At 37.7% G+C, this 55,796-nt stretch carries 72 protein-coding genes, 4 tRNA genes and 1 riboswitch (2 of these 77 running past the window's edge); of the genes, 42 read left to right on the plus strand and 34 right to left on the minus strand.

The annotated features are described in order from the left end of the window. The 13 genes in view from PYV58_RS16915 to PYV58_RS16975 are tightly spaced (at most 53 nt apart) and all read right to left on the minus strand, a layout consistent with a single transcriptional unit that may run on beyond the window. Positions 1-443, minus strand: partial view of a hypothetical protein gene (locus PYV58_RS16915; protein WP_275059614.1) — the 5' portion only. The gene continues 109 nt to the left of window position 1, outside the view; 443 of the gene's 552 nt are visible here — the first part of the coding sequence; the start codon lies at positions 441-443; its stop codon lies beyond the left edge, outside the window. A gap of 9 nt (positions 444-452) precedes the next feature. After that, entirely contained in the window at positions 453-917 is a 465-nt protein-coding gene (locus tag PYV58_RS16920) for a hypothetical protein (RefSeq protein ID WP_275059615.1), read from the minus strand. Beyond that, a complete protein-coding gene (locus tag PYV58_RS16925; RefSeq protein ID WP_275059616.1) occupies positions 914-1,351 on the minus strand; it encodes a hypothetical protein in 438 nt (145 codons plus the stop codon). Before PYV58_RS16925 ends, PYV58_RS16920 begins: the two co-directional genes overlap by 4 nt. Next, positions 1,338-1,682: a hypothetical protein gene (locus PYV58_RS16930; protein WP_275059617.1), complete on the minus strand. Its 345-nt coding sequence runs from the start codon at positions 1,680-1,682 to the stop codon at positions 1,338-1,340. Before PYV58_RS16930 ends, PYV58_RS16925 begins: the two co-directional genes overlap by 14 nt. Beyond that, on the minus strand, positions 1,675-1,899 hold the full coding sequence (locus PYV58_RS16935) for a hypothetical protein (RefSeq protein ID WP_275059618.1): 225 nt from the start codon (positions 1,897-1,899) through the stop codon (positions 1,675-1,677). The genes PYV58_RS16930 and PYV58_RS16935 overlap by 8 nt, the downstream gene beginning before the upstream one ends. Then, positions 1,896-2,144 carry a hypothetical protein gene (locus PYV58_RS16940; protein WP_010117376.1) on the minus strand — a complete coding sequence of 83 codons (249 nt, stop codon included), beginning with the start codon at positions 2,142-2,144 and terminating at the stop codon, positions 1,896-1,898. Before PYV58_RS16940 ends, PYV58_RS16935 begins: the two co-directional genes overlap by 4 nt. Then, on the minus strand, positions 2,141-2,368 hold the full coding sequence (locus PYV58_RS16945; RefSeq protein ID WP_275059619.1) for a hypothetical protein: 228 nt from the start codon (positions 2,366-2,368) through the stop codon (positions 2,141-2,143). Before PYV58_RS16945 ends, PYV58_RS16940 begins: the two co-directional genes overlap by 4 nt. Further along, entirely contained in the window at positions 2,365-2,685 is a 321-nt protein-coding gene (locus PYV58_RS16950; protein WP_275059620.1) for a hypothetical protein, read from the minus strand. The genes PYV58_RS16945 and PYV58_RS16950 overlap by 4 nt, the downstream gene beginning before the upstream one ends. Further along, positions 2,682-3,377 (minus strand): hypothetical protein, encoded by a 696-nt coding sequence (locus PYV58_RS16955; RefSeq protein WP_275059621.1) that lies wholly within the window; start codon positions 3,375-3,377, stop codon positions 2,682-2,684. The genes PYV58_RS16950 and PYV58_RS16955 overlap by 4 nt, the downstream gene beginning before the upstream one ends. Further along, entirely contained in the window at positions 3,358-4,209 is an 852-nt protein-coding gene (locus PYV58_RS16960; protein ID WP_275059622.1) for a hypothetical protein, read from the minus strand. The genes PYV58_RS16955 and PYV58_RS16960 overlap by 20 nt, the downstream gene beginning before the upstream one ends. A 7-nt stretch (positions 4,210-4,216) precedes the next feature. Then, positions 4,217-4,699 (minus strand): HNH endonuclease, encoded by a 483-nt coding sequence (locus PYV58_RS16965; protein ID WP_275059623.1) that lies wholly within the window; start codon positions 4,697-4,699, stop codon positions 4,217-4,219. Positions 4,700-4,752: 53 nt separating this feature from the next. Beyond that, positions 4,753-5,109, minus strand: coding sequence for a hypothetical protein (locus PYV58_RS16970; protein WP_275059624.1), 357 nt, complete (start codon positions 5,107-5,109; stop codon positions 4,753-4,755). A gap of 8 nt (positions 5,110-5,117) precedes the next feature. Then, complete coding sequence (locus tag PYV58_RS16975; protein WP_180644783.1) at positions 5,118-5,318, minus strand: helix-turn-helix domain-containing protein; 201 nt, start codon at positions 5,316-5,318, stop codon at positions 5,118-5,120. A 110-nt stretch (positions 5,319-5,428) separates the two neighbouring features. Here PYV58_RS16975 and PYV58_RS16980 point away from each other — a divergent pair, with 110 nt between their 5' ends. From PYV58_RS16980 to smpB, 14 genes are all read left to right on the plus strand, one after another. Beyond that, positions 5,429-6,091 carry an XRE family transcriptional regulator gene (locus PYV58_RS16980; RefSeq protein ID WP_275059625.1) on the plus strand — a complete coding sequence of 221 codons (663 nt, stop codon included), beginning with the start codon at positions 5,429-5,431 and terminating at the stop codon, positions 6,089-6,091. A 20-nt stretch (positions 6,092-6,111) separates the two neighbouring features. After that, the gene (locus tag PYV58_RS16985; RefSeq protein WP_270385643.1) at positions 6,112-6,330 is read left to right on the plus strand and encodes a hypothetical protein; all 219 of its coding nucleotides are present in this window, start codon (positions 6,112-6,114) and stop codon (positions 6,328-6,330) included. A 179-nt stretch (positions 6,331-6,509) separates the two neighbouring features. After that, positions 6,510-6,971 carry a hypothetical protein gene (locus PYV58_RS16990; protein WP_275059626.1) on the plus strand — a complete coding sequence of 154 codons (462 nt, stop codon included), beginning with the start codon at positions 6,510-6,512 and terminating at the stop codon, positions 6,969-6,971. Positions 6,972-7,423: 452 nt separating this feature from the next. Beyond that, entirely contained in the window at positions 7,424-7,636 is a 213-nt protein-coding gene (locus PYV58_RS16995) for a hypothetical protein (RefSeq protein ID WP_275059627.1), read from the plus strand. Positions 7,637-7,699: 63 nt separating this feature from the next. Further along, a complete protein-coding gene (locus PYV58_RS17000; RefSeq protein WP_275059628.1) occupies positions 7,700-7,837 on the plus strand; it encodes a hypothetical protein in 138 nt (45 codons plus the stop codon). 3 nt (positions 7,838-7,840) lie between these two features. After that, on the plus strand, positions 7,841-8,023 hold the full coding sequence (locus tag PYV58_RS17005; RefSeq protein WP_275059629.1) for a hypothetical protein: 183 nt from the start codon (positions 7,841-7,843) through the stop codon (positions 8,021-8,023). Then, on the plus strand, positions 8,023-8,454 hold the full coding sequence (locus PYV58_RS17010; protein WP_275059630.1) for a helix-turn-helix domain-containing protein: 432 nt from the start codon (positions 8,023-8,025) through the stop codon (positions 8,452-8,454). The genes PYV58_RS17005 and PYV58_RS17010 overlap by 1 nt, the downstream gene beginning before the upstream one ends. Beyond that, positions 8,451-8,735: a DUF3820 family protein gene (locus tag PYV58_RS17015; protein WP_275059631.1), complete on the plus strand. Its 285-nt coding sequence runs from the start codon at positions 8,451-8,453 to the stop codon at positions 8,733-8,735. Before PYV58_RS17010 ends, PYV58_RS17015 begins: the two co-directional genes overlap by 4 nt. 65 nt (positions 8,736-8,800) lie before the next feature. Further along, positions 8,801-9,145, plus strand: a complete 345-nt coding sequence (locus tag PYV58_RS17020; protein ID WP_275059632.1) for a hypothetical protein — start codon at positions 8,801-8,803, stop codon at positions 9,143-9,145. Next, a complete protein-coding gene (locus PYV58_RS17025) occupies positions 9,145-9,408 on the plus strand; it encodes a hypothetical protein (protein ID WP_275059633.1) in 264 nt (87 codons plus the stop codon). The genes PYV58_RS17020 and PYV58_RS17025 overlap by 1 nt, the downstream gene beginning before the upstream one ends. 9 nt (positions 9,409-9,417) lie before the next feature. Beyond that, positions 9,418-9,996, plus strand: a complete 579-nt coding sequence (locus PYV58_RS17030; protein WP_275059634.1) for a hypothetical protein — start codon at positions 9,418-9,420, stop codon at positions 9,994-9,996. Beyond that, complete coding sequence (locus PYV58_RS17035; RefSeq protein ID WP_275059635.1) at positions 9,977-10,459, plus strand: class I SAM-dependent methyltransferase; 483 nt, start codon at positions 9,977-9,979, stop codon at positions 10,457-10,459. Before PYV58_RS17030 ends, PYV58_RS17035 begins: the two co-directional genes overlap by 20 nt. Then, complete coding sequence (locus PYV58_RS17040; RefSeq protein ID WP_234622599.1) at positions 10,459-10,662, plus strand: AlpA family phage regulatory protein; 204 nt, start codon at positions 10,459-10,461, stop codon at positions 10,660-10,662. Before PYV58_RS17035 ends, PYV58_RS17040 begins: the two co-directional genes overlap by 1 nt. Positions 10,663-10,770: 108 nt before the next feature. Continuing rightward, positions 10,771-11,244: an SsrA-binding protein SmpB gene (smpB, locus tag PYV58_RS17045; RefSeq protein WP_234622598.1), complete on the plus strand. Its 474-nt coding sequence runs from the start codon at positions 10,771-10,773 to the stop codon at positions 11,242-11,244. Between the two features lie 56 nt (positions 11,245-11,300). Here smpB and PYV58_RS17050 read toward each other — a convergent pair whose 3' ends face one another. The 4 genes from PYV58_RS17050 to pgeF form a co-directional block, all read right to left on the minus strand. Further along, positions 11,301-12,632: a hypothetical protein gene (locus PYV58_RS17050; RefSeq protein ID WP_034617526.1), complete on the minus strand. Its 1,332-nt coding sequence runs from the start codon at positions 12,630-12,632 to the stop codon at positions 11,301-11,303. Positions 12,633-12,973: 341 nt separating this feature from the next. Continuing rightward, positions 12,974-14,299 (minus strand): hypothetical protein, encoded by a 1,326-nt coding sequence (locus PYV58_RS17055; protein WP_034617503.1) that lies wholly within the window; start codon positions 14,297-14,299, stop codon positions 12,974-12,976. 438 nt (positions 14,300-14,737) lie between these two features. Then, the gene (locus tag PYV58_RS17060) at positions 14,738-15,292 is read right to left on the minus strand and encodes a flavodoxin family protein (protein ID WP_034617506.1); all 555 of its coding nucleotides are present in this window, start codon (positions 15,290-15,292) and stop codon (positions 14,738-14,740) included. A gap of 126 nt (positions 15,293-15,418) precedes the next feature. Beyond that, positions 15,419-16,162: a peptidoglycan editing factor PgeF gene (gene pgeF / locus PYV58_RS17065; protein ID WP_034617509.1), complete on the minus strand. Its 744-nt coding sequence runs from the start codon at positions 16,160-16,162 to the stop codon at positions 15,419-15,421. Positions 16,163-16,325: 163 nt separating this feature from the next. On the opposite strand from pgeF, the gene PYV58_RS17070 reads away from it, so the two are divergent. Both PYV58_RS17070 and PYV58_RS17075 read left to right on the plus strand, forming a co-directional pair. After that, positions 16,326-17,144, plus strand: a complete 819-nt coding sequence (locus tag PYV58_RS17070; protein WP_034617511.1) for a DUF4882 family protein — start codon at positions 16,326-16,328, stop codon at positions 17,142-17,144. Positions 17,145-17,225: 81 nt separating this feature from the next. Continuing rightward, positions 17,226-18,005, plus strand: a complete 780-nt coding sequence (locus PYV58_RS17075) for a DUF4882 family protein (protein WP_034617513.1) — start codon at positions 17,226-17,228, stop codon at positions 18,003-18,005. 49 nt (positions 18,006-18,054) lie between these two features. On the opposite strand, the gene rluD is transcribed toward PYV58_RS17075, so the two are convergent. Beyond that, positions 18,055-19,107: a 23S rRNA pseudouridine(1911/1915/1917) synthase RluD gene (rluD, locus tag PYV58_RS17080; RefSeq protein ID WP_004722483.1), complete on the minus strand. Its 1,053-nt coding sequence runs from the start codon at positions 19,105-19,107 to the stop codon at positions 18,055-18,057. Between the two features lie 71 nt (positions 19,108-19,178). On the opposite strand from rluD, the gene PYV58_RS17085 reads away from it, so the two are divergent. After that, a complete protein-coding gene (locus PYV58_RS17085; protein ID WP_034617516.1) occupies positions 19,179-20,201 on the plus strand; it encodes an outer membrane protein assembly factor BamD in 1,023 nt (340 codons plus the stop codon). Positions 20,202-20,319: 118 nt separating this feature from the next. Next, positions 20,320-22,227, plus strand: a complete 1,908-nt coding sequence (locus PYV58_RS17090) for a CHC2 zinc finger domain-containing protein (protein WP_034617519.1) — start codon at positions 20,320-20,322, stop codon at positions 22,225-22,227. On the opposite strand, the gene PYV58_RS17095 is transcribed toward PYV58_RS17090, so the two are convergent. Both PYV58_RS17095 and hemA read right to left on the minus strand, forming a co-directional pair. Next, on the minus strand, positions 22,224-22,673 hold the full coding sequence (locus PYV58_RS17095; protein ID WP_227504281.1) for a hypothetical protein: 450 nt from the start codon (positions 22,671-22,673) through the stop codon (positions 22,224-22,226). The two genes, PYV58_RS17090 and PYV58_RS17095, sit on opposite strands and share 4 nt — an antisense overlap. 89 nt (positions 22,674-22,762) lie before the next feature. Continuing rightward, a complete protein-coding gene (gene hemA / locus PYV58_RS17100) occupies positions 22,763-24,049 on the minus strand; it encodes a glutamyl-tRNA reductase (protein WP_004819618.1) in 1,287 nt (428 codons plus the stop codon). A gap of 77 nt (positions 24,050-24,126) precedes the next feature. Here hemA and PYV58_RS17105 point away from each other — a divergent pair, with 77 nt between their 5' ends. From PYV58_RS17105 to panD, 11 genes are all read left to right on the plus strand, one after another. Then, entirely contained in the window at positions 24,127-25,839 is a 1,713-nt protein-coding gene (locus PYV58_RS17105) for a tetratricopeptide repeat protein (RefSeq protein ID WP_205622319.1), read from the plus strand. Positions 25,840-25,847: 8 nt separating this feature from the next. Next, positions 25,848-26,456 (plus strand): lipoprotein insertase outer membrane protein LolB, encoded by a 609-nt coding sequence (lolB, locus tag PYV58_RS17110; RefSeq protein ID WP_034617524.1) that lies wholly within the window; start codon positions 25,848-25,850, stop codon positions 26,454-26,456. A gap of 25 nt (positions 26,457-26,481) precedes the next feature. Further along, positions 26,482-27,315 (plus strand): 4-(cytidine 5'-diphospho)-2-C-methyl-D-erythritol kinase, encoded by an 834-nt coding sequence (gene ispE, locus PYV58_RS17115; RefSeq protein ID WP_034617531.1) that lies wholly within the window; start codon positions 26,482-26,484, stop codon positions 27,313-27,315. 4 nt (positions 27,316-27,319) lie between these two features. Then, positions 27,320-27,394: transfer RNA gene (locus PYV58_RS17120), tRNA-Gln, on the plus strand. A gap of 30 nt (positions 27,395-27,424) precedes the next feature. Further along, a tRNA-Gln gene (locus PYV58_RS17125) sits at positions 27,425-27,499 on the plus strand. A gap of 19 nt (positions 27,500-27,518) precedes the next feature. Continuing rightward, positions 27,519-27,593: transfer RNA gene (locus PYV58_RS17130), tRNA-Gln, on the plus strand. 91 nt (positions 27,594-27,684) lie between these two features. Next, positions 27,685-27,759: transfer RNA gene (locus tag PYV58_RS17135), tRNA-Gln, on the plus strand. Between the two features lie 35 nt (positions 27,760-27,794). Further along, positions 27,795-28,748, plus strand: coding sequence for a ribose-phosphate pyrophosphokinase (locus PYV58_RS17140; RefSeq protein WP_004722497.1), 954 nt, complete (start codon positions 27,795-27,797; stop codon positions 28,746-28,748). 97 nt (positions 28,749-28,845) lie between these two features. Beyond that, complete coding sequence (gene rplY / locus PYV58_RS17145; protein ID WP_004722499.1) at positions 28,846-29,142, plus strand: 50S ribosomal protein L25; 297 nt, start codon at positions 28,846-28,848, stop codon at positions 29,140-29,142. A gap of 20 nt (positions 29,143-29,162) precedes the next feature. After that, positions 29,163-29,741, plus strand: coding sequence for an aminoacyl-tRNA hydrolase (pth, locus tag PYV58_RS17150; RefSeq protein ID WP_004722502.1), 579 nt, complete (start codon positions 29,163-29,165; stop codon positions 29,739-29,741). Between the two features lie 153 nt (positions 29,742-29,894). After that, positions 29,895-30,275 carry an aspartate 1-decarboxylase gene (gene panD, locus PYV58_RS17155; protein ID WP_004722504.1) on the plus strand — a complete coding sequence of 127 codons (381 nt, stop codon included), beginning with the start codon at positions 29,895-29,897 and terminating at the stop codon, positions 30,273-30,275. A 66-nt stretch (positions 30,276-30,341) separates the two neighbouring features. Here the strand turns inward: panD and PYV58_RS17160 are convergent, their stop codons facing one another. From PYV58_RS17160 to PYV58_RS17170, 3 genes are all read right to left on the minus strand, one after another. Next, the gene (locus PYV58_RS17160) at positions 30,342-30,809 is read right to left on the minus strand and encodes a hypothetical protein (RefSeq protein WP_004819608.1); all 468 of its coding nucleotides are present in this window, start codon (positions 30,807-30,809) and stop codon (positions 30,342-30,344) included. Positions 30,810-30,960: 151 nt separating this feature from the next. Next, positions 30,961-31,572 carry a GDYXXLXY domain-containing protein gene (locus tag PYV58_RS17165; RefSeq protein ID WP_034618214.1) on the minus strand — a complete coding sequence of 204 codons (612 nt, stop codon included), beginning with the start codon at positions 31,570-31,572 and terminating at the stop codon, positions 30,961-30,963. Continuing rightward, a complete protein-coding gene (locus PYV58_RS17170) occupies positions 31,569-33,398 on the minus strand; it encodes a DUF2157 domain-containing protein (RefSeq protein WP_034618213.1) in 1,830 nt (609 codons plus the stop codon). The genes PYV58_RS17165 and PYV58_RS17170 overlap by 4 nt, the downstream gene beginning before the upstream one ends. A 170-nt stretch (positions 33,399-33,568) precedes the next feature. Then, positions 33,569-33,726: riboswitch (FMN riboswitch) on the plus strand. A gap of 108 nt (positions 33,727-33,834) precedes the next feature. On the opposite strand from PYV58_RS17170, the gene ribB reads away from it, so the two are divergent. Then, a complete protein-coding gene (gene ribB / locus PYV58_RS17175; RefSeq protein ID WP_004819596.1) occupies positions 33,835-34,494 on the plus strand; it encodes a 3,4-dihydroxy-2-butanone-4-phosphate synthase in 660 nt (219 codons plus the stop codon). A 211-nt stretch (positions 34,495-34,705) separates the two neighbouring features. On the opposite strand, the gene PYV58_RS17180 is transcribed toward ribB, so the two are convergent. Next, positions 34,706-35,188 carry a DUF1289 domain-containing protein gene (locus tag PYV58_RS17180; RefSeq protein ID WP_004722515.1) on the minus strand — a complete coding sequence of 161 codons (483 nt, stop codon included), beginning with the start codon at positions 35,186-35,188 and terminating at the stop codon, positions 34,706-34,708. 235 nt (positions 35,189-35,423) lie between these two features. Between PYV58_RS17180 and PYV58_RS17185 the strand changes: the two genes are divergently transcribed. The 3 genes from PYV58_RS17185 to PYV58_RS17195 all read left to right on the plus strand — a co-directional run bounded on the left by PYV58_RS17185 (position 35,424) and on the right by PYV58_RS17195 (position 38,449). Continuing rightward, a complete protein-coding gene (locus PYV58_RS17185; protein WP_034618212.1) occupies positions 35,424-36,356 on the plus strand; it encodes a rhodanese-related sulfurtransferase in 933 nt (310 codons plus the stop codon). 287 nt (positions 36,357-36,643) lie between these two features. Then, positions 36,644-37,219 carry a DedA family protein gene (locus PYV58_RS17190; protein ID WP_034615618.1) on the plus strand — a complete coding sequence of 192 codons (576 nt, stop codon included), beginning with the start codon at positions 36,644-36,646 and terminating at the stop codon, positions 37,217-37,219. Positions 37,220-37,840: 621 nt separating this feature from the next. Further along, on the plus strand, positions 37,841-38,449 hold the full coding sequence (locus PYV58_RS17195) for a LysE family transporter (RefSeq protein ID WP_034615622.1): 609 nt from the start codon (positions 37,841-37,843) through the stop codon (positions 38,447-38,449). 72 nt (positions 38,450-38,521) lie between these two features. Here PYV58_RS17195 and PYV58_RS17200 read toward each other — a convergent pair whose 3' ends face one another. Next, positions 38,522-39,046 carry a YecA family protein gene (locus PYV58_RS17200; protein ID WP_004722523.1) on the minus strand — a complete coding sequence of 175 codons (525 nt, stop codon included), beginning with the start codon at positions 39,044-39,046 and terminating at the stop codon, positions 38,522-38,524. A 66-nt stretch (positions 39,047-39,112) separates the two neighbouring features. Continuing rightward, positions 39,113-39,319, minus strand: a complete 207-nt coding sequence (locus PYV58_RS17205) for a hypothetical protein (RefSeq protein ID WP_004722524.1) — start codon at positions 39,317-39,319, stop codon at positions 39,113-39,115. Positions 39,320-39,650: 331 nt separating this feature from the next. Between PYV58_RS17205 and rpoD the strand changes: the two genes are divergently transcribed. The 6 genes from rpoD to PYV58_RS17235 all read left to right on the plus strand — a co-directional run bounded on the left by rpoD (position 39,651) and on the right by PYV58_RS17235 (position 46,418). Next, positions 39,651-41,594: an RNA polymerase sigma factor RpoD gene (gene rpoD / locus PYV58_RS17210; protein ID WP_259191535.1), complete on the plus strand. Its 1,944-nt coding sequence runs from the start codon at positions 39,651-39,653 to the stop codon at positions 41,592-41,594. A 127-nt stretch (positions 41,595-41,721) separates the two neighbouring features. Then, positions 41,722-42,009 carry a DUF493 domain-containing protein gene (locus tag PYV58_RS17215; protein WP_004722529.1) on the plus strand — a complete coding sequence of 96 codons (288 nt, stop codon included), beginning with the start codon at positions 41,722-41,724 and terminating at the stop codon, positions 42,007-42,009. A gap of 172 nt (positions 42,010-42,181) precedes the next feature. After that, complete coding sequence (lipB, locus tag PYV58_RS17220) at positions 42,182-42,871, plus strand: lipoyl(octanoyl) transferase LipB (RefSeq protein WP_034615626.1); 690 nt, start codon at positions 42,182-42,184, stop codon at positions 42,869-42,871. Between the two features lie 79 nt (positions 42,872-42,950). Continuing rightward, entirely contained in the window at positions 42,951-43,484 is a 534-nt protein-coding gene (locus tag PYV58_RS17225) for a hypothetical protein (RefSeq protein ID WP_004819586.1), read from the plus strand. A 3-nt stretch (positions 43,485-43,487) separates the two neighbouring features. Further along, on the plus strand, positions 43,488-44,672 hold the full coding sequence (locus PYV58_RS17230) for an iron-containing alcohol dehydrogenase (RefSeq protein ID WP_004722536.1): 1,185 nt from the start codon (positions 43,488-43,490) through the stop codon (positions 44,670-44,672). 333 nt (positions 44,673-45,005) lie between these two features. Continuing rightward, on the plus strand, positions 45,006-46,418 hold the full coding sequence (locus tag PYV58_RS17235) for an APC family permease (protein ID WP_004722537.1): 1,413 nt from the start codon (positions 45,006-45,008) through the stop codon (positions 46,416-46,418). Between the two features lie 74 nt (positions 46,419-46,492). Here the strand turns inward: PYV58_RS17235 and PYV58_RS17240 are convergent, their stop codons facing one another. Then, entirely contained in the window at positions 46,493-47,050 is a 558-nt protein-coding gene (locus tag PYV58_RS17240; RefSeq protein WP_034615631.1) for a flavodoxin family protein, read from the minus strand. Positions 47,051-47,081: 31 nt separating this feature from the next. Beyond that, positions 47,082-47,783 carry an SDR family NAD(P)-dependent oxidoreductase gene (locus tag PYV58_RS17245; RefSeq protein WP_081407393.1) on the minus strand — a complete coding sequence of 234 codons (702 nt, stop codon included), beginning with the start codon at positions 47,781-47,783 and terminating at the stop codon, positions 47,082-47,084. A 167-nt stretch (positions 47,784-47,950) separates the two neighbouring features. Here PYV58_RS17245 and PYV58_RS17250 point away from each other — a divergent pair, with 167 nt between their 5' ends. From PYV58_RS17250 to PYV58_RS17260, 3 genes are all read left to right on the plus strand, one after another. After that, positions 47,951-48,352 (plus strand): helix-turn-helix domain-containing protein, encoded by a 402-nt coding sequence (locus tag PYV58_RS17250; protein WP_004722540.1) that lies wholly within the window; start codon positions 47,951-47,953, stop codon positions 48,350-48,352. Positions 48,353-48,454: 102 nt separating this feature from the next. Further along, positions 48,455-48,832: a hypothetical protein gene (locus tag PYV58_RS17255; RefSeq protein WP_034615637.1), complete on the plus strand. Its 378-nt coding sequence runs from the start codon at positions 48,455-48,457 to the stop codon at positions 48,830-48,832. Between the two features lie 207 nt (positions 48,833-49,039). Beyond that, a complete protein-coding gene (locus tag PYV58_RS17260; RefSeq protein WP_034615641.1) occupies positions 49,040-49,444 on the plus strand; it encodes a hypothetical protein in 405 nt (134 codons plus the stop codon). A gap of 43 nt (positions 49,445-49,487) precedes the next feature. Here the strand turns inward: PYV58_RS17260 and PYV58_RS17265 are convergent, their stop codons facing one another. The 6 genes from PYV58_RS17265 to lolA all read right to left on the minus strand — a co-directional run. Continuing rightward, on the minus strand, positions 49,488-49,967 hold the full coding sequence (locus tag PYV58_RS17265) for a tRNA (cytidine(34)-2'-O)-methyltransferase (RefSeq protein ID WP_034615643.1): 480 nt from the start codon (positions 49,965-49,967) through the stop codon (positions 49,488-49,490). Between the two features lie 81 nt (positions 49,968-50,048). Next, positions 50,049-51,422: a siroheme synthase CysG gene (gene cysG, locus PYV58_RS17270; RefSeq protein ID WP_034615647.1), complete on the minus strand. Its 1,374-nt coding sequence runs from the start codon at positions 51,420-51,422 to the stop codon at positions 50,049-50,051. A gap of 81 nt (positions 51,423-51,503) precedes the next feature. Continuing rightward, a complete protein-coding gene (serS, locus tag PYV58_RS17275) occupies positions 51,504-52,775 on the minus strand; it encodes a serine--tRNA ligase (RefSeq protein ID WP_004722550.1) in 1,272 nt (423 codons plus the stop codon). A 108-nt stretch (positions 52,776-52,883) separates the two neighbouring features. Continuing rightward, positions 52,884-53,690, minus strand: a complete 807-nt coding sequence (locus tag PYV58_RS17280) for an RsiV family protein (protein WP_034615650.1) — start codon at positions 53,688-53,690, stop codon at positions 52,884-52,886. Between the two features lie 102 nt (positions 53,691-53,792). Continuing rightward, the gene (locus PYV58_RS17285) at positions 53,793-55,319 is read right to left on the minus strand and encodes a carotenoid oxygenase family protein (RefSeq protein ID WP_034615654.1); all 1,527 of its coding nucleotides are present in this window, start codon (positions 55,317-55,319) and stop codon (positions 53,793-53,795) included. A 191-nt stretch (positions 55,320-55,510) separates the two neighbouring features. Next, positions 55,511-55,796, minus strand: the 3' portion of a protein-coding gene (lolA, locus tag PYV58_RS17290; RefSeq protein WP_004722558.1) for an outer membrane lipoprotein chaperone LolA. The gene runs 410 nt beyond the window's last position; only the last 286 of its 696 coding nucleotides appear in the window; the start codon falls outside the window, past its right edge; its stop codon occupies positions 55,511-55,513.

Genomic DNA, 55,796 nt, shown 5'->3' on the forward strand with positions numbered 1-55,796 from the left:
CAAGATTTTCTATAGGCTTCATAATTCATTTTATTCTCACCAATCCCTGCATAGTACAAACGCCCTTTAGCTGTAAAGTTATCTTCCATTGCCGGGTTGATAGCAAAATCTAGGACCATACGAGCAATCAATGAGGCCAAATGCTTCAAGGTCATTTTATCAGGATCTTTCTTACCATCCTGTGCCGCCTCTTTGACCATAATCCCTGCTAAGTGGTTTAACAGAAAATCATAATCTCCTTTTGCATTCTCTCCAAAAATTACAATTGAAGTGATTGCCTTTTCAAGTGGTGTATCTAATGACGCAATAGCACCCAAGCGATCTTGATAATCCAATGGTTTCTCTCCTGTGCCTTTCGTCTCATCATTAAATTGCGGTGACTTAGCAGTGATGCCATGAGTCAACCACTCGAATTGTTCAAACTTCTCTGCTACTGCGTTCATAATTGCCCCTTAAACTTTTTCGAAATCAAACCCATCACGGCTTGTATAGATTTTTGCGATATGACGTAATGCTTCATCCTCTGTGTTGAACATCATGGAGAATGTTTTAAATTGAATCTTTTTGCCGTTAGATAAAACTTGATAACCAAACTTGTAATCTGAAAATTTATAACCAGTACGATCTTCATATTGCTGTAGAAAATAACTAAGTTTTTCCCCAAAATGCCAAATGTGAATTTCAGGTATAAACTCCAGTCGATCACGGATTAACTCACGACAAAATGGGTGGCGCACATGCTGATGATTAGAATTAATAATCCAATCAATATCCTCTAGTCGCTGTAAATACTCGAATAAGCGCTGAATCTGCTTAACTTCATCAATATCACCAAATTCACCAATTGGTGTACGATATAAAGTTGGTGTATCAACCCACTCAAACTCAGGAACATCAATTTCTATTCTCAATTTCACGATTTCATCCCCCAAATCAACATACCTGCATCACGCTGTTCTTGATTCGTACGACCTTGCCAGCCTGTGATGCGATTAAATTCTTCTGAATTCTTTTTGGTTTTGGTTGGTCTTACTTCAACCACTGCTAAACCGAAAGATTTCGCCATTTCTACAATTAATTTGCCTGTTGCATGGTTCTCACCTACATTCTTAGCAATTCGCTCTCCTGCACGCTTAGATTGACCAATACGACTATGTAGATTTGATTTTTTATTCATCCAACCTGCCTCGATCACCACTTTCTTAATCTGATCTTTATTAACCTTAAGATATTGAGTTAAGTTATAAAACCGCATGTTATCCAATCGAAGTGAGCCGTCTTTTAAAACAGCCACCCCCGATTTTTCTAGGTCTGGATCAATGCCGATGATGAGGGGTTTAGGGATTTGCATTGTTGTCACCTAAAGCTTTTTCTAAATCGCTAACAAGATTGTCTGTGTCACCGCCATCATTCGAATATCCGTAGTAGCCATCTTTCGCTCGTGCAATAACAAAGAGAACTTCTTCAATCCTTTTGTCTTTCTCTTCAACTGCTTGCCAAGCCTTTTTAATTTCACTTTCAAAACTTTTAATTTGATCTCTTTTGATACCAAGTTGAGCGCTTAAGAAATCAACCTCAGCCTGTCGGGATTGCTGACCAGCCAAATACATAGCCTTAGCTAGGTTTTTACTTGACTCCCAAACATGCCTATTTTCTTTCCAAGCTTCCTCAAACCTATCCATGACGTTCTGCCTCCAAACGATGACCAGCTTTTATTTCTGAAGGTGTGGCGTGTCTTAAATCCGAGCGAAATGAGTGTGAGTTTCTGTCATAGAAAACTGTAAATAGATCACCTTTTATTTTAATAATTTCATATATTTTCTTGTTGTCGAATTTAGGGTGAACAACCAAATCCCCCACCTTAAAGTCATGTTTTGTCAGGTTGTTTATAGTTGTCATAGTGCCACCTCATTTCTATCAACATTCATAATGTCTTTTGCATACTGAGTCGCTTTGTAATGTGTGTCTGTCACTCGCTCTAAATATCTTTGTTTCACAAACATTTGAAGTAAGTGATAGACATTGGCTCTATGGATATCAAGCACTGCCTCTTGAATATCCCTAACCGTAAAAGGCTGTGTTGCATAGCATGCAAAAAGCACTACGCTCAAATGATCTTCGAATGTTGTTTTAGTTTCGCTCATACCAACACCCTCTTTGTTTTGTTAAATATCGCCCAACCAATGTTGTCTAATTTTTTCAACCCATTTTTGTTGTAGATATGAATTGAAGGTTTTCCATTTTCAAAATAAACCCCATCTTTAAACTCATTTAAGCTTGCTTTTTTCACTTCCTCTTCTAACTGTAACAACTCATCAATTGATAGATTTCGAGAAAGTTTGATTCGATCAAAACCATAAGTTTTCACACCCCACCTCCTACGCTTTCAACGTCTGCGATGGCCTTACGTAACTCACCAATATTTACAGTTTTATCTTTCACACCTGAATTACCTAATGTCCAAGAATAGAAATGTTCATCACTTGGCGCATTAGCAACAATCTTTTTAGAGTTTTCCAAGCCATGGATTTGTACTAACTCCCAGCTATCGACCAACCTTTGAAGCTCATCCTTATCATCAATGCAAGTGAACATAGCTATTTGACGCATGGTCCAACTTTCAGCATTCATTAATTCATGTGACGCTTTAAATCCAAACTTCCTCACAAACTCAACCGCATTCATACTGACTCCCCTTGCGATCCTTGGTTTGGTCGTTTGAGAACGGCCTTTAATTTTTCAATATATTCCCTAGCTTTTGCTCGTTCTTCATCCGATTGCTTAGGCTCTGGATCAGCTCCGAAATCTACCCAAGAGGTTTTCACTGGTATTTCAACTGGCTTGACCCATTCAGCCTGCACCACACCTTGATCAACAAATTCCTTAATTACATCAAGGTAATTCTCTTTAAATGCCTCATAAACATTGTACGAAGCACGCTCAAAGTTTGATGAGTAATCAAGATTGATAAAACCCTCATAACAACGGTCATAAGCTTCTTTTTCAGCGTTTGTAATTTTGGTTTTTTGGTCTTGACGCCATTTGATAATATTGGCTAAAGCAGCATGTTTACCTTTGAAAGAATCAATAGCTCGCTGTTGTTCTGTTCCAAAACCAATAATCCCTAAACACCACTTGCGGAACATTGCTAGATCTGGACAGAATCCGTTATCACGAACCTGAGTTAAGCCGAAATTAATTTGATCTTTAGTTAATCCGTCAATGCATATTTTCATTGCATGATTGATTGCTTCAGTCGGCATGCCTTCAAAAGTTTTTTCAAAAGATCGAGGTGCGATTGCTTTAAATATTCCAACAAGTTTTGCTGAATTTGTTGGCTGTAAATCTTGTTGAGAATTAGAAACCATAGCTGTCATTGCTTTGCTCCTCTTGAATAATTAACTCTTGTATTTCAGACCAGCGAGTTGATGCTTGGCTTTGCTGGTAATTTCTCGTGTAAGTTTGAACAGCCTGCTTAGGCTCAAATAAACCAATCCAATTACTTGTTATAGAGTTTTTCAAAGATTGATTGGCTTTTTCAGAACCCCATTTGGTTAGGTCATTCAAAGCCAATTGAATTGCTTTTTGAGTGGGTGGTTTTTTCATGCTGTGACGCATTTCAACGTAAGCAATCCACAATTCACGTTGAACACCCTCAGGTAGATCCACTTTGCAAGCATCATCCAAAGAAAATTTATTTTTAGGTTTTTTCTCAGATATATTCTCTTGTGTAATCTCTTGAGTAGTCTCTTGGTATTCTCTTGTTAACATTGGCTCATTTTGAGCTAATGGAGATTGGCTCATTTTGAGCTGATCCACTGGCTCATTTTGAGCTACTGCATTGGTGCAATTTGAGCTACTCGATTGGCTCATTTTGAGCTGATCAATAGAATCAATAGCTTGTGTGATATTCTGCTCAATAATGCCAAGAACGTTGTAGTCAATTGAGTAGTAATTAACTTGATTTGAACGCTTCTTATCAAAGCGCTCAACATGAATTAATTTCTGGTCTTTAAGTGATTTAATGGTTCTTTTTAGGGTGGCTAGAGACATATACTTCAATTGCAAAAGCCACTCTGGATATGTGTTATAAATCCACTTTTGGTTATTTTTGTGCAACCTAGATGCGCCTAACCAATAATGAAGCTGCTGTAAAAATATAGCCTCATTAAGCCCTATTGCCATCGCTAGAGATGGCTGTACTTGCAAGGGAGACTCATTGATCAGGAGTTTCGACATATCTCGCTCCTTTGCTTGAGTTGCAACTCGTGCACATCGTTTGTAGGTTTTCGAGCGTTGATTCACCGCCTAATACCTCTGGTTTAATGTGGTCTAGTGATAAATTCTTTTGCACACCACACGTAACACAAGCAAATCCATCTCTTTCATAGACTTGCATACGCAATCTTTGTCCAATCTTCTTCTTTGTGTACTGGATTGGGCTTAGTGAATCTCTATACTCCAACTGTGCTTCGTGTGTTTTACGGGTGTAATCAGATTGAAAAATTTGATCAATGTGATTTAAATACCCAAAAGCAATCTGTCTTACGCAGTCCAAGCAAAGTTTCTTCTCATTCACACCAAATGGATGAGGGGCAAAACTAATTTCATTTCTGCATAAATCACAGTTAAATATTGAGTGTTCTTGAACGACTTGTGTTCTCTGTTGTTCATGTGCTAAATTTGTTGTCATATTCATTTCTACCTCGTTTTGAATTACTAACCACTCCAGTTCGCGCTGGCAGTGGTTTTTTAATACCCAAATTCTTCTAAACGCGGTGCAATTGCCGTGTGTTGAAAATCATTAATTTCAGACGCTCTATTCATTGAGAGGCGTGCTAAAAAGAAAATTGAATCAATCAGCTGCTTGTCATAGCATTGATATTGTTCAGGAATAATCTTCAACCCAAGCTTATCCAACAAAAGGCAAATCGTTTCAAGATCGGTCAAGCCATTGTTTTTCTTGTCGTTTTTAAACTTTGAAATCCAAGGACCATCAAACCCAATCTCCTCACCAAGCGTTGAATTAACAACTACTCCAAGCGAGTGCAAAACGAGCGAGTGTGTATTTCTAGCTCTTGCGCTTAATTCAATTGATACTTTGCTCATGGTGGTTCCTAAGCGACATTTGTAGTTTGTTTATGCTGATTCCATAAAGTTTCTAGATTTCTACCTAGATCGTATGAAAGACGTTTTCCGCAAGCTCCTCGCTCCAGATCACTTACATAATTTTGTGAGCAACCAATTTCAGTGGCGATATTTGCTTGTGTTAATCCCTGTTCTTTGAGATCAGAGATCATTTTCTGCCATTGATTCATATGAACCTCCAATATTTTTATTAAATATATAGGTTTTCCGATATTTATACAATAGCCAAACCGATTGAAATATGTATCAGAATTCCGATAAAGCAAGTTGAGATAGATTTATGAGCACTTTGGGTGAAAATTTAAAGAAATTGCGTAAAGCAAAAAAAATGACCCAGAAGGAATTAGCGCAAAAGTCTGGAGTTAAACAGTCAGTTATTTCTGAACTTGAAACAGGCATTGCTAAATCAACAGGTTCTATCCTTGAGTTAGCTAGTGCCTTAGGTATTACTGCTGAAGAACTTAAAAAAGGAGTGGTTAGTGAGTTCGATAACAACGTTGTTCCTATCACCTCAAAATTAATCCCTGTTTTATCATGGGTTCAAGCTGGATCAATGACATCCGTAGAGGAAATAAATCCATTAGACATTGCTGAATGGTTACCGCCCTTAAGTACGGATGATCCTGATGGTTGTTTTTATTTAAAAGTTGTTGGTATTAGTAATTCTCCTACCTACATGGAGGGTGACTGTATTTTAGTAAATCCAAAATTTCAGGTGTGTGACTTAATTTCTGGAGATTTGATTGTTGTTAGAAATAACACTGATGCAACATTTAAAAAATTAGTTATTGAAAGTGATGAGCGTAAATATTTACAAGCTCTTAATCCAAACTTTCATCCTAATATTATTGAATTTGAAGAAGGAATGGTTTTAGTAGGTTTGGTAATTGATGCATTTAGACCGCTTGGTGGTTCTCGCCCTAAGCGAATGAGAAAAAGTTAGATTAGTAATTTAGGTGATATATGGACAACTTAAAACTACCAGTTAATCAGATTATTGCTCGCATCAATGATGCTGCGACACATGGTGAAGCATTGATGCTAACAGCTGATGAAGTCAAGATTCTTTCTAAAGATATTGGTGACAAAGTTTTCATACCTGTGCTTACAAATGAGCAAGTTATACAGCTGGTCAACGAAGGTAAGCTTGGGCAAAAGATTAATAGCGCAAAAGATAAATAAAAACTGCGAACCCGACATACTCTATTTGCGTCGGGTAAACAAATAACCCCCACCACACAAAAAACCATATATGAAAGTAAGTATTGAAGTGCAAATAATTGGATGAGACATGTAGAACTCATAGGCTTTTTGAAAAATCATAAACATCCTTCCTAAAAATCACTTAATGGAGAAAACAATTGGAAGCTGAAAACAAAAAAGACACTGTTCATTTAGGTCGATTAAACTTGGAAAAGGTACAGCAACTTAGTAAGGGTGCAAAAAACCATCAAAAGTTTAATTCAATTAGTGATGACGATTTGAAATCATGGTTAGCACTATCTGAGCCATACATCGAAACAGATCCATTTAAACTCAAAGATAATATAATTCTCAATGAACCAGATCCTAAGTTTTTTGATCGTAATTACTTACAATTAACATTTGATCAAGTAAAAAACTTACCAACTGATGATTTGTATAAACTTTTAAGTGGAGAAAACCACAGTGGAGCTATAAATGATAAAACTGTTCAGTTAATTTCCAGTGAAATTTTAAGTAGACAAATCAAGGAAGCTTCTAAGCCTCATTGGACGATTACACCAACGCTTATTGTTGCAACTATTGCTGCTGTAGCTAGTGTTCTTGCATTACTAAAATAAAAGTAAATAGCACAGAACATACCATTAAGCATGCAAGAATAAGATTTAAAGAGCTTTTCTTTTTGAAGTTCATGTTTATCAATCCTATATAACTCTGACAACAAGCAAAGTAATTGAAGATACTAAGGTTATTATGCCAAGAATAATGGTTGCAATCACAACTGGCTTATCTGCTTCTCTCATGATATCTAACACCTAAAAGGTAATCCAAATTGAAAAATTAACTAAAATTATAGAAATATTAATAAATATTTGTATATCAAGTAATTGGTTTGCACCCATTACAAACTCCATCTAACCCACCCTGCGTGGGTTTTCTTTTGTCTATTAAAGCATAAAAAATCCAAATAATATCGGAATAAAAATAAAAATATCGGATTACCTATTGACTAACAATATCGGAAGTGCGATATTTACCTCATACACAAACAAACCTCCTCAGTGAGACAAAAATGGAAATTCAAAATTTACGCTTACAACTCCTTCAGCTTTCAGGCGGTCAAGTTGAACACGCTCAAGCAATGGAGAAATACGTTTTGGAAGGTACTGGCTTAAATCAGCAAATGGGCGAAGCGGTAAAAACTGCGGAAGTTGGTGAAGATCCAGTAGATGAAAAGTGCGGATGCTTTATCTGCTTAATCAATCAATTTCAAAAAGCTTTTTAATTTTAAATAAAAAGCCCTCACGACTCGACATCAAAGGGCTTTTACTCAAAGAGTGAGAATATTATGTCACACAAAAAACCACAACGTCTACTGACGATAGATCAAATCGTTAAGCGAGCATTTATCCAAGATATATTCCTTGGCTCAATCATCATTTTTTTGATCGGTGCGATGTTCTATATCGCTTTGGTAAGGGGGTGAGTTGTGAAGAAATGTACTTTAGGTCCACGACACAAATGGAACTTTAAAAAGAATGTCGATGTAACGACAGGTTCAATTTCAGCAACTTCATCTCGACTCTCTTTTAGTAAGAAAGGTTTATATACCTGTGAGTGTGGTGCTCGAAAATACGGTGAATATCAGCACCAAGTCAAGGAGCCACAATAATGAATATGCTTTCTAATGAACAAGCTAAATTGGCTTGGGTTCAAGGTATAAAAATAGAAGTTAATCTAATCGATGATAATGAGTGGATCGAAGTTTCAAACGCAATGACACTCAATATCTTCGATGTTGGAACGAATAACTTTCGTATCAAAGGAAATCACTTAAATTCAGGCGAAATCAATCTATCAACCATCAATAAGAAGCATGAAAAAAAGTTAGGAACCCTTTCCTTTTTAACATCAGAAATTATTGAAACTTTGGGAAAACATCCTGAAAACGCAATGTGGATTGCTATTCGGCAACTAGAACACGCAATGATCGAAGAAGCTTTGATTTTATGCAATGGAAATCAAACTAAATCTTCCGAGCTTCTTGGGTTAAACCGCGGAACTTTACGAGATCGCATGCGGTCTATGGGAGTCCTTAGATGAATCAATCAAACGATGTTATTAACTTCGGAAAATTCAAAGGTACTGCCCTTGTTGATCTCAAGCACACCTATGTTCGTTGGTTGCTTACTCTTGAAAACCTTGATGAAGCTTTAGGTGAGAAACTTAGATCTTTAAATTGGGTTCAAGAAGAAGCTGAACGTGAGCGAAAATTTCAGAAGCGTAAAGCCAAAGCTGAATTATTCAGTAAGCCATGTTTTCAAAGAACACCATATTCACCAAATCAGCGCATTGCCTATAACAATGCCAAGTTTAATTCATAAGGAGCTCGCAGCATGACCCTCCCAAAACTTTACTTTCACTTGATAAAAATGGCGTGGTGGTTGTGATGGAAATAAATCAATTAAAACCTGTAGAGGTTGTGCGTGATGAGTATGGTTCATGGATTCATCCAGAATACCGTAAATACTTGGATGAGCATCACGAAAACCAAGAATGGCTTTCGCAAAGTGAATGGGATGCTATCAAGCGTCACTTCAATATCGAAACTGTCTCATTTTATCTTGAAAGCTGCACCTCAATGGATGATTGGGAAAAAATGATGGAAAACGCAGATTTAACAGATTGGAAGCCAATCGCTCCAAATGGATTTTTCTTAATGGATATTCACTTTACCGAAGATGATGCAATAGCTGTATTTGCTCGTCCGATTCGTGAAATTGAGGTGGCGTGATGGATATTAAAAGCTTAAATCTTGACGGCTCTGTTGATGAAATTGCAGAGCAATTATTCAAGCAAATGATTGGACCTATCTTTGATCACTTAGCCAAAACAGATCCAGAGTTGGCAGTTGAATTTGGTTATTGCATCGCTGGTAATGGGATCGCTTGTTATATGAACAGTCTTAAAGATGTGTCAAAAGCGGAAAAGTTAATTATTGATTCTACTAAATCAATGGCGGCAGATATTAAGCGCCATAGAAATAAAGTTTGTTGAGGTGGCGTGATGATTAATATAGAAGAAGAACGCAAAGCATTTGAAATTGAGTGGATTAAATTAGGTGGGGATTTTAAAAGCTTCTCCATTATTGACAACATGTATGTATTAATCCCAAGCATGGCAAGTGCTGATGATGTAATTAAAGAGCTTGCAGAAAGAGCAGTGAATTCAGCATTTGCACTTTGGTTGATTCAGTCAAGACAAAAGCAAGTAGTAATTGATGATTTGAATATCCAGTTGAAGGATGCCAAAGCCACCCCTGAAGGGTTTGTTTTGGTGCCGAAAGAAAATATTTCTTGTTATTGGCAAGACAATGATGAACCTGAAAACTTTTGCTCAAATGAATCTGATTTCGATTGCCTAGGAGATTGCATTGATCTTGGTGAAATCATGGAGATCAATAAATTTACTCAAGCGCATGTCAATAAAGAAATACTTTTTGGCACCTGGTTTGCTGAAGCAATCGACCCATCTGAAAAAGCTAATTTCTTTGTTGGAACTCATGCTGAATGCTTGGAGATTGTTGCAAAGAATAAAGCCGTGATCGAAGCACAGGAGCAAAGTCATGACAGCCAAAATACTTGACCCCTGCTGCGGTTCTCGCATGTTTCATTTTGACCGTCAAAACCCGAATGTAATGTTCGGGGATATTAGGACAGAAAACAGAAATTTATGTGATGGTCGCTCACTTGAAGTTAATCCAGATATTGAAATGGATTTTCGTAACATGCCATTTGATTGTGGCCAATTTAAATTAGTGGTGTTTGATCCACCACATTTGATTCGTGCAGGTAAACAATCTTGGTTGGCCATGAAGTATGGAAAACTAAATCAAGATTGGCGTGAAGATTTACGCAAAGGCTTTAATGAGTGTTTTCGTGTTTTGGCCACAGATGGAATTTTAATTTTTAAGTGGAATGAAACTCAAATCAAAGTCAGTGAAATTTTAGAACTAACAAATCAAAAACCAGTGTTTGGCCACATAAGTGGAAAACGAGCTAACACTCATTGGATTTGCTTTATGAAAGAAGAAAAGGAGGAAGGTTGATGGAAATTGATCGTCGTGTCAGGGCTTCTGAATTTATGAAGCTCTTATCGGTCGGGAGAACAAAGTTCTACAACATGGTAAAGCAAGGTGATGTGCCTGAGCCGATAAAAATAAGTGATAAAGAAGTTTTTTGGTATGAATCAACAGTGAAACAAGAAGTTGAAAAATATAAGCCTAAAAATGTTATAGTAGCCTGCATATAGCGGGCTTTTTTATATAAACCTGTTTTTAGTGAATATTTCAAAACGGGTAATCAAACGGGTAACTTATTCACGATCGTTTAATTATTTTCAGTTATTCAAAAGGTTATAATGAATAAGATTGTTATTAAAAAAAATAATAGTGGGACGATTGCACAAAATAAACGTGCACGCCACGATTATTTTATTGAAGAAAAATTTGAAGCTGGGCTTTCTTTACAAGGTTGGGAAGTCAAGTCATTACGTGCTGGGCGGATGACCATTACTGAAAGCTATATCACCTTTAAAAATAATGAAGCATTTCTCTTCGGTGCTCAAATTCAACCTTTACTTTCAGCATCTACTCACGTAGTCCCTGAAGCGACACGTACCCGTAAACTGTTGCTCTCGCGCCGTGAGCTTGAAAAGCTACTGGGTGCTGTCAATCAAAAAGGTTATACCTGCGTACCTTTGGCGTGTTACTGGAAAGGTCATTTGGCTAAACTTGAGATTGCTTTGGTAAAAGGTAAGCAGTTACATGACAAACGTGCCACTGAAAAAGATCGCGATTGGCAGCGTGATAAATCACGAATCATGCATAAATAATCTATTTGATATACGAAAAACCTCCGAAATGGAGGTTTTTTCTTTTAGACATCTTTTTAACAGAATTTTAACGAACCATAGCAGTTGGGAGCAAAGTCCTGATTTTTAAGTTGTAGATCCTTTAATGGGAAGTTTACTGATGTATTGGGTAAATTAATATTTCCAATTTCCAATGAACTACCAAATAGACAATCCAAAGCTTGACAAGATGGTACTGCGGTCGTTGACAAAGCCGTACTTAATGGACCGATCACTTGTCTTAATACATCATTAGTAATATCAATACGTTTTGATGGTGTAACATTGCCAATATCGACAGGATCTTCAAATGCCATCCACCAACCTCTTTGCGCAGTTACTTCTGCATTTGGCCACCATACATTTTGACTTTGTAGAGATAATGAAAAAGGATTATTTAATGGAATTTTATGGATATAACCTAGATTTTGACTAATAGACAAATTGGCCGTCAGCCCAGTAATATTACCGTTTACTTGTTTTTCTAAGTTTAAAGTCCCGAGTAGAGGAACCCTCACCCCAGCCTTTAGACGTCCTCCAAAATTCAACCGATCAATATTAGCTTTACCTGTTAAATTGACACTCGTTTGTCGTTTACCATTTATAGTCGTAGCATCAATTTGAATTGGCGCTGTTGTACTCTCCAAATTTAAATTGTAATCATTTGAAGAAAGCGGTAATCGCCCACAAAATACAAAAACACATATATCCACATTTCCAGTCACAGGCATTTGGGTATCGGCATAACTCATTCCACGACTATTTGTATATCCCATTCCCGTAGTTGCTTTCGTCTTTAAAAAGCCACTGAGAGAGTTAATACCGTTCGGTGTGTCTGAGTTTTCAGTACCTGCTGTCAACATTCCCAAAACTTTTTCAGCACTTAAACGTAGGCCAACCACCTCTCTTGTCGATGCAGAATTGGGATCCTTTATCGCAAATTCTACAAATGGATTGGTTAATTTTGCACTTGAACCCACACGCCCTTCACGTGTATCAGCCAAACCTGAAAGACTCAAATTATCAATATCAATGTCGCAACCACCCGCCCCGTTTACCCCACCACAACCGAGCTGTAACTTTTTAATGTTGGCATTCAATTCAAGTTCTGCCTCAAGTCCAAGTTTATAAAAACCAACGCCTTGCCCCTGCATCTTATTGACTGAGTCATTTGGCGCAATATAACCCAAGCTCATCAGTGCCTGACCATGAACATCGGAAAGCTCAGAGTCATTCAATTGAGTTAAACTCTCCAAGTATAGAGAATTTGCAGAACAATGCATTGAGGAAAACAATCCAGCATAAATTACGACATTTTTTACGACTTTAATGATTTTCTTATCAATCATCCTATTATAGTTGATATCCATATCAGCTAATCTCATTTTATTATGCATAAAAAATATACTAAAATACAAATAAAGCAAATAGAAAAGTGAATTAAATATCTCAATACTATAATAATTATGCAAACCAAGATTACTTTCCCAATGATTCTAAAGACTTTTTATTGATATTTACTTATGTAACTAATTTTAATTATTGTATATTTATACTTAATAGTCATACAATCTACTTTTCAGCACATCATGTGGTTTACAAGTCATCAAAGCGATTATTGTAAGTCGTCAAGTTAGTAAAGAGATAAAGCTCTATCCTGATCAAACAATAAAAAAACCTCCATCTGGAGGCTTCCTTTAATCTTAAAGATTTAACAGAATTTTAGATTACCATAGCAGTTAGGCGCAAATCCTTGAGTTGCTAAGGGTAAATCCTTAATTGGGAAGTACAGTGGGTTTGCCGATGATAAATTGACATTACCAATATTCAGACCAGTAATCAAACATCCAATAACACCCTGACAAGTCGGTGGGTTATTTGTCAAATAATTGTTAATACTGGGTACAACTTGTTTAAGAATATCATTGGTTACATCAATCTGATTTTTAGGTACAACTTGACCAATATCAATTTCATCTTCTATAGCTAACCACCATCCACGATTCGCAGCGTATTCAGCGCCAGGCCAGTGAACCTGAGCGGACTGTAGTGATAAAGAGAATGGATTGTTTAATGGGAATTTATGAATATACCCAAGATTTTGCTCAATATCTAAGTCAGCCCTTAAGCCTGATATATAGCCATTTGAATTAATAGTTAAAGGAAGTAATGAAGCTAATGGTAGATTTACTCTTGCAGTAATATTTCCACCAAAGTTTAAATTATCGATCAATGCAGTACCTGATAGTTTTGCAGAAGTTAAACGCGTACCTGTTAAGGTTGTACCGTTGATCAATAAATTCGCTTTAGTTGATTGCAACTGTAAATTATAATCATCTGTATTAAAAGTTGGCTGGATGAACCCTCCTAAAAGCCGAATTCGACCACTAATAGCCATCCCTGTATCGTTAATTCTCATCGTTCTTGGAGCTGTAAATCCCGTTCCTGTAGTCGCCTTAATTTTTATTGCACCACTTAAACTATTTATTCCATTGGGAAGATCAGAGTTCTCTATTCCTGTGGTTAATAAGCCTAAGACTTTTTCAGCACTTAAACGCAAACCAACCACTTCTCGTGTTGACGCAGAATTGGGATTTTTTATCGCAAATTCCACAAAGGGATTGGTTAATTTTGCACTCGAACCCACACGTCCTTCACGCGTATCGGCTATACCCGAAAGACTTAAATTATCAATATCAATGTCGCAACCGCCCGCCCCATTTACCCCACCACAACCCAGTTGTAATTTTTTAATATTGGCATTTAGGTCAAGCTCAGCTTCCAGTCCAAGTTTATAGAAACCGACATCCTGTCCTTGCATGTTATTGATTGAGTCATTAGGCGCAATATAACTCAAGCTCATCAGTGCCTGACCACTCACATCCGAAAGTTCAGCATCATTTAATTGGATTAAACTCTCAGAATGTAGAGTGCTTGCAAAACTATGGATTGAAGAAAACAATCCTGTACAAATGAAAGCCAGTTTTGCAATTTTAATGATTTTCTTATCAATAACGCTGTTTTTTTTAATATCCATACTATCTTCTCAGATCTTATTATGGATAAAAAATATACTAAGTGTTAAATAAATAGAATAACACTTCGTCGTAAATATTTATATTTTATAATTTTTATATAATTCAACATCACTCTCACAATGATTCTAAAGGATTTTTTACTTATATTACTTTATGTAACTAATTTTAACAATTATATATTTATACTTAATAATACCATAATAATCCGTCCAAAACAGAACATAAGCCACCAGTGCATAATACCTTTCCATAAATGCTAAAATGATCATATTGATTGAATCATATTGGTATTTAAAATTGCTTCTCCCGTTGGGAGAAGACTAGGATAAGGGGCTTTTATATTGATCTATAGTTTAAAAATGGCTTATCAAAAAAGCCTATTATAAAATTTTTTATTTATTCTATTTCCCATTCTTTTATCGAATACCAATGAACAACTATGGCGTAATTTTATTTATGAGTAACGCAATATACTCTCCAAACCATGTTGCGGTTTGCAAGTCACCAGAAGGCGGTGTAATTTCAACTGGTGCATTATCTGATTGTGTCATTAGCCCTAAATAACCCGCCATACGGTTTAAATCTGTGGGTTTAACACCTGTAGGCATTAAAGGGAGTCCAGACCATAACATGCCATGCTGCATTGCAAAGATATTAATCTGTTGCAGTACAGATAACTTATCGCCACTTAAACCACCAGAGTTGGTAAATGCAGCAGCAAGTTTGCCCTGCCAATCACGATTTTTCCAACGTTTAGATGTAGAGTCCATAAACATTTTAAATGGACCTGTAACACTTCCCATATAGGTCGGTGAGCCAAAAATTATGGCATTCGCTTGATCTAAAATATCCCAATCAATATGCTCAATATCCATTTGATGAACAGTTACACCGATCTTCTCTGCACCTTGTGCAATATAATTCGCAACTTTTGCAGTATGACCAAATGGACTGTGGTAAACGATCGCGATAGATTTAGCAGATAAAGACATATCAATTGAAAACAAACAAATTTGGTCAAGTTTAACATCAATTCATTTTTAAACAATTCTTGTAATGTTCAGAAAACCTATGACATAACGCTTAAAACAACGATAAATCTATTTAAAAATAAAGATTTAATTCCGAATAAATACAAAAGTAGCCATACGCCCTGTTTTTGCATGGCGACGATAAGAATAGAAATCCTGATCTTGACGATAAGAACACTGATCTCCTCCTGTAACCACATTCACCCCATGTTGTTTAAAAATATAACGCGCAATCGCATACAAATCCGCATAGTGCTTACCTGCTTGCTCACCCTCTATAAATGCAGTGTCTAGTTCAGCATATTTAGAACAAAAAGCAGCTTTGACTTCTGCGCCAATTTCAAAACAAGGCTGGCTGATTGCTGCACCCAACCAAGCCCAAGTAGGTGGAGACTTCATATTGGCAATGGTATTTTCAATTATTCCCCCTGCTAAACCGCGCCAACCTGCATGTAGATTGGCAACCTCAGTACCTGCGGCATTGCCTAATACAACGGGTAAACAATCAGCGGTCATCATCATCAAAGCATGCCCCTGAGTCTGAGTGACCAAGCCATCTCCCTCCAATGCGCTAAAAGTCATTTCTTCATTGATGGTATGACATATTGTGCTGTGGGTTTGCGTCATCCATGTGATTTTACTAACACCTAATTCTGCGAATTCATCCAGTAAAATCATACGGTGTTGTTGTACCCGTTGAGGATCATCATTTACATGCAATGCCAAATTAAAACCTTCAAGCTCAGGCTGTACAGATGGCAAAGCCTTTGGGTGATGTATATGTGTCTGGCCTGCATATACACCTTGAGGTAATCCTTGAACAAATTGCATATGACGCTCATTGAAATATTTTTATTAAACTTATCATAAGCTGATTTAACAAAGCTTTTGAAAATCCAATTTTTGATTGAGTAAATTTTATACAAAAAACCAACAATTGTTAATTTATTCTAATATTATATTTAAAAAAAATTAAAACACACGGAGCGTGGATATGAAAAAAATTACATTGGCTATTGTTACTTCGTTTTTAGGCATAACTCATGCCCATTCAGCAGTTTGTGAGTACAAATTTGATGCAACTACTGAACAAGTTATTGCAATCAATCAACAACCAGGCAATCCACAAGCCTTAGATTCGCTAACAATTGGTCGCTTCCCTCAGCAAAGTGGTTCAAAAGTTAGTTTTAAATTAACAGCCTCAAATACAGCTTTTATGGCTTTTAATTCTAAACAAACCAATGCACTTAAAGATCTATTTTTGGGTAATTCAACTGTAGCGGTTGGAGATCAAATTATTCCATCTACAGGTATTGTTGCTTTTGAATTTAACTTTAAAGTTCCAAACGCATTAAAAGGAAAAGGTAAATTACTCTCTTTCCCAATTATGATTTCAGGTAAATCACAAGACAATAAACAGACAAGTATTTTCATTCTTTATATGAATAATCCAGATGAGACAAATACTACCAATTTTCTTGGAACATTTTTTCAACATGATCAATCTTCTATTACCCCTGAAAACTTTTCATCACCATTAGATGTGCAAAATACACTTGATGGTTATCAAAGAATGGGAATTTATATAAATCAATCAACAAACCAAGTGGGTTTAATCTTTAATCATCAAAATTATGGTTATATCGGGACACTCCCATCAAAGCTAGACAACTTGTTTTTTATGATCCCTGTTGTATACAGTAATATTGCATCGTCAGATTTAAATCAGGAGGTATCAATTGAATTGGTAACAGATAAATCCAAATTTAAAAACACCTACCCAACAGGAACAAAAGATATTTGTGGCAACTAAATAATTTAGCTTAAAGTTTTATTTTTAATAAAATTTAAGAACTTAAGCAAAGTTTGATAAAAGAATAAAGAGAGAAAAACCATGAAAAAACTAAAGCTTGCTGTTTTACTGAGTTTGAGTGTTATCAGCACACAAGGATTTGCACTATGTCGTTATGATTTAGAAGGATTCTTATCTGATCCATACAATCTTGTAGCACAAAAATTTCCTACAGTATCAGGTCAAAAAGTTTCCTATAAAATTCTAAATACAACAAGTCCAATCACGTATTCTGCCAATCATAGTACATTGAAAATGACGAATAATACGATTACTGAAGGAGGATTAACATTACCTCAATTAGGCGTTATTGGACTTGAATTAAATACAGAAATTATTCCAACTGAATTAACAAACGATAGAAAAGAAACTAAAAATTATGGAATATTTGCCCAAGACAAAGATAAGAATATGCATTCAATATTCATCACCTATGCCAATAACACAGCATTAAGCTCTCAAGATAATAAAAAGAATGTAGTATTTATACTAATAGCTTCAACTCATCCAGATACTAAACAAACAGAAACTCTTTATGGTTATGGAATACCGATTGAGGGCATACCACAACAAAATCTTGGTGTTTACTTTAATCAAAATACCAATCAAATTGGACTGATTGTAAATAAAAACAACTTAGGTTATGTCGCAACTTTACTGTCTAAACCTAAAGATTTTACAGTAGCCCCACAAGTCAATTTTGAGGGTTTTGAAGCCAACTCTCCATATCTAAATAAAACTATGTCATTAGAATTGGTCACGGATAAATCAAAATTTACCAACACTTTTCCTATAGGAACAAAAGATGCTTGTGGTAACTAAATCAATGTATAAAACTGCTCTCATTGAGCAGTTTTATCATGTAAATCAATTAATAGGCTTTGTTTTCAGAGCGTAAAACTTCAACCAACTCAACGAAATCATCTGACCATGGTGCTTCAAACATCATTTCTTCTTGTGTACGTGGGTGAACTAGGCCTAATTTAGAGGCATGTAAAGCTTGGCGTTTAAAGTTACGCAATGCACTGCTCAGTTTTTCAGAAGCACCTGCTGGAACTTTAACACGGCTAACATAGACTGGATCACCCACCAATGGATAACCAATATAGGTGAAATGAATCCGGATTTGATGAGTACGCCCTGTTTCAAGTTGCGCTTGTACACGGGTGAAATGTTGAAAACGTTCTTTAACATTGTAATGCGTCACCGCATCACGACCACCCGGTAAAATAGCCATTTTTACACGATCTACAGGATGACGTTTAATCGGCTCATCAATCGTTCCACCCGCAATAATATGACCATAACAAATCAAGTCATATACACGGTAAACTGTTTTTTTAGCCAATTGTTTGCTTAAAGAAAATTGCGCTTCCAAATTTTTAGCAACAACCAATAAACCGCTGGTATCTTTATCAATACGATGCACTAAACCTGCACGAGTTAATTCGGCAGATTTTGGGTAATGATAAAGCAAGGCGTTCACCAAAGTACCATTTGGATTACCCGCACCAGGATGAACAACCATACCAACAGGTTTATTGATGACCATAATATCGTCATCTTCATAAACAATGTTTAAAGGGATATTTTCAGGTTGTGCCGACGTTTGTGCTTCCAATTCAACATCTAAACATAGAAGTTCATTGCCTTCGCATTTATACTTAGGCTTGACAATGTTACCATTTACCAACAAATGACCTTCTTTCATCCACTGCTTGAGTTTTTCACGAGAAAACTCGTTCCAAACCAGTGCTGCGACTTGGTCAATACGTTGCCCTAAATAGCTTTCATCCAGTTGAAATTGCAACGATAAACGTGTTGCAGTCGGCGCAGAATTATGATTATCTGCATCCTCAGAATCTTCAAGTAAATTGAAATCATTTTCTGGGAAATTAGAATTAGAAGAGTGTGCTGAAGTCATTTGCTCATTCGGACAAAAGTGGTTTAATAGCGCAATTGTAGCCTATTGCCCGTATAAACAGAGGAATTTTTATGTCGCTACCACGTTATAAAGTCACAATGCTTGCTTTAACTGTAGGCTTAGCAACTGCATTTGTCGGCTGTAGCAGCAATCCGAAGAAGGATGTTGTTGATACAGGCCCGAAATCAAATGAGCAGACTTATTACAATAATGCGATAAAATCATTAGACCGTGGGCAATATGGCGATGCTGCAAAAGCGTTAGAAGCAATGGATACTTATTTCCCGACTGGGCAATATGCACAACAAGCTCAGCTTGAATTGCTTTACACAAAATTTAAGCAAAAAGATTATGAAGGCACAATTGCACTGGCAGATCGTTTTATTCGTTTAAATCCTCAACATCCGAATTTAGATTATGCCTACTATGTCCGTGGCGTAGCCAATATGGAGCAAAATTATGACAGTTTGCTTCGCTATACCTCATTAAAACAAGCACATCGTGATGTAGGTTATTTAAAAATTGCCTATCAAAATTTTGTCGACTTAATTCGTCGCTATCCTTCAAGCCAATATTCAGTTGATGCCGCACAACGAATGAAATACATCGGTCAAGAATTGGCTGAAAGTGAAATGAATACGGCACGTTTCAATATTAAACGTAAAGCGTATTTGGCTGCGATTGAACGTTCACAATGGGTGATTGAACACTATCCTCAAACACCTCAAGTTCCTGAAGCCTTAGCAACAATGGCATATGGTTATGACAAGTTGGGCGATAAAGAAACATCACAACAGTACATTGGCGTGCTTAAGCAAAACTATCCAAACCTTGTTAAATCTAATGGTGAAGTGAATATACGCGCAGCACGTAAAGAAGCAAGTTGGTGGAACCGTGCAACATTAGGTATTTTAGGTCGTGGTGATAAAGCAGAAGTATCACAAGAAGCGAGTTCTGAAATGTCTGATCAAGCAGAACAAAAATCAAGCTTGTTAAATAAAGTGAGTTTTGGCTTACTTGATCGTCCAAATCGTGAAGTGTCTAAAGAGCCAGCACGTGCAGATGAAAGTTTGTATGATGGACAACGTAAATAAATATTGATTGCGACAAATCAAGACGGGTTTTTACCCGTCTTTTTTATTCATAGATATTTTTAGACTCAAAACTACGTTAAACTTTAAATTGGTTTAAACGATACATGACATTAAATTTATGGCTATTCCTCAGCACACGATAGATCAAATTTTGGATCGCACAGATATTGTCGATCTGATTGGTCAACGTGTGAAATTGAAAAAAACTGGTCGCACCTATTCAGGCTGTTGCCCTTTTCATCAGGAAAAGTCACCTTCTTTTCATGTTTACCGTGATAAACAGTATTATCACTGCTTTGGCTGTCAGGCAAATGGCAATGCCATTCGCTTCTTAATGGATATTGATAATCGAAATTTTGTCGATGTCATGAAAGAACTCTCCAGCCATGCAGGTGTCGAACTTCCCAAAGACAATCATGACAATAAAAAACTGTCGTATAAACGTGAAGTATCCAAACCTAAGCCAGCAGTGAAGGCTGTAGAAAATAAAGTAGTCGATTCTAAACCCGCTGAGCAAAAAATAGATTCTGTTCAGCCACTAGAAATTGACCCTTTTGAAGCCTTTAGCCAATATCCAGATCCTGAGCATTTCGATCCAACCCAGTTTGACTCAGTAGGTTTTGATCAGATCCCTCAAGATGGCAACCTTTATGATCTGTTAGAAAATATTGCGCAGTTTTATGAACGCCAATTACCAAACAGTAAAGTGGCGCAGAATTATTTTAAACATCGTGGTTTAAGCGCCGAAACAATCCAATATTGGCGCTTAGGCTATGCACCAGAAGATTGGCAACATTTAGAAAAAGCTTTCCCACAAGATATTGAAGGTTTAAAACTACTAGGTCTGATTCGTACCAGTGATAGTGGTCGTGACTTCGATTTGTTGCGTGATCGGGTGATTTTCCCGATTCGAGACAACAAAGGTCGTGTCGTCGGTTTCGGTGGTCGCGCATTGAATGACGAAATCAAACCGAAATATATTAACTCACCTGATTCTGAAGTCTTCCATAAAAACCAACTGCTTTACGGCTTGTATGAAGGTCGGAAAGACCGTGCGCAAAATTGGCTCATGGTTGAAGGCTATATGGATGTGATCGCCTTACAACAAAACGGGATTTCTGGTGCGACAGCAACATTAGGTACGGCCAGCAATGCAGATCATTTAACTATTTTATTTAAGCAGAACAATCAAATCACGATTGCATTTGATGGTGATGCCGCTGGACAAAAAGCAGCACGTCGAACCTTAGAAATTGCGCTACCGTTATTGAATGATGGCCGTGAACTTAAATTTTTTGTTCTACCCAAAGAACATGACCCAGATTCGTTGATTCGTAAGGAAGGTTTTGAAACGTTTCAACGAATATGGCAACAATCTCCTTTATTATCGGATTTCGTCTTTGCTTTATTGAGTCAAAATTATGATGTTGCTACACCTGAAGGTAAAAGTCAGGTGATGGCTGAACTCAATCAACTGACTGAATTATTGCCTAAACAAGGTTCTTACCGCTATTTATTAAGACAATTTTTTAAAGAAAAGTTAGGTTTTAATCGAAAATGGCAGCCTCAAGTCAGCTTAGATGCCTCATTGTCTTTTAATATTCGCACCAAAGATGAAGACTTTGCTGTTGCGATTTTGATGCAACATCCATTTTTATATATTCACTTTGAAGTATTGCGTGCATTGATTCATCCAGATGAGTTATTGGCGCAAATCTTAGCGGTATTTGACCGTGTCTTTGACGATCTACCAGATGATCAAGAACTTGCAACCTACTATATTTTAGGTGCATGTGGTGCTTATCATTTGGAACTCTCTGAAATCATACAACGCACAAATATTCAGGCTTTGGCTGAGGCGCCTGAAATGGCAGATAAATTGGCTTCAGATTACTCTTTGGCCTTGCAAGAGAAATATTTAAAATTAAAGCTTAAAGCGCCAACCTCATTGAGTGAGTCACGTAATTTACGAAAACAACTCAATGAACTGACTAAACAAATCAGTTTAAAGTTGGTACATCATTAATTTTCTATAAACGCTTCATTGAGCTTATCGAGTATTTTGTAATACAAAAAATTCATATGGCTATTGGCCTCTTCCATTGAGGAGTCATAAGATTTATATAGGTTTATAAATATACGTTTTTGAAAGTTTTCATCACTAAAAAACGCATTGGTGGGGTAATTAGAATCTGAGTGTGCATTTATACTTTCGACCATAAGTGCATCAAATATCCGCCCTGAATAATCTAGATAAAAGCAATATAGTTTAGGTTTTTTGGGATTCTTATAGCATCGATCAACTGAATCAACTCCCCCCATAATTCCACCCTGCGTAGAGAGGCTATGTAGATCCTTGATGGCTTGGTTCAATAATACATCACTGTCTTTTACAGGCTTTGCAAAACATTCTACTGACAAACACAATAATATGAATATATATAAAGTTTTAAGCATTTTAATTGCCTTCATTTCATTATTCTAATTTGATGGCACTAATATATACACCAATAATAGCTGGTGAAGCAAAAACATTAAATCACATTCGTTTTAAAAAATAATCACTTCGCTTTTGGTTTTCTTTCTTGTTCAAAAATATCCTGAATATTTTCTTTCATCCATTCAAAATGTGAAGGATCTTCATCCTGTGCTGCTTGGCGTAGCAAAATTGAAGATGGGTGCAATAACTTTTGCGTCAAACGATGTGCAAAATCCTCAAGTACATGTTGCGTATCCTCACCTGCCTGAATACGCTCTAAGGCATGCGACAACTCCATCTGGCGTTGTTCCTCACCGTGCTCACGAAACTGTTGAATCGTCCCACCAGCATCTTTTACTTTTTGCTGTGTCACCAACTGAGTTACCAGTTGATTGACCATAACCTCTGCTTCAACCGCAGCTTGACGTCGTTGTGCTAAATTTTCATCAATTACACTTTGTAGATCATCCACACCGTATAAATACACACCATCCAAACTTTCAACTTTTGGATCTATATCACGAGGTACAGCTAAATCGACCATAAGCATTTGTTGATAACGACGTTTTTTTAAAGCGAATTTCACATCTGCATAAGCAATAACTTGATGCAAACTGCCTGTACAACTGGAAATTACATCCGCACGATAAAGCTGAGTAGTGAGTTCATCAAATGGAATAATCTCCACTTCAACACGATGCGCTATTTCTTGTGCTAATTTCTCTGCCCGTTCACGGCTTCGATTACAAATCAAGATTTTTGCAACGCCCATTTCAGCCAAGTGTTTTGCCACCAAGCTATTCATTTCACCTGCGGCAACCACCATGACTGTAAGCTGTTCAGGCTTACTAAACACTTGCAATGCGAGTTGAGCAACAGCATATCCCATTGAGACAGCATGACTGCCAACTGCCGTTTCAGAACGTACACGTTTGGCTGCATAAAAAGCATATTCAAATATTTGATTCAGGTTTTGCGAGACGATTTCAGCATCTTTTGCGATTGATAGTGCTGTTTTAACCTGTCCTAGAATTTGCGGTTCACCCAGCATCAATGAGTCTAAACCACTGGCAACTCGCATTAAGTGCGAAACTGCATCGGTATTTTCATAACGATATACATGATTTGACAATTGCTTTACATCAATACCATTGGTTTGGGCGAGCCAATTTAATACCATATCGGCATTTTCAGCCATGGCATAGACTTCAGTGCGGTTACATGTTGACACCACCACCATATCATTCAAATTTTGGCGAAGGCTTTCTACGGCAAATAAATCTTTTAATCGTTCTGGATTAAAAGCGATTTGCTCACGTAGCTCAACAGAAGCAGTTTGATGGTTGACACCCAATGCAAAGAAAGACATATCAGATCATCATTTCGCTAAATTTGTGCTATTGTGCAATAACGGTGTCATAAAAAGCATACTTGGATTCGGAAAAATTGCGTCAAATAAACAACCGCTTAAGCGGCATGACAATTAAGCAATATTCTACCACATTCTTACTGGTTGGTAGCATGGCTTCTAGTGCTCATATTAGAGCATCTGGAGAATTTTATCATGCTAAATATAATACTAATGCATTAAAACAAAGTATTATTGCTGAATTTTCATTGGCTTATAATGATACTGCAACTGCTTTACACAATTATACTGTGCTCGCAATTCGTAGTAATTCAACCACCATTAAACAACGTGCCTTGAATGTTGCAATTGAACAAAACGATTTAAAAGCAGCTTTAGACATTGCCACCCATTGGGTTGTACAAGAACCTGAGGATGTTCCTGCAAAATTTTATTTGGCGCATATCGCGCTCAAATCACATGAATATGAACTTGCAGCGGAGACTCTGGACAGTATTCTCAATATTGACCCCAACGCTGATTTAGAAAAGATTTTAGAAGGAATTGCACCAGAATCAGAAGTAGATCGTCAAAATCTGCTCAATACGCTGAGAGCAAGTAAAGAAAAAAACAACCCTTCTGTTTTAATTCTAATAGCCGGTTTGGAAGCGCAAAACGATGAAATCGAGCAAGCCTTAAAAACCGTCAATAAGGCGTTAAAAAAACGTTCAAAAGTGACTGGCTTTATTCTGATGAAAGCCAATTTATTAGAGGCTTTGGGTGACCAAGAAGCGACTTTAAATTGGTATGATCGAAGCAGTCGTAAAAACAAGTACAACTATGATATCCGTCTCGCAGAAGTCAAATATCTGATCAAGATTCATCAATCTGAATTGGCCTTAAGCAAATTAGAATCGATTATCCAAGCTTGGCCAGATGCTGAAGAGGCTCTATTTATTGCAGGTTTAACTGCGATTGATTTAAAAAAGCTGGATCAAGCTGAACAGTATTTAGTGGAGTTACGCTACTCGTCACGTTATCAAAACGAAGCTTATTTTTATTTGGCAGTAAATGCTGAACGAAAGCAAAATGATGAAACGGCAAAAGCCTATTATCGTTTGGTTGATGGGAACTTATATACGGTTTCACGCCGTAATCTGGTCTCGATTTTTGAAAGACAAGACAAGATGAATGATGCTCTGCGGTTTTTAACCCAAGAACGTGTCAATTATCCACAACATGCAAGTTTCTTATATCAGGCTCAAGCCGAGATTTTAAAACGCATGGGCAATAAAAAAGCAGCGCTGAGATTACTCACTGAAGCAGTGAAGAACTTGCCTGATGATCCTGAAATTCTCTATTCAGAAATACTGCTTCTTGATCCATTTGAGGATCGTGATTTACTTGATAAAGCATTGAAACAACTCTTAACTTTAGAGCCAAATAATCCTGCTTATTTAAATGCTTATGCCTATACGCTTGCACTACAAAATAGACGTTTAGATGAAGCGCGAAAGTATGCTGAACATGCCTTAGATTCTGCGCCAGATCAGGCCTCGATTTTAGATACGCTGGGATATATCACATTCTTGCAAAATGATTTTGATGCCGCCTCGAACATTTTATCGAAAGCTTATAATTTGAGTCATAGTGTAAACATTGGTATTCGATATGCAAAATCGTTGTATATGCAAGGTGCCTTAGCTCAATTTAATGAAGTGTTACAACAACTCAAACAAAATCATCCAAATGATCCTCAATTAAATCAATTAGATTCATTAATATTACCGCAACATATTAAAAAGAGTTAATGACTTGTATGCGTCACATTCCACAGATCTTTTGCACCCTAACTGCTGTAACCGCTTTTACCCTCACAGGTTGTCAACAAGTCGTAAAACCAGCACAAACCACACCTACGCTTACAGCACCCACTGATGCCACAACGCCCCCACAAAAACCGTCAAATCAATTTAATCTTGAAGGGAAAATTGGGGTAAAAACACCGAAACAGTCTGGCAGTGCATTCTATACATGGACACAAGACCAACAAGATTTTAATATCCAGTTGAATGGAATCTTAGGTATTGGTAAAACTATTATTGAAGGAAAATCTGGGGAAGTTACCCTAAACAGCGCTAAAACAGGTTCGATTTCGGCTGAAACACCAGAAGAACTGCTTGAAAAAGCCACAGGCTGGACTGCACCTATTACCCATATTGTCGATTGGGTTCAAGCTTACCCTGCCACTGAAAATGCACAAATCACCCGAGATAATACTCAACGTATTGCTCAAATCATTGAAGATGGCTGGACTGTAGATTTTAGTTATAACAATCAAGCGAGCTTGCCCAATAAGCTGATTTTAAAACAACAACTTGAATCTGGTCAGGAAAATCGTATTACAATGGTGATTCAAAACCGCTAATTCTTTACCTTAGACAATGAAATCTATGATTCGTGTTCCCTCTCCAGCAAAATTGAATTTGTTTTTGCATATCACAGGTCGTCGTGAAAATGGCTATCACGAGTTGCAAAGTATTTTTCAGCTGATTGATTTGTATGACTGGTTAGAATTCACCCAAACAGAACATTCTCAACCTGAAATCAGTCTTGAAGGTTTGAGTAACGTCGATTTGGAACATAATCTGATCTATAAAGCGATTCAAATTTTAAAACCTTATGCCACACAGCTGACTGGTTTAAAAATTCGTATCGAAAAGAATATTCCAATGGGTGCAGGTCTAGGTGGCGGTTCTTCCAATGCTGCCACCACATTGATTGTGGTCAATCAACTTTGGCATTGTGGTTTAAATACTGAACAACTGGCTGAGCTTGGGGTTAAATTGGGTGCAGATGTTCCAATCTTTGTTCATGGTCGTAATGCTTGGGCAGAAGGTATAGGTGAACACTTAACATTCATAGACTTAGATCAAAAACAATACATTGTGTTAAAACCTGATTGTTTTATCAGCACTCAACGACTTTTTTCGCAAAAAACATTGACAAGAGATACGAAGCCTACTAAATTTTGCGCCTATCAGCTAAAGCCATCCAATTTTAGAAATGATTTTGAGCCACTGGCAAGAAATTTATATCCTGAAGTTGATGAAGCAATGCAGTATTTAGATCAGTTCGGTACAGCAAAGCTTACAGGTACAGGTGCTTGTGTTTTTGTTGAAGTCACTGAACAAATGAAGATTGATGATGTTTTAAATCATTCACCCTGCAAAGCCTATTTGGTCAACAGTTTGAATGAATCACCACTCACTCATTTTACAGTATAATGATAGGGGCGTCGCCAAGTGGTAAGGCACCGGGTTTTGATCTCGGCATCCGTTGGTTCGAATCCAGCCGCCCCTGCCATCATTTTTCATCTGTAGATCGTTGTATTTTAGGGGCGTCGCCAAGTGGTAAGGCACCGGGTTTTGATCTCGGCATCCGTTGGTTCGAATCCAGCCGCCCCTGCCATTAAATACAACATCAAATTAGGGGCGTCGCCAAGTGGTAAGGCACCGGGTTTTGATCTCGGCATCCGTTGGTTCGAATCCAGCCGCCCCTGCCATTTTCTCAAAAAAGACAGAACGTAGTAATTTGTATTTAATGTTGATTTACCTTGACAGAGACATACAAAAACACTAAAATTCTGCCGCATTAGGGGCGTCGCCAAGTGGTAAGGCACCGGGTTTTGATCTCGGCATCCGTTGGTTCGAATCCAGCCGCCCCTGCCATCTAATTCAAATCTGCCAACCGCCAAGGGTGCTTCATGCCCAATCTTGTCGTTTTTAGTGGAACTGCGCATCCACAATTCGCCCAAAAAGTCGTTAGCCATTTGCACATCCCTCTGGGAGCTGCTGCTGTAGGTAAATTTTCTGATGGTGAAATCACTGTCGAAATTACTGAAAATGTGCGTGGTAAAGACGTGTTTATCGTACAGCCCACTTGTGCCCCTACGAATGATAACCTTATGGAAATCTTAGTAATGGCAGATGCTTTGCGTCGTGCAAGTGCTGGTCGTATTACTGCTGTAATTCCATACTTCGGTTATGCACGCCAAGACCGTCGTCCTCGTTCAACTCGTGTTCCAATTACTGCAAAAGTTGTAGCAGACATGCTTACCACTGTGGGTATTGACCGTGTTGTAATGATCGACTTGCATGCTGACCAAATCCAAGGTTTCTTTGATATTCCTGTAGATAACATCTACGGTACACCTGCTTTGCTTGCTGACTTACGTCAACAACAACATCATAACTTGATGGTGGTTTCACCTGACGTTGGTGGTGTAGTTCGTGCACGTGCTGTTGCAAAACAAATGGGTGATATCGACCTTGCAATCATTGATAAACGTCGTCAAAAAGCCAATGAATCACAAGTGATGCATTTGATTGGTGATGTACGTGATCGTGACTGTGTGATTGTTGATGACATGGTTGATACAGCTGGTACTTTGTGTAAAGCTGCCGACGCACTTAAAACTTTTGGTGCTCGTAAAGTGGTTGCTTATGCAACGCACCCTGTACTATCAGGTAAAGCACTCGAAAATTTAAGCAAATCTGTAATTGATGAATTGGTTGTTACTGACACAATTCCACTTTCAGATGAAGCATTAAAACTTGGTAAGATTCGCCAAGTTTCAGTAGCAAGTATGGTTGCTGAAACAATTCGTCGTATTAACAACGAAGAATCTATTAGCGCAATGTTCGATTCTTATCTATAATAGCGCCAAATTTTCAAAGCCCTACTCTTTGGTAGGGCTTTATATCACTGGGCTGGTCGAAAGTTCAGTCAATTACACTCAATGAGGAAATGTCATCATGGCAAACTTCGTATTAAATGCAGTAGCACGTGAAGAAGCAGTTCAAGGGAAAGGTTCGAGCCGCCGCCTTCGTCTTCAAAATAAAGTTCCAGCAATCATCTATGGTGGTTCTGCTGAACCTGTAGCGGTTACTTTAGAACTTCGCGAGCTTGTTAAAGCTTTAGAAAATAACTCTTTCTTTGAAGAAGTTATCGATCTTAACATCGAAGGTAAAGTTGAAAGCGTTAAAATCCAAGCTTTACAACGTCACCCAGCTAAAAACACACCAATGCACGCTGACTTTAAACGCGCATAAGTGTTAAATGGTGTAAATGAGTGAGTAAACTTTCACTGATTATTGGTTTGGGTAATCCAGGTTCTGAATATGCCCAAACCCGCCATAATGCAGGCTTTTGGTTCGTCGAACGCCTTGCAGAACAATATGGTATTACATTAAAAACTGATTCAAAGTACAAAGGAATCAGTGGTCGCGGTAATATTGAAGGACAAGATGTTCGTCTACTATTGCCCACAACATTTATGAACCTTTCTGGTCAAAGTGTTGTTCCCTTTGCAAAATTCTACCAAATTAAACCAGAAGAAATTCTCATCGCTCATGATGAACTGGATATGAATCCGGGCGTCATTCGTTTAAAAACTGGCGGTGGACATGGTGGTCACAATGGTCTACGTGACATTGTTCCTCATATTGGTTCTAATTTTCATCGCTTACGTATTGGCATTGGTCATCCCGGCGCTAAAGAAAAAGTTTCAGGACATGTACTTGGTAAAGCACCAAGCAGTGAACAGACTTTAATGGATGATGCAATACACCATGCTTTAGGCAAAACAAAATTATTGGTTAATGGTGAGATTCAGCAAGCAATGAATCAAATCAATGCTTATAAAGCATAATTTAAACCTAAATTTTATGTTCTTTGTTCAACAATTTTTCTTGCCATGATTCATTTTTAAGAGCAAAATGCGCTTTCAAATGCATCCCCCCATTGAAAATTGTTGATTCAACACAAGATAACAATTGTAAGGGCTACTCTGGAGACGCAAATCATGCTATCTCGTTTATTAAAAGCAAAAATCCATCGTTGTGTTGTTACACAAGCAGAATTACATTATGAAGGTTCTTGTGCAATCGACGGTATTCTTTTGGATTTAGCTGGTATCCGTGAATATGAAGAAATTCATATGTGGAACGTGACTAATGGTAAGCGCTTTACAACCTATGCGATTCGTGGCGAAGAAGGTTCAGGCATCATTTCAGTCAATGGTGGCGCTGCACTTCAAGCTGATGTTGGTGATTTAATGATTATTGCCACATTTGGTGATTTTACTAATGCTGAAGCTGATGCGCATAAACCACGTCTTGTATATGCAAATCCAGACAATACAGTAAATCACACAGCAAACTGTATCCCTGTTCAAGTTGCATAATTGCACACAGATGATTCAAAACCCGCAATGTTGCGGGTTTTTTATGTCTATTTCACTTAATTATTTTCAATAACAGCTATTTACACCATTATCATTATAATACAGACTAATAATCCATGAGTTAACCTTATCATTCTCAATAATTTCACCACTTCTCTTTTTCAAAGTGACAGGAGATCCAATATTTAATATTTGTGTTTTATTTAAACAATATTGAAAATATCTACCTTCATCCTTTATTCTTCTCCAGCCATCAGAGACAAGTTGTTGTTGTATCCGTGTCATTTCTTCACTAGACAAATTATCTCGATGTATCCGTATTGAAGCAGATGCGTTGCCAGGCCTAATCAATGATGGAGTAAATTCTGGAGAATATTGGATAAAATACTTATTTTTAATTCCTCTAAAATTGATTATTTCTGGACTATTTGAATATGACTTATTCAAGCTACCTGAATAAAATGTAGATAAAACAAAAATAAATAGTATTAGAAAAATAATCATATGGGAAAATTTGATCTGGTTATTTTTCACAACGACTATCCATAAATATTATGGCTATGAAAACCAATAAGACTAAATTCAAACTGACTTAATCCACCATTTATTCAAAGCACTTATTTCATGCATATTATTCAATGTTGCCTTAGCAAGTATCCGTTATAGTGAATAATTTGGACTTCAATTATTCAGTTCTTTCAGAACGAAATCCATCACGCCAACGTTGTTTATGCTCACACTCCAAATCTTGTAAATGCTCTCCTCGTAAAGATGCAAGAATCGCATTGCCCTGCTGATCCACCTTAAACTCAGCATACGTTGCTTGCTGATAACATTCAGCTAAGCCTTCTGCAAATAAAAAGCTATTGGATGCAGGATAAAGTGATCTATGCCGATTATCAGGGTTCTTCAAAATCAATTTTACAGTTTGCGCATCTTTAGGTTTTTCAAAATAAGTATGTGCCACCTTTTTCTGTTGATCCAATTCAACATAAGCCGTAACCGAAGGCTTATTTTCAATCACTTGATCAAAATAATGCCCCGAAAAAATATGATTTTCATCACTATCACTTGGATCTACATTGTTCTGATCGCCCTGATTTAGTTTTTGCGGTGCAAAGTAAAGTTGATAACTCAGCACCATATAATCACCTTGTATTAACGAACGTGGATCAACAGGTTGTAAGTGGACATATATACTCTGACTATGCTTCAGGTGCTGTTCATTCTTAAAAATGATGCCTAGAAAAAGAACAATACAGATTAAAGCAAGACAAAGAGGAATGAATTTTTTCATGTATTTGCTCCCTCTTTTGATTGGAATTTATGCAGCACCAAGGTCAGTATCAACAAAATTAATCCTGAGCTAAAAATACTTAGACTTTTAACGAGGAAGCTAACATTCAACGCGTAGTAAATAAAACATAAGGTTAACGCCAAAGTCACTAAAGCGAAACCATAGACAATTTTATCGAGCTGTGACAATGCCCATGAAAGTATGGCGATACAAATAAAAATTTCAAAATAGCCATAAAATATCAGTACTGCAGCAAAAGCCAATAAAATCAATTGAGCAATCAAGCTAAATTGATTGCGAATCCTCAACACCATAAACAAAGCCAACCACAAAATAGGCAGCCCCAAGTTGAGAATAGGAAGGTATCTAATTTTCTCTAATTCATATTGTCCAAATAGTGTATAGAAACCCAAGGATGAAAGAATAATCAATAAATTAGCCAATGCTAAACTGCGTTGATATTGACTGGGTTGAATACGATGCACCCAAATCATTACCAGATAAAACCCATAACTGAGCAAGACCAGAAATGCAAAATTTTCAACAAAACGATGTAATCCAAGCAGAACGTTTAAATCCCAAATCAACGCAATACCAGATAAATATAAGGCAAATAGTTGGATAAAAATAAAGAACCAATGGCTGCGAATAAAATAACTAAGACACAGCATGGCAAATTGAATAAAGAAAATTGGAAAGAATTGGTCAGTTAATTCAACCGTGTGGAAAATCACAGCATGTTGCCCTGCGACCCATATACAATAAGCAAACTGCCTTAAAAATAAAGCTTGTTTACTTCTTAAAATAAAGGCAGCCAATACCACAAAAACTGCCCCCATGATCAAGGAGAAATTCCCCCAAAATGCCAGCATCAATGATGCCAATAAAACACCTGCAATCCATGCACCCACTGCGATAGGAATATTGTTAAATTTGTTTTGTGGGATAAACTTAATCAATAAAAAAGTAATCAATGCAAACCAAGCGAAAACCACCAGTGCAATTAAAAATAATCCGAGCACTTCGGATTCACGAAACAGACTATTCATCCATTTGAAAATCACCAGCGTAAACGTAATCCCTAAACCTACTGCTGAAAGCACACTACATAACTGATCTCTTTTTCGATAAAAATAAGTTAATGCGACAGAAAGTAGAAAAAATGATGATATTAAATAAGCGATCTTAAGGTCTATCCATGTAAAAATCATGGCTGTGGCGAATGCTAAATTACTGTCTCCATATAAAAATAGCACCATATGCCAAATTGAAAGAATGCCAAACCATAAGACAAAGAGATAACGCAGCTTTTGATAACAACGAAGACAAAAATAAAACTGAAATAATGAAAGGAGATTTAAGCTAAATAAAAATGTGACAGGATATTCGTCAGCCCAAAATGTTTGTTTAAAAAACAAAAATAAAGTGAGTTGGCTGACAATACAGAGCAATGTAAAAACACCAATATTCGGACGATACAACCACGGCAGCAATAAAATAGACCAGATTAAAAATAGTAAATAACTATCTGCCCCTGTTTGATAAATTTGACCAATGACAGCCAAACTTAAACCAATCATCAAGCCACTTATTGTATGCAAACACTGGACTAAATAATCATGCTGAACTAAAAAAATACTGGCTACAGCACTGAGTAACAAGAAAAGTTGTGGAATTGCCAATTGAAAAAACTGAGGCAACATAAACCAATTTGCAGCGGTCAGATATAAAATACTGACTGCAATTAGAGCAAATCCTAAAACCTGTAAGTGTTTAACAAAGTCATCATTACGCCATGAATAGACATCTTGCTGAATCGTGATCAAGCTGAGTCTCCTTATTTTATGCTTTGCTATTTGTTGATCACTATGACCACAAATATTCTTTTAAATGTAAAAGTTTAATTATTTTCTATAGCAACTATTGTTCTATCTATAGTACTGATCATTCTAAAAAAAAGCATCCATTTAGTAAAAAAGTGTCTATAATAAATGCACATCGCTTCAGGGCGGGGTGTAATTCCCCACCGGTGGTAAATTGGACGGATTTTCAATCCTGAGCCAACAGCCCACGAGCTTATCACGCTTAATCGTGATTCGCAGATTTGGTGAAATGCCAAAGCCGACGGTATAGTCCGGATGAAAGAAGACGACGTCACAGCTTAAAAATTTCAATATTCGCTATTGGAAAAGGTTTTGTAACGCCACTATTTCAAATGTCCTGAAATGTTCAACCGTATTTTAACTTTACGAGAGCGTTTCAATGTCTAGTTTAATTCAACCCGAAATTTTCTTTTCTGCACTATCCCCTGCAGACCAACGTATCGAACAAGCAATCGAAGATATGCGCCAAGGCAAACCTGTTTTGGTCATGGACGATTTTGATCGTGAAAATGAAGCAGATTTAATTGTTGCAGCAGAAACCCTCAATGTTGAAACCATGGCACGTATGATTCGTGATGGTTCAGGTATTGTCTGCTTAACCATTACCGATGATCTAGCAGATCACCTTGAACTCCCACCGATGGTTCAGGACAATTCAAGTCAATTTAAAACGGCTTTTACCATTACCATCGAAGCAGCACAAGGTGTAACAACAGGCGTTTCTGCAAAAGACCGTACCACCACTATTCATGCTGCAATTAAAACAGGTGCTGTCGCAAGCGATCTGAATCGCCCTGGTCATGTTTTTCCATTGCGTGGTCGTAATGGTGGTGTATTAACCCGTCGTGGACATACAGAAGGTTCTATTGATTTGGCACGTTTAGCCGGTTTAAAACCCGCTGGTGTGTTATGTGAAGTGACCAATCCTGATGGGACAATGGCTTCAGGCATTCAAGTTTTAGCATATGCACAAACGCATCATTTAACGCTGATTACCATTGAAGAATTGGTTCAGTATCGTTTAAAACACAATGTCTAAGAAAATATTTTAAGTCATCACATTTAGACAGAGTAAAAAAGCCAGTTCAAATCTTTGGACTGGCTTTTTAATATTGATTAGGTATTCTTGGTTAAAGTGCGATGAAATGACAGCGCCAGTTTTTGTTTTAATTTTTTATAAGTGACACTGATTAAAATTAAATAGCCAAAATATCAAGCTGATGAATAATAAATCATTGCAGAAACTGAGTTTAAACATCTTCCAAATGTAAAATACTTTGACGAATACCGTCTGCACGTAACCATGCGAAATCATAACTTGCATTGGCCAATGCCAATACACGACGTTCAAACTCATCCCAAAGCGGTTTTACCTGTTTCGCTTGAATTCCCAAACCACTCTCTTCTGCGAGATGTTTATTTTTTTCACAAATTTTTAATGCATGATACAACTTGCGCCCTTTAGAAGCAGAATCCATCACTCTTATACGTTTACCCAAAATAAAACCTTCAATATGTCTTAAATCAGCAAAAGGTAGCATCGGAATTAAAATTTGATCGAGCTGTGCATCCAGCCTCTTCCAAACGGCTAAACGTTGCGCTGAATCATATGTATTCCATTGGATCACTTCATGATTAAAACGACGGCAACCACGACAAACAGAATCACCAAATACCGTTGAACAACGACCAGCGCATGGCGTTAAGGTGGGTATCCGACGTTCGTTACTCAAAATTTACTCCTTACATCAACGATGTGACACACTTTTTCGGCACGAAATAATCATTTCGCAATACTATATATGGTATATAAAATATTTTAAAGCACTATATTTAGTATAAAAACCCATATTTTTTTCAGGGAATAAAAAAACACTACAAAGACTAGGGTTTTCTCGCATATTCATGTAAATCACGCTAAAATATGCGCCTTAAATTTTATTCTATCTTAAATATTTGGAGTACTCCATGAACGCTACTGTAGAACAGCTTGCACCTGTAGAACAGCAAGCGACCTCTGGTTGGGTTGTTGCAGCACTTTATCAATTCAAAGAAGTTCAAGATCCTGCTGATCTTCAACAACGTCTTTTAGACTTGGTAAAAACCATCAACCTTTGCGGTACTCTCATTATTGCAGGTGAAGGAATTAACGGAACTGTTGCTGGCGATCGTCAAGCGATTGATGTCATTCATCAATTTTTATTGAATGAAGGCTTTAATAGCATGGAATATAAAGAATCACATAGTGATGAAAAGCCATTCCGTAAAATGAAGATTAAGCTAAAGAACGAAATCGTAACTTTAGGTGTAGAGGTGAAACCTCGTGATCTTGTTGGACATTATCTTGATCCAAAGCAATGGAACGAACTGATTGCACGTGATGATGTGATTTTGATTGATACACGTAATGATTATGAATATAAAGCGGGTACTTTTAAAGGCGCGATTGATCCTAAAACAGAAACCTTTCGTGAATTTCCAGAATACGTAAAAAAAGAACTTGAACAGCATAAAGATAAGAAAATTGCGATGTTCTGTACAGGCGGTATTCGTTGTGAAAAATCAACATCGCTACTGCTACAAGAAGGTTTTAACGAGGTGTATCACCTTAAAGGCGGTATTTTAAAATACCTTGAAGAAACCCCTGCTGATGAAAGTATGTGGGAAGGTGAATGTTTCGTATTTGATGGTCGTACTGCGGTGACGCATGGTATGGAAGAAGGCGAAAATATTAAATGTCATGCATGTGGTTGGCCACTTGTTCCTGAAGAAGCTGATTTACCAAGTTATGAACATGGTGTTTCTTGCAAATATTGTATTGATAAAACATCTGAGAAACAAAAAGAAGGTTTCCGTATGCGTCAATCACAAATTACTGCTGCAAAACGCAAACGTCTTTAGGGGCTGTTAGCATTTCATAAATGGCTTGCGTTGTAGGTTAAAATTGAGCATGAGACGTATACGTCGTAAAGCATGAATGGAGAATAGCGAGACTATTTTCAAGTTTCATAACGCAAGCTGAGATAATTTTAAAATGCTTCACTCAACCGCAGCTTATAGGCTGCGGTTTTTATTTAGATATTTTAACAACACAACAAATTCTCACTATATTTTGATAAATGAAAACCATACCATGTTTATAACGCCCTATTTTTATATATAAAATGACTGATTGGATTATTTCGATCATGGAGCAACTTGGTTACTTCGGTATTGCTCTTTTGATGTTTTTAGACAATGTTTTTCCGCCGATTCCCTCAGAAGTGATTATGCCATCAGCTGGATTTGCTGCATCTAAAGGTCAATTATTATTATCGGGTGTGATTATCGCAGGAAGCATCGGTTCACTGGTTGCAGCAGCGTTGTTGTATTGGGTGGGTCGAAAAATCCCAAATCAAAGCATTTTTAATTGGGTTGACCGCTACGGTAAATACCTTTTTATCAAATCAGAAGATGTCAAAAAAGCTTTAGATTGGTTTGAAAAATATGGACATCGCGTGGTTTTCTTTGGGCGAATGGTTCCCGCAGTTCGTTCTTTGATTAGTATCCCTGCAGGCATGAGTCATATGCCCTTTTGGAAATTTATGCTGTATAGCAGCGTAGGGACAATTATCTGGACCACTTTTCTTGCATGTGTGGGTTATTATTTTGGAAACAATATAGAACTCATGCAACAAATTTTTAGTCGCGTGGGCTATGTGATCATTACCATTGTCTTAATTTTAGTTGCTTATTTTTTCTATAAAAAATCAAAAGCACGCTAAAAATTATTATGCTCCCAGCATTCAGTTAAAACATACTATTTGTGTGCATTGAGATTTATGTGGATTGAGTCGAGCAGACAAATTTGTGTTTGCTTGGCCGAGCTCTGGGTTCTTAACATTAGCCCTTAACATTAGTTGTCTGACAAATAATCAGCGAATTCCCAAAATAACCACAAAGACATTAGAGCTTTCATAAATCAAAATGATCATGCGAAATGAAGCTTGATAGTTCCTTCTCGCTGAGGAAAAGCTAGGATAAGAGGCACCATCTGTTGATTTATGGGTTTTAACAGGATTTATAAAAGAAGCCTATTGTTTATATTTTCTTATACTCCCCGTTTCACCAATGCCGACCAATTGAAACACGATCACCATATATAAATAGCATCGCTGTATAAAAATCACCCAATCGTAATCAATACACCACAGCGATCGTAAAAAATCACCACACATTCGATGTGAGCAAAACTTCCGAGCGATTGAGAAATTTGAGTGAATTCAACGGCAAGTACCATACATTCCAAAAAATCATGCATTTCATCAAAATATTATCGCTTTAACCCAATACAAATATATGAAAAATATAAAAATAATTAAAACTGTGTAAAAAAGGATACATGAGTGAATGAAATGATTGCTGTGATCTTAATCACCTGCTTGGCAGTAATAAGTCCTGGCGCTGATTTTGCTATCGTGACACGAAACAGTTATTTATATGGTCGAAATATTGGATTAAGCACTGCTTTAGGTATTGCTTGCGGTGTTTGGATACATGTGGGTTATAGCCTACTTGGCCTGGGTTTTTTAAAAAATCATATGCCCTATCTTTTACAAACAATTCAATATATTGGCGCTGCTTATTTAATTTATCTTGGCTATAAAACATTCACACAGGCAAAAATAAAACTGGATGAAATTGGTGTTGGTATCAGTAGCTGGCAAGCGTTTAAACATGGTTTTTTAACCAATAGCCTAAATCCCAAAACAACTTTATTTGTAATCAGTTTATTTGCTCAGCTGATGACTTCTACAGGAAATTCGACCATTCAGCTTTTTGCTTATGGTGCGTTTATTTCGTTAAGTCATTTTGTTTGGTTTGGCTTGATTGCCTTATTTTGTGCACATCCCAGCATACGAAATAAAATTTTAGATCGCCAAGTGGTGATCAATCGTGTGATTGGCCTTTTACTGTTTATTTTAGGTTGTAGCCTATTATTTGCACGGTTTTAACTATTGGCGTAAATCACCAACAAAAAAAAGCATGCCACTTTTCAGTGAGCATGCTTTTTTTATACGCGCAAATTAATTTGGTGTGTGGTACATCAAATAAATTTCATTTAGATTTTCAGGAATTTCTTCAGCAATCTCGTCCATTAACTGGCCGTTGCGGCGGAAAGATTCCATTTGAGGATCTTCATCATCAATACCACTGAACACCATCATTGGTAGTGTGAGATCAACAACTTGATCTTCATATTCTGGTGCAAACCAAGCTTCTTCATTCAGGAACATTGCATCAACAAAGCCAACACTCCAGTCGCCTAAGCTTGATTCAACATCAGCTTCTTCAATTTCAAAAGGAAACGTAATTCCTTCTTCATTGGCTAAGTTTTGACGAATCGCTTCAAGCCATGCTTTGATTTGTACAATGATTTCTGCTGGAACTTTCTTTTGATTATTATCAAATAGCTCATCAAGCCATTTATCAAAAGTAGGACCAACCGCAATTGCGCACAAGAAACCATGAGTCGCTGCGAAATCTAGACCAAATTCATTTTGGTCACCATCTAGATAATCACTCAGTAGGTCTAAATCTAAAGCACTCATTTTGTTTCCAGTAAATTTGTATCAGATTTAAGCATAGCATTTTCCCACGCCATGCCCAATGAATTTTTAATCTTCGTCATCAAAATCATCGTCATCATCAATGTCATAATCAAAATCTTTTAAATCTTTTTCTAAACGACGTTGAGCAAGTAAATCATCGATCAAACGTCGCTTTTCTAAAGATTCTTTGGCGCTAATTTTGCTTGATGACTCATCGAAACTAACATCATCATCACCGTAGTTATCATCTAGTTCAAAATCTGTAGAAGACACTAAAACTACCTCATAATGAAAAAAAGTGAATGGGTCTAGGCGCTATTTATCTGTCTTCAGAAAACTTGTCAAGTTTTTTCCGTTTTTTTTACATTTAAATGCGAATTTGGGCTTTTTTCGGGCCCTATTTTATGTAATGATATAATCCACCCTGCGTCTTACTATTTTATGACATTTTCTGAATAGAAATCGCACGGGATGATCTTGAAAATAACAATTTCACCCCCACCTATTTGATTGAATTTAAATTCTGAATATTTTATCGGACAGTTTTATGCTGATTTCTTCCGATGGAATATGCGAGCTATTCAAAGATATATTTTAACAGATTGTGCGATTACGCACGGTTTTTCATTGCCACAGATTCAACGAGAAGAGAGTAAAGATGAGCGAAATGCATTCCCCTACTTCCCAAGTAGCGGCTCTTATTAGCCGAGGCAAAGAACAAGGTTACTTAACCTACGCTGAGGTTAACGATCATCTCCCAGACTCGATCACCGAAAGCGAACAGATTGAAGACATTATCCAAATGCTTCAAGACGTTGGTATTCCAGTTCATGAACGTGCACCTGAAACTGACGATGCAATGTTCGAAGGGAATAGCGAAGCTGGCGATGAAGTTGCAGAAGAAGAAGCTGCTGCAGTACTTGCCTCTGTAGAAAATGAGCCAGGTCGTACCACTGACCCAGTACGTATGTATATGCGTGAAATGGGTACCGTTGAACTTTTAACACGTGAAGGCGAAATTAGTATTGCCAAACGTATTGAAGAAGGTATTCGTGACGTTCTACATTCAATTGCATACTGGCCAAATGCTGTAGAAGTTGTTTTACAAGAATATAAAGATTATGAAACTGGCGAACGTCGCCTTGCCGATATTTTATCAGGCTATTTAGATCCTGAATCTGACGAAGTGATTCCAGAAGTTTTAGAAGACGAAGCTGAAGTTATCGTTGAAGAAGAAGATACTTCTGCAAAACCGACTAAAGAAGTGAAGTTGGATGATGAAGACGAAGAAGAAGAGTCTGAAAGTGATGACGATTCTGAAGGCGAATCTGGTCCAGATCCTGAAATTGCGAAAGCGCGTTTTGAAGAGCTAGAAGCAGTTTGGAACAGTGCAAAAGTCGCAATTGCACAACATGGCCGTAACAGTACTCAAGGTACTGAGGCAATGGAAGCTCTGGCTACTGTGTTTATGATGTTTAAATTTACACCGCGTTTATTTGACATCATTTCAGAAATGATTCGTGGTACGCACGAACAAATTCGTACCTCTGAGCGTGAAGTGATGCGTTATGCAGTTCGTCGTGGTCGTATGGATCGTACACAGTTCCGTACATCGTTCCCAGGTCAGGAATCAAATCCTGCTTGGTTAGATGAACAAATTGCAAAAGCACCTGCTGAATTAAAAGGCTATTTAGAAAAAGTTCGTCCAGATGTATTGGCATTCCAACAAAAGATTGCTGATATTGAAAAAGACCTTGATCTAAACGTAAAAGAAATTAAAGACATTTCTAAACGTATGGCGATTGGTGAAGCCAAAGCTCGTCGTGCCAAGAAAGAAATGGTTGAAGCCAACTTACGTTTGGTAATTTCAATTGCGAAAAAATACACAAACCGTGGTTTACAATTCTTAGATTTAATTCAAGAAGGTAACATTGGTTTGATGAAAGCGGTAGACAAGTTTGAATACCGTCGTGGTTATAAGTTCTCGACCTATGCAACATGGTGGATTCGTCAGGCGATTACTCGTTCAATCGCGGACCAAGCACGTACAATTCGTATCCCTGTACATATGATCGAAACGATTAACAAGATCAACCGTGTATCTCGCCAATTACTTCAAGAAATGGGTCGTGAACCGACTCCTGAAGAATTAGGTGAACGTCTAGAAATGGACGAAGTTAAAGTTCGTAAGGTGCTTAAGATTGCTAAAGAGCCAATTTCTATGGAAACGCCAATTGGTGATGATGAAGATTCTCATCTTGGTGATTTCATTGAAGACAGCAACATCACTTCACCAGTAGATGCTGCGACTTCAGAAGGCTTAAAAGAAGCAACACGTGAAGTACTTGAAAACTTAACTGAACGTGAAGCGAAAGTCTTAAAAATGCGTTTTGGTATCGACATGCCGACTGACCATACTTTGGAAGAAGTAGGTAAACAGTTTGATGTAACCCGTGAACGTATTCGTCAGATTGAAGCCAAAGCTTTACGTAAACTTCGTCATCCTTCTCGTTCAGAGCACTTACGTTCGTTCCTTGAAAATGACTAAGTTGAATTTGTTCGATCTATGAATACTTTCGGGACTTGAAAATCAATCGAGTAACCCCATTAAGTATTTAAGAGAAACACAATGCCTGCACTTATGCAGGCATTGTTGATAAATTAGAGGTGAAAAAATGTTAGACCGCACTCCATCTCGCGAATTACAAGAAGATCTTTGGGTTTTTCCAATGGATTACCCAATTAAATTGATTGGTAATGCGGGTGAAGAATTACGTGGTGCTGTAGTTGAAATTTTGGTAAAACATTTCCCTGAATTTAATGAAGCGACACTTGTTGTACAACCATCACGTACTGGTAAATATCATTCGATTACGGCTCAATTACGTTTTGAAGAGCTTGAGCAAGTGCATGCCTTGTATGCTGACCTTGCTGCCTGCGAACATATTCGTACTGCCTTGTAATGCTGAAATGAATTAAAAAACACGCCACAATGGCGTGTTTTTTTTGCACCCTGATTTTATCGGGGAATATGCCCTGCTGGCTTATTTGCAAATGATCAGCAATTGCTTTCACTTTTCCAAACTAAATTTCTTTATAATTAAAGCGATTTCTATATTTTAAGGGCACTTGTCTGTGAACGATGCTGTTCTAAAACCACATCTGATTATTCGTCAATATCAAGACTTAACGCCTTATGCCGAGCGTTTTCAGGAAATGAAATCTTTTACTGAACAACGTGATGAAAATTCTCCAGATCAGCTTTGGATCTTGCAACATCCTGACGTACTGACTCAGGGGCAAGCAGGCAAACCTGAACATATTTTAATGCACAGTGATATCCCTGTTGTTCAATCAGATCGTGGTGGACAAGTTACCTGGCATGGCCCTGGACAAATGGTGATTTATTTCATGTTTGATTTGAATCGCTTGAAATGGAATGTGCGTACATTGGTCACTTATGCAGAGCACTTAATGATCAATCTGCTCAAGAAATATGATGTCGATGCCTATGCCAAAGCTGATGCACCAGGTGTTTATGTCAACGAACGTAAAATTGGTTCACTGGGCTTTAAAATCCGCAGAGGACGTAGTTATCACGGGTTAGCATTAAATATTGATTGTAACTTAGATGGCTTCCATACCATTAACCCATGTGGTTATGCAGGTTTGGAAATGGTCCGTGTCTGCGATTTGATTAAAAATTATCCTGATTACAAGCAACTATCAAAAGATGTGATTGAGTATTTTCAACAGAGTGGGTACTTTAGTGATATTGAAGTCATCGACAAAAAATCAAATGACCATGAAGTCATTCACAAATAAATCGCTTTATTTTTATCTGAAAACAAATTAGAGTAATTACTCTAAAACAAAAGTACAATTTTATATAAGGGACTAACGAGTGATTTCAAGTAAATCTATCAAACCCGCTTTAGAACAAGCCTATGTCAAACTCATGATGGATGTGATTGGCAGAGGTCTGGTCATGGCGAGTCAAGTTGATGATGAAATTAAACATGAAGTATCTGTACTCCCTGTTGGTTTTACATTATCAATGAAAGTTTTTCCAAACGGCGCTTCATTTATTGCCAGAGTCAATCAAAACAAGCAGCTTGAACTGGTTAAATCTTTAGATGTTAAGCCTGATCTATCGATTATTTTCAAACATGTTCATCATGCTTTTTTAGTCTTTTCATTTCAGGAAAGTACAGCTCAAGCTTTTGCAAATGACCGTATGATCGCAGATGGGGATGTGGCACATGCCATCCGTTTAGTGCGTTGTCTGAATAAAATGGAAGCATTAATTTTACCTAAACTGGTTGCTGAACTCGCGGTAAAAGAATATCCATCAGAATTAAGCTTAAAAGAAAAATTAGCGGGCGCTGCAAATATCTATCTTAAAGTTGCCCAATCATATTTAAAAGGGAGTGCTTAACACATGGCTAAACCATATTACGAATTTTTCTGTCCTGTAAAAGTGATCGCTGGTCATGCTGCACTCGAACATATTCCTTTCGAACTTGCATCATTAGGCGCTAAACGCCCAATGATCATCACCGATAAAGGTGTACGTGCCAATCACCTTTTAGCACCTATTGAAGCTGCATTTGAATCTACTGATATTGAAATTGGCATTATTTTTGATGATGTTCCGCCTGATTCAAGCCTTGAAACAGTTCGTGCTGCAGCACAAGCGTATCGTGAAAATAACTGTGATGCGATTATTGCTGTGGGTGGTGGCTCGGTTATTGATACCTCTAAAACAGCCAATATTTTAGTCTCCGAGGGTGGCGATGATTTACTTAAGTATTCAGGTGCCCACAACCTCCCTCGCCCACTTAAACCTTTTTTTGTGATTCCTACCACGTCAGGTACAGGCTCAGAAGTAACCTTGGCTGCAGTCGTATCTGACAATCAAAAAAATGTGAAAATGGCATTTGCCTCGAATTACTTAATGCCACATGCGGCGATTCTCGATCCGCGTATGACCCAAACATTGCCACCACATCTAACAGCAATGACAGCGATGGATGCCATGACACATGCTGTAGAAGCCTATACCTGTATCGCAGCCAATCCAATATCCGATGCGTATGCAACTGCTGCCATCAAAAAGATCAGTACAAGTTTATTTGATGTACTGGACCATCCTAGCGATGCAACAGGCCGCTTAGAACTTGCTCAAGCCTCAACAATGGCAGGCATTGCATTTTCTAACTCGATGGTTGGTATTGTGCATTCTCTTGGTCATGCTTTAGGTGCAGTTGCGCATTTGCCTCATGGCTTATGTATGAATCTCTTTCTTCCTTATGTTTTGGAATACAACAAGGAAGTGAATGGTGACAAGATTGCCGATCTATTATTGCCACTTGCTGGTGCTGATATTTACGCACAGACCCCTGCAAACCAGCGTGCGGATAAGGCCATAGAGACATTAAATACCATGCGTGATCGTGTCTATCATTTGACTAAGCTTCCACGTACCTTGAGTGAAACAGGTAAAGTTACTCAAGCACAGCTGGATGAAGTTGCCGAAAAAGCACTCAATGACGGCTCAATTATTTTCAATCCGAAAGAAGCAACCTTTAAAGATTTAAAGTCAATCTTAGAAAAAGCTTGGTAATTGTCTAAAATTGCGACAATATAGAGGGAGCTATTGGCACTAAGTCTATGTTTGCAGTGATGTCATCCACAGATGAAATGTTGACAGCCCCCGATAGTAAATAGCCTGATGTTTATCTAAACATCGGGCTTTTATCTTGCAGAATGGGCAGTCACTTATTTTTTGATCAAGATGGCACGTTTTCTGCTAAAAAAGCCAACAAAGTTACTGACAAATGTGACCTTTTAGAGTAGATTGGCGCACTTTTGTTTTATTCTTAGGGGGGATCGTTCGTCTCAAACGATCCTTATAAATATGACTGATCCTTGATCAACGATTAAGAGGATAACGCCGTTGACAGATATCTCTGGGACTCAATCCACAGCAAAACTGAAAAAAAATCTTGTGCTGTGGCATATTATCATTATTGGTCTAGCGTATATTCAGCCACTTACCTTATTTGATACCTTTGGTTTAGTGTCAGACGGAAGCCATGGACATGTTCCTACTTCTTATATTTTTGCGCTTGTTGCCATTCTCCTGACCTCTATCAGTTATGGTCATATGATCAAGCGCTACCCTTCGTCAGGGTCTGCTTATACCTATGCGCAAAAATCGATTCACCCAAATGTCGGCTTTATGGTTGGCTGGTCTTCTTGGTTAGATTATTTATTATCTCCACTCGTCAACATCATTTTGGCTGATATTTACTTAAGAGCCTTATTCCCAGATGTGAATAACTGGATCTGGGTCATTGCACTGACGGCAATTATGACTGTGATCAACTTGTTTGGTTCACGTTTTGTTGCTCGATTTAACAGTACCATTGTTGTGGTGCAACTTGCGATCATCTTCTATTTTGTTTATGAAGTTTACTTACTGTTAACTCAGGGCATTTACGCAGATGGCACCTTAAACCCAGATAAAGCTGAATTATGGTCACTTGCTCCATTCTGGAGTGAAATGACGGCAATTGGTGCATTAATCGGTGGTGCAACGATTCTTTGTTTCTCTTTCACAGGTTTTGATGCGTTATCATCCCTTGCAGAAGAAACCAAAGATGCTGAAAAAACCTTGCCAAAAGCAATTTTCTCTACAGCGTTGATCGCGGGTATTATCTTTATTTTTAGTACCTATTTTATTCAGCTATTTTTCCCAAGTAATGCCAATCTTTACTTTAATCCGCTGGATGAATCTCAACCTGTGATGCTTGAAGCACTTGGCAATGCAACCATTTTAACGGCAATTACAGGTATCGCATTTAAAAAGTTAGTATTGTATTTTGCGGTCATTGCTGTACTGGCTTCTGGTATTTCTGCACACGCTGGGGTATCCCGTTTGATGTATGTAATGGGTCGTGATGGCGTCATTAACAAAAAGATTTTTGGTCATATTAGTCCAAAATTACATACCCCGACTTATAATATTTTGATTGTTGGTGTTGTTGCGTTATCAGCGGGTTTTCTTGACCTTGAACATATTGTCAACTTAATTAGCTTTGGTGCTTTAACTGCATTTAGTTTTGTGAATTTCTCTGTGATTTCACGTTACGCCTTACGTGACGGCAGAACAAAATCACTGAAAGAAATCATCAATTATGTGGTGATTCCGTCTCTTGGTTTTGCCAGCGTGTTCTTGATGTGGTTAGAAATTGATGAAATGGCATTAAAACTCGGGCTTGCATGGGCTGTATTAGGTGTTGCCTATTTAGCCTATAAAACTCGTGGTTTCCGCTACCCTGCACCACAACACAATGAACATGAATAATTGATTATTGTGGGTGTAATCAAATAAGAAAGGCGCTTTATGCGCCTTTCTTATTTTAGTCATATCAACTGCAATTATGCTGCAATAAATTTTTCCGTAATCGCTTTGATTCGTTTTGCATATTGTTTTGCAGTCTCTAAATCACCGCTTGGAATCTCATCTGTACTGGCATCAGCAGGTGATTGAACCAATAAACCTACAGAACCGCCTAAGCTGTTCACATCCTGACGTGTAGCGCTTTTAGTGTTTGATGGTGCCAAACCAAGACTGACCCAAATACCACCATGTTGTGAAGCCAAGGTATGTAAAGAAATTAACGTGACTTGCTTATCGCCATTTAAACTTGCGCTGTTGGTAAAACCACCGAAAACCTTGTCTGCCCATGCACGAGTAAACCAACGCTTAGAAGATGCATCTGCAAATTTTTTAAATTGCCAAGGCACACCGCCCATATAAGTTGGTGCACCAAATACGATTGCATCTGCGGCATCTAAAGTGTCCCAATCCTGATCTTGAATATTGCCCTCTTGATCCACTTCGATGAGCGTTGCCTGAATTTCATTGGCAAAAGTTTCTGCAATGACTTTGGTATGACCATAACCTGAATGATAAACAACAGCGATTTTTGACATGATAAGTCCTCTGATTGAGATGATAGGTATATTAATGTTTGATATAACTTGGAGGGGTTGCAGTTAGACCTTGTTTGAGTTGTTGGGTAGATTCCCCAACCAACACTTCAAAGGCATTTTGTTGAATTCCATCAAATACGTGTTGCGCCACTGTATGTGGAGAAATTTTGGCAATATCCAGTGATTGGGTTAAATCTGTGTCGATAAAACCAACATGTACCCCCATCACATGAACATTGGCTTTTGCTAGCCATTGCCGAGTTGAATTGGTAAATGACCATGCTGCCTCTTTAGAAATCGCATAACTGGCTAACATCGTGCTGGGTTCCCAAGACACATCCGATAAAATATTGACGATATAACTTTCAGCATGGCTTGCTAAAATTGGAGAGAATTGCTGAGTCGTATTGATCACACCATAAAGATTGGTGTCTAAAACCGTCCGTGTCACTGCTGCAATATTTGCATCTACAGGACTTTCATTTAAGCGTGCAATACCTGCATTGTTGATTAATAGATTGACATCACCACATTCTGCAACAGCTTTCTGAATAGATACGGGATCTGTGACATCTACAACAATCGGAATAATACCCTGTTGATTAAAACCTTGAAGATTACGCATTCCTGCATAAACTTTCTTGGCACCACGTTGTATCGCTTGCTGGGCAAGTGCTAAACCTAGACCACGATTTGCACCCGTAATAAAAACGACCGCATCTGTTATTTTCATTAAAACCACGCTCATAAATATAAAAGGGTCGATCTACGCTATCAATCAGCAGAAGTTGTATTGACCTGATTAATTTATGATATACTTTTGAAATCTAGTATCAATTAGTTACTACGTGGTAACTGGTCATTTCTTGGTTATAACTTTCCAAATTGAGGTATAGATTGATGACTAATGCATTCAATTTTAATATTTTTCATCCAAATTGCCCGGCACGATCTTTTTTTGAAAAATTTGCAGATAAGTGGGTTTTGATGATTATTTATCGACTTCATCAGCACTCTCAACACTTCAATGAACTGAAAAAAAACTTAACAGGCATCTCACCTAAAGTACTTTCTCAGAAATTAAAAATTCTAGAAAGAGATGGATTTATCACCCGTACAATTCATGAGAACAATGTGATTCGTGTTGAATATGCATTAACCTCTCTAGGCTTTGAGTTTGCTCAAACTGCTTTATCATTTAAGCTCTGGGCTGAAGGCAATGTGCAACATGTCATTCGTGCTCAAAAACAATTTGACGCAATTCAAGCAAAAAATGAGCCAGCACTGTTGCAGGAAGCCTAAACCTCAACACTTTAAATATGACTTATACTCAGCTCGCTATGTTGTAAACATGATATCAGCTCAGCATCATTTGAATAAAACACAGCAAAGGGGAAAAAAATAATGAAAATTCCACTGCTCTTTATCCTAGCAACCCTCAGCCATAGCGCTTTTGCGTCCTATGAAAATTCTTGTGACTTAGAAGTTAAACTTTTAGAAAACGCTTCTACACGTACGCTATATATCAATAAAGATGGCTTAGGTGAAGTTGAGGAAACAACACTCAACATAAAAGGTATTGTAAAAAAAGCGCAAGCTGCTGGCCGAGCAGATAGTGGTTGTCAACACTATATCGGCAAAGTCTTAGAAGAAAATTTAAGCGATTTCCCGAATCGCTCTGAATTTAAAAAAGGACAAAAAATTAAACTGAATATATTAATCACAGATTATAAAAGTATACCGAAATCTGAAACGGTGACCTATTTAGGACCAGATAAATAATTAGTCAGCTCAGCTATGAAATCAGTCCAATACACACTGTGATCCTTGTACAAAGACACTTTGATACAATTTAAGCAGCAAAGAGTCATTACTTTTGCATAAATCATCAATTCCAATGCTATAAGTCATCGTGCACTCAGCTAAAAATTTCACCTGATGCAATACACTTAACATCTTATAAATAAAATATGTTAAATGGAAAAAATAATGAAAATACTATTCCTCTTTATCCTAATACTATGCAGCCATCGTGCGTTTGCTTCTTATGAAAACTCTTGTGATTTGGTGGTCAAACTTTTAGAGAATACCTCTACAAATACATTTCTTGTTGACAGATTTGGTGATGGCCGATTTAAAAGTGAAACGTACCTTATTTCTTTTAAAGGCCTTGTAAAAAAAGCACAGGTTTCTGGTCGAGCAGATACGGGTTGTCAACACTATTTAGAAACAGTTATAGAGAATAGCTTCTTCTTAAACATTCGATATACAGCAATGAAAGGGCAAAAAATTAAGATAAATATTCGGATTACTGATTTTAAAGGCAAATCCCAATCGGATGAGATCGCTTATACAACCATAACCACATTGCTCCTTCCAAAAAGGAAATTCTAAATTAATAAGAGTAAAAACCCATCTATGCGATGGGTTATGATTTTTATTTTAATTCTTTAAATCCTTGCTGACGCCATGCTTCATATAGAATTACTGCGGTGGCATTCGATAAATTCAGACTACGTGAATTCGGTGCCATAGGTAAACGAATCCAATGCGCCTGAGGGAACATCATCCGGACATCTACTGGTAAACCACGTGTTTCTGGCCCCATCAATAAAGCCACAGGTCGGTTTAAATCTGAGGTATGTGGTGTTTCAGTACCTTTGGTGGTTAAAGGATAAATCGCATCAAGATCAATTCCCTGCACCTTTAAATGTGCCAAACATTTAGCAAAGTTTTCCCAAACTTTCATATGTGCCCATTCATGATAATCCAATCCTGCACGGCGCAACTTTTTATCATCCAGTTCAAAACCTAAAGGCTTGACTAAATGTAATTGTGCACCTGTATTGGCACATAACCGAATGATATTCCCTGTATTTGCAGGAATTTCAGGCTCGTATAAAACAACATGAATCACGGGAGATCTCTACTTATCAGAATACAACCTAAGTTCTTTAAAAAAGAAGATGTCTGTTTTTAAAGAAAAATTTAGGTAATATTATTGCCACTGTAACTGTTCGCGTAAACTCACCACTTCACCAATAATAGTCAAAGTAGGTGCTTGAATATGGTTTTCTTCCACTTTTGATGCAATATCTGCCAAAGTTCCAACCACCACCTTTTGATCCGGAGTTGTCCCTTTGGAGATCAAAGCCACTGGCATATTTGGACGTTGACCATGTGATATTAGATTTTCACAAATTTTTTCTAGCCCTACCAAGCCCATATATAAAACCAATGTCTGATTTTCATAAACCAGCTCATTCCAAGGTAGCTCTGGTGAACCTTCTTTTAAATGTCCCGTCAAAAAACGGACGCTTTGTGCATAATCACGATGTGTAAGCGGAATCCCAGCATAAGCTGAGCACCCTGATGCGGCGGTAATGCCCGGAACAACTTGGAACGTAATATTGGCTGCAAAAAGCTCTTGAATTTCTTCACCACCGCGACCAAATATAAACGGATCACCACCTTTTAGACGGCAGACACGTTTGCCTTCGGTGGCATATTTGACCAGTAATGCATTAATCCCATCTTGTGGCACAGAATGATTTGAACGAGCTTTACCCACATAGATTTTTTCAGCATCACGGCGACACAACTCTAAAATCGCGGGGGACACTAAGCGATCATAAATTACCACATCCGCTTGCTGCATCAGTCTAAGAGCTTTTAAGGTTAACAGCTCTGGATCACCTGGTCCTGCACCCACCAAATAGACTTCACCTTTTGGTTTTTGCCATTTTGTTAAAGCTTGTTCAATTAGACGATCCGCCTCTATGAGATTGTCATTAAACACCTGCTCTTTTAAAGGGCTGGCATATAAATCTTCCCAAAATATGCGACGTTCATCAGGATTAGTAATCTGTTCTTTAACAGCTTTACGCCATTTTCCAGAAAAATCAGCAAGTTTACCCATTCCATGAGGAATAGACGCTTCAAGCTGAGTACGAATCTGGCGAGATAAAACAGGAGAGGCACCGTTGGTGGCAATTGAAACTACCAGTGGTGAACGATCAATGATCGCAGGCACCATAAAGCGACAATGTGGAGGATCATCAACACTGTTGACTAACACATTTAAATCTTCACAGGCTTCAAAAACAGCTTGATTGACCGCTTTATCATTGGTTGCAGCAATCACCAAACGATAGCTACTTAGGCTAATTTGACGATCAAATTTATCTGCATGATATTGCCCATGGGTTGAATGGACAATATCTAAAAGATTTTGCTCTATATCAGGTGCAACCACATGAATCACTGCACCTGCTTTTGCAAGTAATACTGCTTTGCGGTAAGCAATATGCCCACCACCCACAATCAGACAAGGTTGCCCTTGTAGTTTTAATGAAATTGGGAAAATTTCCACAGTGTTCCTCAAAAGTTCAAATCTGATTGTACTAAGCAATATTTATGCACAAAACTGAACCAAATATCGAGTTTTCGACATTTAGTCGATGAATGTTGCACCAGCCATGTACGGGCGTAACACTTCTGGCACTTCAATAGAGCCATCGGCACGTTGGTAGTTTTCCATCACAGCCAATAAAGTACGACCGACAGCCAAACCAGAACCATTCAAAGTATGTACTAGCTCAGTTTTCTTTTGGTCTGCACGATAACGCGCCATCATACGGCGTGCTTGGAAATCGCCCATATTTGAACAAGAAGAAATCTCACGATATGTATCTTGGCTTGGTACCCAAACTTCTAAATCATAAGTTTTACACGCACCAAAGCCCATATCACCACCACATAAAACGATTTTACGATATGGTAAGCCTAAAGCTTGTAAGATCCCTTCTGCATGACCTGTCAATGCTTCCAAAGCATCCATTGAGTCTTCAGGTTTTACGATTTGAACCATTTCAACTTTGTCGAATTGGTGTTGACGGATTAAACCACGCGTATCACGACCATAAGAACCTGCCTCACTACGGAAACATGGCGTATGCGCAGCATATTTCAACGGTAAACGGTCAGCATCAATGATTTCATTACGGACAAAGTTCGTCACTGGAACTTCAGCGGTTGGAATCAAATAGTATTCTTTTTCGCCTTGTAATTTAAACAAATCTTCTTCAAATTTAGGCAGTTGACCTGTACCACGCAATGAGTCCGCATTGACAAGATAAGGGACATAAGCTTCGGTATAACCATTTTTCAAGGTATGGGTATCCAGCATGAACTGGGTCAATGCACGTTGTAAACGCGCCAATGGACCTTTCAATACGCTGAAACGTGTGCCCGTTAACTTGGTTGCAGTTTCAAACTCCAACCCACCCATCATTTCGCCAAGGTCAGTATGGTCTTTGATTTCGAAATCAAATTGACGTGGTGTGCCCCACTTTAAAACTTCAACATTATCACTTTCATCTTTCCCTTCTGGTACAGACTCATGTGGCATGTTTGGGATCGAGAGTAGTTTTGCTTCTAATTCAGCTTGAAGTTCATTCAATTCAACTTCAGCGGCTTTAATCTCATCACCAATCGCACCCATACGTGCCATGATTTCTGAAGCATCGCCACCAGATTTTTTGATTTGACCAACTTGTTTCGCACCCGAATTACGCTCTGCCTGTAAGTTTTCAGTTCTAGACTGAATTTCTTTACGGCGAGCTTCTAGTGATGCCCATTCTTCAACGTTGAGTTGTACACCACGTTTGGCTAAGGCTAAGTTTACAGCCTCGATATTATTTCTGATTAATTTCGGGTCGATCATAGTCAATCTAAAGGGTAAGAAAAAAACTGACTATAGTGTAAGCTCTTCACTGTAAAAAATACAGTGACAGAGCATTAGACATACATGAATTGTATGATTTGAAGACAATTAAGGTGTAACAGGTTTTTCTACAGTCGCTTCGACTTGAGGTAGACTTGGTAAATACTCAGCTTTAATCAAATCTTTTGCCACTTGATACGGCAGCTTTAACTCAGGCATACCTTCTGCATAAGAGGTAAGTTCATATAATGGATAAACAAAAACCAGACCATTTACACCATAATAATAGTTATCGCTTAACTGCAATTTATCACGCGTAATATCTTTTTGAATCAACCAATTCGCATTGGCATCATAAAGCTGTTCAGCAACTTTTGCTTCGACGTTTGGTTTTAAAATATCAGTTAGAGCGAGGCGCTTTTGCGTGCTTAGATCGAATGTCACATATTCATTGTGATACATCCCATGAGCAGCACCTGCTGCATAGGTATAAGTCTGGATCACAAAAGTGGCTAAATTATTTTGTTGTGAAATAAAACGAACATAAATTGAATTTTGATTTAAACCTTTAGGTGAAGATTGCGCTTCACTTTCAGCTTGAGCATGATTTTGATCTTTCTCAAATGCGCCTGGGACATCTTTTTTAATACGATTTAGAAAATACTCATCTAGCCAAGGTACATTACTTTTAACAGTTTGCAAATCATATTGCGTACAACCATCTTCATCACAAAACTGTTTTTTTAGCACATTGACGCGTTCAACTTTGGCTTGAATCAGCGGTATTTCTGCGTGTTGAGTTGCTGTTGCAGCTTGTTCTGCTTGAGGTGCTGGCTTTTCTTGGCATGCGCTAACCATGAGCATGCTGGATAAAAGAGATAAAAAAATCAGACCACTTTTAAAATTTACTTTCATTTCTATATCTTTAAAGCATATTTAGTAATAGCCCTATCATAAAACCAGAACCTTTAAATTAATATTCATAATTGTTAATTATTGAAATTTTGTTGTTTAAGCCTATGTGCTAACTCTTTTATTCAAATTAGCGCCAACATTGTCATTTTGATTGAAATCTACATTTGCATGGTTCTCAACCCAATTACAATGAAACCCCAGTGGTATATGTACGCCCAAATCAATTTCAGCCTGCTCAGCTATTTCTAGTCCATTTACTTTTAAAATAACAGCTTTGGCTGCTTCTCCGTCCACATGATGTAAATAGGCCATCAAATAACCCTGCCCTTCTGCACTGTGTTCATGCTCAGCCACAAAAGTGACTTCACCAATTGCCCACTGCGTACCAAAATCATAACTCACAGATGTTTGCATTTCTAAATCATAAATATATAAATAATTGAACAATGCAGTTTCAGCAAAACCCAAAGTGTATAAATAGCGATATGCAACCCCAGTAAAACGCGCATCAATTTTCGGAAATTCTTGAATTCGAGAGTCGAGTACAGTTCTATGTAGCGTTTGTAAGCTTAAATCAATGCGCCAACGTTCTAACTGTGCATGTTGCAATTCATAAGCTGCGTGTTGGGAATGTTCAAAATCGTCCTGATGTACCAAAACATCTAAAATAATTCTATTTTCATGATCACGAAAAGCATTTGCTGCATGAAAAACAAAACACGGTTCAAGCTCAATCCACTGAATCTGTTCAGCGTTAGCATATTTAGGCAATATTCCGATACGTGCTGGATGTTGTTTATTCCATTGATAGGGAACACTTGCGCCATGCAACAATCGAGTCATTGAAAAAGTAAGTGGAAAATCAAAAACCAAAACTTCATGTTGTGTAATGAGACAATCATGAATCATGGGACCATGTTTTAATGAAATTTGCGTCACATGAATTAAATCGCCATGCTGATCAATCACTTGGTAATAGGCATTTTTACGATCTAAAGCATCATAACTAATCGCATGTAAGTGCCCTGTTTTAATATCTTTACGAGGATGTGCGGTAAACGGTAAATCAGCATCACTATTAAACAACTGATAACGTTCTGCATTTAACTCATCATCTAGGCAGATCGGAAACGCGCCAGCTTCAATCACCGCCCAAAGCTTTCCTGCATGTTTAAAAATATTGGTATTTACAACATCATGTGCACCACGGCGAAAGCCGCCTATTGCTGGTTGTTGTTTATATTGCTGCACCGTATCTGTGGCCAGCATACTGCTTTTAAACCAGATTGCTTTACCCGCTTGTAATTTGAGCGCGTGAATCATTCCATGACCAAGATACCATTCAAATAATGTCGGCTTTGCGACATCAATCGGATTTGAGCCAATTCTTAACAATAAACCATTTAAATGCGGTGGGATAATTCCTGATATTTTTAAAGTTGTTGTGATGATTTCTTCAACTGGCTGGTAAAGCTTTTGCTGATAAAGATTGACTTCTTTATCACGACGATGCCGTCTTAAAAATCGCCCAATCATGCAGATTAACTTTTGCCTCAAAACATTCAAAAATGACTTTTGCGCAGTCATCTTTGGGTAATGTTTGAGTTTCAATTGTGTTTTGCGATACATACAGCATCTCAGTTTTTATATTCAAACCCTTGTTTGAGCATAGAATAATCTTGTATTGAAAGCCACTTTATTTGCTCGTAGCTATTATTCATCATTCGCCTAATCAACATGGCTAAGTCTATTGCTCTGTTCTGTTTAATCGGCATAAAAAAAGCAACCTTACGGTTGCTCTTCTATTCAATCAAAATCGTTTATTGATCAATAATGTCTGTGCCTTTAGGCGGCACAAAATTAAAGGTAGATGCAGGAATAGCGGCATTAACCTGTACATTGTTAAAACGCACAGTGGTTGTTTGACCCAAAGAATCTTGCAAGATCATTAAAGTCGGTGCATTTTTCGCCCCAAAACTAATCGTCAAGCTTTGGAAAGCACCATCTTTTTGTTTTGGATACAAGGTATAGTAAGTTTTACCAGCATTAGGCTGAGTAATACGATAAGCCTTTTGAATTTGCTCAGTATTACCACTGAGGAGTAAT

Origin of the sequence: Acinetobacter sp. TAC-1 (genome assembly GCF_029025845.1) — a bacterium.
GTDB classification, from domain to species: domain Bacteria; phylum Pseudomonadota; class Gammaproteobacteria; order Pseudomonadales; family Moraxellaceae; genus Acinetobacter; species Acinetobacter guillouiae.

Bases quoted from the DNA above. Each gene is read 5' to 3' on its own strand.
- PYV58_RS17090 (WP_034617519.1), top strand. From the start codon at position 20,320: ATGGCTATTCCTCAGCACACGATAGATCAAATTTTGGATCGCACAGAT.
- PYV58_RS17055 (WP_034617503.1), bottom strand. From the start codon at position 14,299: ATGGATATTAAAAAAAACAGCGTTATTGATAAGAAAATCATTAAAATT.
- ribB (WP_004819596.1), top strand. From the start codon at position 33,835: ATGTCTAGTTTAATTCAACCCGAAATTTTCTTTTCTGCACTATCCCCT.
- PYV58_RS16975 (WP_180644783.1), bottom strand. From the start codon at position 5,318: ATGAATCAATGGCAGAAAATGATCTCTGATCTCAAAGAACAGGGATTA.
- PYV58_RS17060 (WP_034617506.1), bottom strand. From the start codon at position 15,292: ATGTCTTTATCTGCTAAATCTATCGCGATCGTTTACCACAGTCCATTT.
- lolB (WP_034617524.1), top strand. From the start codon at position 25,848: ATGCGTCACATTCCACAGATCTTTTGCACCCTAACTGCTGTAACCGCT.
- PYV58_RS17285 (WP_034615654.1), bottom strand. From the start codon at position 55,319: ATGTATCGCAAAACACAATTGAAACTCAAACATTACCCAAAGATGACT.
- PYV58_RS17075 (WP_034617513.1), top strand. From the start codon at position 17,226: ATGAAAAAACTAAAGCTTGCTGTTTTACTGAGTTTGAGTGTTATCAGC.
- panD (WP_004722504.1), top strand. From the start codon at position 29,895: ATGCTATCTCGTTTATTAAAAGCAAAAATCCATCGTTGTGTTGTTACA.
- PYV58_RS17215 (WP_004722529.1), top strand. From the start codon at position 41,722: ATGTTAGACCGCACTCCATCTCGCGAATTACAAGAAGATCTTTGGGTT.
- pgeF (WP_034617509.1), bottom strand. From the start codon at position 16,162: ATGCAATTTGTTCAAGGATTACCTCAAGGTGTATATGCAGGCCAGACA.
- PYV58_RS16925 (WP_275059616.1), bottom strand. From the start codon at position 1,351: ATGCAAATCCCTAAACCCCTCATCATCGGCATTGATCCAGACCTAGAA.
- ispE (WP_034617531.1), top strand. From the start codon at position 26,482: ATGATTCGTGTTCCCTCTCCAGCAAAATTGAATTTGTTTTTGCATATC.
- hemA (WP_004819618.1), bottom strand. From the start codon at position 24,049: ATGTCTTTCTTTGCATTGGGTGTCAACCATCAAACTGCTTCTGTTGAG.
- PYV58_RS17085 (WP_034617516.1), top strand. From the start codon at position 19,179: ATGTCGCTACCACGTTATAAAGTCACAATGCTTGCTTTAACTGTAGGC.
- PYV58_RS17095 (WP_227504281.1), bottom strand. From the start codon at position 22,673: ATGAAGGCAATTAAAATGCTTAAAACTTTATATATATTCATATTATTG.
- PYV58_RS16980 (WP_275059625.1), top strand. From the start codon at position 5,429: ATGAGCACTTTGGGTGAAAATTTAAAGAAATTGCGTAAAGCAAAAAAA.
- PYV58_RS17010 (WP_275059630.1), top strand. From the start codon at position 8,023: ATGAATATGCTTTCTAATGAACAAGCTAAATTGGCTTGGGTTCAAGGT.
- serS (WP_004722550.1), bottom strand. From the start codon at position 52,775: ATGATCGACCCGAAATTAATCAGAAATAATATCGAGGCTGTAAACTTA.
- PYV58_RS17230 (WP_004722536.1), top strand. From the start codon at position 43,488: ATGGCTAAACCATATTACGAATTTTTCTGTCCTGTAAAAGTGATCGCT.
- rplY (WP_004722499.1), top strand. From the start codon at position 28,846: ATGGCAAACTTCGTATTAAATGCAGTAGCACGTGAAGAAGCAGTTCAA.
- PYV58_RS17280 (WP_034615650.1), bottom strand. From the start codon at position 53,690: ATGAAAGTAAATTTTAAAAGTGGTCTGATTTTTTTATCTCTTTTATCC.
- PYV58_RS17140 (WP_004722497.1), top strand. From the start codon at position 27,795: ATGCCCAATCTTGTCGTTTTTAGTGGAACTGCGCATCCACAATTCGCC.
- PYV58_RS17020 (WP_275059632.1), top strand. From the start codon at position 8,801: ATGGAAATAAATCAATTAAAACCTGTAGAGGTTGTGCGTGATGAGTAT.
- PYV58_RS17245 (WP_081407393.1), bottom strand. From the start codon at position 47,783: ATGAAAATAACAGATGCGGTCGTTTTTATTACGGGTGCAAATCGTGGT.
- PYV58_RS17200 (WP_004722523.1), bottom strand. From the start codon at position 39,046: ATGAGTGCTTTAGATTTAGACCTACTGAGTGATTATCTAGATGGTGAC.
- smpB (WP_234622598.1), top strand. From the start codon at position 10,771: ATGAATAAGATTGTTATTAAAAAAAATAATAGTGGGACGATTGCACAA.
- PYV58_RS16950 (WP_275059620.1), bottom strand. From the start codon at position 2,685: ATGAATGCGGTTGAGTTTGTGAGGAAGTTTGGATTTAAAGCGTCACAT.
- PYV58_RS17050 (WP_034617526.1), bottom strand. From the start codon at position 12,632: ATGGATATCAACTATAATAGGATGATTGATAAGAAAATCATTAAAGTC.
- PYV58_RS16930 (WP_275059617.1), bottom strand. From the start codon at position 1,682: ATGGATAGGTTTGAGGAAGCTTGGAAAGAAAATAGGCATGTTTGGGAG.
- PYV58_RS16985 (WP_270385643.1), top strand. From the start codon at position 6,112: ATGGACAACTTAAAACTACCAGTTAATCAGATTATTGCTCGCATCAAT.
- rluD (WP_004722483.1), bottom strand. From the start codon at position 19,107: ATGACTTCAGCACACTCTTCTAATTCTAATTTCCCAGAAAATGATTTC.
- PYV58_RS16955 (WP_275059621.1), bottom strand. From the start codon at position 3,377: ATGACAGCTATGGTTTCTAATTCTCAACAAGATTTACAGCCAACAAAT.
- PYV58_RS17040 (WP_234622599.1), top strand. From the start codon at position 10,459: ATGGAAATTGATCGTCGTGTCAGGGCTTCTGAATTTATGAAGCTCTTA.
- PYV58_RS17000 (WP_275059628.1), top strand. From the start codon at position 7,700: ATGTCACACAAAAAACCACAACGTCTACTGACGATAGATCAAATCGTT.
- PYV58_RS17165 (WP_034618214.1), bottom strand. From the start codon at position 31,572: ATGAAAAAATTCATTCCTCTTTGTCTTGCTTTAATCTGTATTGTTCTT.
- PYV58_RS16940 (WP_010117376.1), bottom strand. From the start codon at position 2,144: ATGAGCGAAACTAAAACAACATTCGAAGATCATTTGAGCGTAGTGCTT.
- PYV58_RS16965 (WP_275059623.1), bottom strand. From the start codon at position 4,699: ATGAATATGACAACAAATTTAGCACATGAACAACAGAGAACACAAGTC.
- PYV58_RS17185 (WP_034618212.1), top strand. From the start codon at position 35,424: ATGAACGCTACTGTAGAACAGCTTGCACCTGTAGAACAGCAAGCGACC.
- PYV58_RS17250 (WP_004722540.1), top strand. From the start codon at position 47,951: ATGACTAATGCATTCAATTTTAATATTTTTCATCCAAATTGCCCGGCA.
- PYV58_RS17070 (WP_034617511.1), top strand. From the start codon at position 16,326: ATGAAAAAAATTACATTGGCTATTGTTACTTCGTTTTTAGGCATAACT.
- PYV58_RS17025 (WP_275059633.1), top strand. From the start codon at position 9,145: ATGGATATTAAAAGCTTAAATCTTGACGGCTCTGTTGATGAAATTGCA.
- PYV58_RS16970 (WP_275059624.1), bottom strand. From the start codon at position 5,109: ATGAGCAAAGTATCAATTGAATTAAGCGCAAGAGCTAGAAATACACAC.
- PYV58_RS16935 (WP_275059618.1), bottom strand. From the start codon at position 1,899: ATGACAACTATAAACAACCTGACAAAACATGACTTTAAGGTGGGGGAT.
- PYV58_RS17255 (WP_034615637.1), top strand. From the start codon at position 48,455: ATGAAAATTCCACTGCTCTTTATCCTAGCAACCCTCAGCCATAGCGCT.
- PYV58_RS16995 (WP_275059627.1), top strand. From the start codon at position 7,424: ATGGAAATTCAAAATTTACGCTTACAACTCCTTCAGCTTTCAGGCGGT.
- PYV58_RS17035 (WP_275059635.1), top strand. From the start codon at position 9,977: ATGACAGCCAAAATACTTGACCCCTGCTGCGGTTCTCGCATGTTTCAT.
- PYV58_RS17260 (WP_034615641.1), top strand. From the start codon at position 49,040: ATGAAAATACTATTCCTCTTTATCCTAATACTATGCAGCCATCGTGCG.
- PYV58_RS17030 (WP_275059634.1), top strand. From the start codon at position 9,418: ATGATTAATATAGAAGAAGAACGCAAAGCATTTGAAATTGAGTGGATT.
- PYV58_RS17190 (WP_034615618.1), top strand. From the start codon at position 36,644: ATGGAGCAACTTGGTTACTTCGGTATTGCTCTTTTGATGTTTTTAGAC.
- PYV58_RS17240 (WP_034615631.1), bottom strand. From the start codon at position 47,050: ATGTCAAAAATCGCTGTTGTTTATCATTCAGGTTATGGTCATACCAAA.
- PYV58_RS17015 (WP_275059631.1), top strand. From the start codon at position 8,451: ATGAATCAATCAAACGATGTTATTAACTTCGGAAAATTCAAAGGTACT.